This window comes from Paenarthrobacter sp. NPDC092416 (genome assembly GCF_044755025.1).
Lineage (GTDB): Bacteria > Actinomycetota > Actinomycetes > Actinomycetales > Micrococcaceae > Arthrobacter.
Window position 1 is genome coordinate 114,831 of sequence record NZ_JBIVQG010000005.1, and the last position, 57,671, is coordinate 172,501.

47 protein-coding genes and 2 pseudogenes (2 of these 49 cut by a window edge) are annotated in these 57,671 nt (G+C 60.6%); 15 read left to right on the forward strand and 34 right to left on the reverse strand.

All coding sequences use genetic code 11. The features are described 5' to 3' along the window. Positions 1-904 carry the 3' portion of a Gfo/Idh/MocA family protein gene (locus ACIQC5_RS11660; RefSeq protein WP_400282003.1) on the forward strand. Its footprint begins 281 nt before the window's first position, so only the last 904 of its 1,185 coding nucleotides appear in the window; its start codon lies off the left edge, out of view; it ends in the stop codon at positions 902-904. On the opposite strand, the gene ACIQC5_RS11665 is transcribed toward ACIQC5_RS11660, so the two are convergent. The 11 genes from ACIQC5_RS11665 to ACIQC5_RS11715 all read right to left on the reverse strand — a co-directional run bounded on the left by ACIQC5_RS11665 (position 901) and on the right by ACIQC5_RS11715 (position 15,895). After that, positions 901-1,578, reverse strand: coding sequence for an amino acid permease (locus tag ACIQC5_RS11665; protein WP_400282007.1), 678 nt, complete (start codon positions 1,576-1,578; stop codon positions 901-903). The two genes, ACIQC5_RS11660 and ACIQC5_RS11665, sit on opposite strands and share 4 nt — an antisense overlap. Positions 1,579-1,662: 84 nt before the next feature. Next, positions 1,663-3,018, reverse strand: a complete 1,356-nt coding sequence (locus ACIQC5_RS11670; protein ID WP_400282010.1) for an NAD-dependent succinate-semialdehyde dehydrogenase — start codon at positions 3,016-3,018, stop codon at positions 1,663-1,665. Between the two features lie 74 nt (positions 3,019-3,092). Then, positions 3,093-5,054: a 3D-(3,5/4)-trihydroxycyclohexane-1,2-dione acylhydrolase (decyclizing) gene (gene iolD, locus ACIQC5_RS11675; protein ID WP_400282012.1), complete on the reverse strand. Its 1,962-nt coding sequence runs from the start codon at positions 5,052-5,054 to the stop codon at positions 3,093-3,095. A 188-nt stretch (positions 5,055-5,242) separates the two neighbouring features. Continuing rightward, complete coding sequence (locus tag ACIQC5_RS11680; RefSeq protein ID WP_400282014.1) at positions 5,243-6,376, reverse strand: Gfo/Idh/MocA family protein; 1,134 nt, start codon at positions 6,374-6,376, stop codon at positions 5,243-5,245. A gap of 102 nt (positions 6,377-6,478) precedes the next feature. After that, a complete protein-coding gene (locus tag ACIQC5_RS11685; protein WP_400282016.1) occupies positions 6,479-8,239 on the reverse strand; it encodes a hydantoinase B/oxoprolinase family protein in 1,761 nt (586 codons plus the stop codon). Positions 8,240-8,241: 2 nt separating this feature from the next. After that, on the reverse strand, positions 8,242-10,332 hold the full coding sequence (locus tag ACIQC5_RS11690; protein WP_400282019.1) for a hydantoinase/oxoprolinase family protein: 2,091 nt from the start codon (positions 10,330-10,332) through the stop codon (positions 8,242-8,244). Positions 10,333-10,366: 34 nt separating this feature from the next. Continuing rightward, a complete protein-coding gene (locus tag ACIQC5_RS11695) occupies positions 10,367-11,266 on the reverse strand; it encodes a fumarylacetoacetate hydrolase family protein (RefSeq protein WP_400282022.1) in 900 nt (299 codons plus the stop codon). Between the two features lie 2 nt (positions 11,267-11,268). Continuing rightward, the gene (locus ACIQC5_RS11700) at positions 11,269-12,564 is read right to left on the reverse strand and encodes an aspartate aminotransferase family protein (RefSeq protein WP_400282025.1); all 1,296 of its coding nucleotides are present in this window, start codon (positions 12,562-12,564) and stop codon (positions 11,269-11,271) included. A gap of 53 nt (positions 12,565-12,617) precedes the next feature. Further along, entirely contained in the window at positions 12,618-13,565 is a 948-nt protein-coding gene (locus ACIQC5_RS11705) for a C-terminal binding protein (protein ID WP_400282027.1), read from the reverse strand. Between the two features lie 278 nt (positions 13,566-13,843). After that, positions 13,844-15,640: a sigma-54-dependent Fis family transcriptional regulator gene (locus ACIQC5_RS11710; protein WP_400282029.1), complete on the reverse strand. Its 1,797-nt coding sequence runs from the start codon at positions 15,638-15,640 to the stop codon at positions 13,844-13,846. 30 nt (positions 15,641-15,670) lie between these two features. Further along, complete coding sequence (locus ACIQC5_RS11715; protein WP_309926663.1) at positions 15,671-15,895, reverse strand: hypothetical protein; 225 nt, start codon at positions 15,893-15,895, stop codon at positions 15,671-15,673. A 132-nt stretch (positions 15,896-16,027) separates the two neighbouring features. Here ACIQC5_RS11715 and ACIQC5_RS11720 point away from each other — a divergent pair, with 132 nt between their 5' ends. Next, entirely contained in the window at positions 16,028-16,690 is a 663-nt protein-coding gene (locus ACIQC5_RS11720) for a TetR/AcrR family transcriptional regulator (protein ID WP_400282032.1), read from the forward strand. Positions 16,691-16,891: 201 nt separating this feature from the next. Then, positions 16,892-17,098 carry a hypothetical protein gene (locus ACIQC5_RS11725; protein ID WP_400282035.1) on the forward strand — a complete coding sequence of 69 codons (207 nt, stop codon included), beginning with the start codon at positions 16,892-16,894 and terminating at the stop codon, positions 17,096-17,098. 991 nt (positions 17,099-18,089) lie between these two features. On the opposite strand, the gene ACIQC5_RS11730 is transcribed toward ACIQC5_RS11725, so the two are convergent. Together ACIQC5_RS11730 and ACIQC5_RS11735 are read right to left on the reverse strand one after the other, a co-directional pair. Then, the gene (locus ACIQC5_RS11730) at positions 18,090-18,782 is read right to left on the reverse strand and encodes a hypothetical protein (RefSeq protein ID WP_400282038.1); all 693 of its coding nucleotides are present in this window, start codon (positions 18,780-18,782) and stop codon (positions 18,090-18,092) included. Positions 18,783-19,092: 310 nt separating this feature from the next. Then, positions 19,093-19,458, reverse strand: coding sequence for a tyrosine-type recombinase/integrase (locus ACIQC5_RS11735; protein ID WP_400282041.1), 366 nt, complete (start codon positions 19,456-19,458; stop codon positions 19,093-19,095). Positions 19,459-19,767: 309 nt separating this feature from the next. On the opposite strand from ACIQC5_RS11735, the gene ACIQC5_RS11740 reads away from it, so the two are divergent. From ACIQC5_RS11740 to ACIQC5_RS11775, 8 genes are all read left to right on the forward strand, one after another. Beyond that, positions 19,768-21,732 carry an FG-GAP-like repeat-containing protein gene (locus tag ACIQC5_RS11740; protein WP_400282044.1) on the forward strand — a complete coding sequence of 655 codons (1,965 nt, stop codon included), beginning with the start codon at positions 19,768-19,770 and terminating at the stop codon, positions 21,730-21,732. Positions 21,733-23,432: 1,700 nt separating this feature from the next. Beyond that, positions 23,433-24,731 carry a hypothetical protein gene (locus tag ACIQC5_RS11745; RefSeq protein WP_400282047.1) on the forward strand — a complete coding sequence of 433 codons (1,299 nt, stop codon included), beginning with the start codon at positions 23,433-23,435 and terminating at the stop codon, positions 24,729-24,731. Between the two features lie 748 nt (positions 24,732-25,479). Beyond that, complete coding sequence (locus ACIQC5_RS11750; protein ID WP_400282050.1) at positions 25,480-26,511, forward strand: DUF4192 domain-containing protein; 1,032 nt, start codon at positions 25,480-25,482, stop codon at positions 26,509-26,511. Between the two features lie 799 nt (positions 26,512-27,310). Beyond that, entirely contained in the window at positions 27,311-28,231 is a 921-nt protein-coding gene (locus tag ACIQC5_RS11755) for a hypothetical protein (RefSeq protein ID WP_400282441.1), read from the forward strand. Then, positions 28,132-28,401 (forward strand): tyrosine-type recombinase/integrase, encoded by a 270-nt coding sequence (locus ACIQC5_RS11760; protein ID WP_400282419.1) that lies wholly within the window; start codon positions 28,132-28,134, stop codon positions 28,399-28,401. The genes ACIQC5_RS11755 and ACIQC5_RS11760 overlap by 100 nt, the downstream gene beginning before the upstream one ends. Continuing rightward, positions 28,394-28,747 (forward strand): helix-turn-helix domain-containing protein, encoded by a 354-nt coding sequence (locus tag ACIQC5_RS11765; protein WP_400282053.1) that lies wholly within the window; start codon positions 28,394-28,396, stop codon positions 28,745-28,747. Before ACIQC5_RS11760 ends, ACIQC5_RS11765 begins: the two co-directional genes overlap by 8 nt. Continuing rightward, the gene (locus tag ACIQC5_RS11770) at positions 28,740-30,146 is read left to right on the forward strand and encodes a Fis family transcriptional regulator (RefSeq protein ID WP_400282056.1); all 1,407 of its coding nucleotides are present in this window, start codon (positions 28,740-28,742) and stop codon (positions 30,144-30,146) included. Before ACIQC5_RS11765 ends, ACIQC5_RS11770 begins: the two co-directional genes overlap by 8 nt. 146 nt (positions 30,147-30,292) lie before the next feature. Then, the gene (locus ACIQC5_RS11775) at positions 30,293-30,697 is read left to right on the forward strand and encodes a hypothetical protein (protein ID WP_400282059.1); all 405 of its coding nucleotides are present in this window, start codon (positions 30,293-30,295) and stop codon (positions 30,695-30,697) included. A 777-nt stretch (positions 30,698-31,474) separates the two neighbouring features. Here the strand turns inward: ACIQC5_RS11775 and ACIQC5_RS11780 are convergent. The 9 genes from ACIQC5_RS11780 to ACIQC5_RS11820 all read right to left on the reverse strand — a co-directional run bounded on the left by ACIQC5_RS11780 (position 31,475) and on the right by ACIQC5_RS11820 (position 39,169). Continuing rightward, a complete protein-coding gene (locus ACIQC5_RS11780) occupies positions 31,475-31,696 on the reverse strand; it encodes a hypothetical protein (protein WP_400282421.1) in 222 nt (73 codons plus the stop codon). Continuing rightward, complete coding sequence (locus ACIQC5_RS11785; RefSeq protein ID WP_400282062.1) at positions 31,615-32,412, reverse strand: DeoR/GlpR family DNA-binding transcription regulator; 798 nt, start codon at positions 32,410-32,412, stop codon at positions 31,615-31,617. Before ACIQC5_RS11785 ends, ACIQC5_RS11780 begins: the two co-directional genes overlap by 82 nt. Before the next feature lie 102 nt (positions 32,413-32,514). After that, on the reverse strand, positions 32,515-33,525 hold the full coding sequence (locus ACIQC5_RS11790; RefSeq protein ID WP_400282065.1) for a Gfo/Idh/MocA family protein: 1,011 nt from the start codon (positions 33,523-33,525) through the stop codon (positions 32,515-32,517). 420 nt (positions 33,526-33,945) lie between these two features. After that, complete coding sequence (locus tag ACIQC5_RS11795; RefSeq protein WP_400282069.1) at positions 33,946-34,785, reverse strand: DAPG hydrolase family protein; 840 nt, start codon at positions 34,783-34,785, stop codon at positions 33,946-33,948. A 287-nt stretch (positions 34,786-35,072) separates the two neighbouring features. Continuing rightward, on the reverse strand, positions 35,073-36,134 hold the full coding sequence (locus ACIQC5_RS11800; RefSeq protein WP_400282072.1) for a Gfo/Idh/MocA family protein: 1,062 nt from the start codon (positions 36,132-36,134) through the stop codon (positions 35,073-35,075). Between the two features lie 73 nt (positions 36,135-36,207). Further along, positions 36,208-36,489, reverse strand: a complete 282-nt coding sequence (locus ACIQC5_RS11805; protein WP_400282075.1) for a hypothetical protein — start codon at positions 36,487-36,489, stop codon at positions 36,208-36,210. After that, positions 36,434-37,315, reverse strand: a complete 882-nt coding sequence (locus ACIQC5_RS11810; protein ID WP_400282078.1) for an ABC transporter permease — start codon at positions 37,313-37,315, stop codon at positions 36,434-36,436. The genes ACIQC5_RS11805 and ACIQC5_RS11810 overlap by 56 nt, the downstream gene beginning before the upstream one ends. Further along, entirely contained in the window at positions 37,312-38,097 is a 786-nt protein-coding gene (locus ACIQC5_RS11815; RefSeq protein WP_400282080.1) for an ATP-binding cassette domain-containing protein, read from the reverse strand. Before ACIQC5_RS11815 ends, ACIQC5_RS11810 begins: the two co-directional genes overlap by 4 nt. A gap of 40 nt (positions 38,098-38,137) precedes the next feature. Continuing rightward, entirely contained in the window at positions 38,138-39,169 is a 1,032-nt protein-coding gene (locus ACIQC5_RS11820) for a substrate-binding domain-containing protein (RefSeq protein ID WP_400282083.1), read from the reverse strand. A 312-nt stretch (positions 39,170-39,481) separates the two neighbouring features. Here ACIQC5_RS11820 and ACIQC5_RS11825 point away from each other — a divergent pair, with 312 nt between their 5' ends. The 4 genes and pseudogenes from ACIQC5_RS11825 (at position 39,482) to ACIQC5_RS11840 (ending at position 42,870) form a co-directional block, all read left to right on the forward strand. Next, positions 39,482-40,540 (forward strand): D-2-hydroxyacid dehydrogenase, encoded by a 1,059-nt coding sequence (locus ACIQC5_RS11825; RefSeq protein WP_400282086.1) that lies wholly within the window; start codon positions 39,482-39,484, stop codon positions 40,538-40,540. Then, a complete protein-coding gene (locus ACIQC5_RS11830) occupies positions 40,527-41,348 on the forward strand; it encodes an IclR family transcriptional regulator (RefSeq protein ID WP_400282089.1) in 822 nt (273 codons plus the stop codon). Before ACIQC5_RS11825 ends, ACIQC5_RS11830 begins: the two co-directional genes overlap by 14 nt. Before the next feature lie 120 nt (positions 41,349-41,468). Continuing rightward, positions 41,469-41,940 (forward strand): annotated as a pseudogene (locus ACIQC5_RS11835) (SDR family NAD(P)-dependent oxidoreductase). Continuing rightward, positions 41,889-42,870, forward strand: a pseudogene (locus tag ACIQC5_RS11840) (zinc-binding dehydrogenase). Before ACIQC5_RS11835 ends, ACIQC5_RS11840 begins: the two co-directional pseudogenes overlap by 52 nt. A gap of 79 nt (positions 42,871-42,949) precedes the next feature. On the opposite strand, the gene ACIQC5_RS11845 reads toward ACIQC5_RS11840, so the two are convergent. The 12 genes from ACIQC5_RS11845 to ACIQC5_RS11900 form a co-directional block, all read right to left on the reverse strand. Further along, positions 42,950-44,413 (reverse strand): PucR family transcriptional regulator, encoded by a 1,464-nt coding sequence (locus tag ACIQC5_RS11845; protein ID WP_400282092.1) that lies wholly within the window; start codon positions 44,411-44,413, stop codon positions 42,950-42,952. 291 nt (positions 44,414-44,704) lie between these two features. Further along, positions 44,705-46,087, reverse strand: coding sequence for an amidohydrolase family protein (locus ACIQC5_RS11850; protein WP_400282095.1), 1,383 nt, complete (start codon positions 46,085-46,087; stop codon positions 44,705-44,707). Between the two features lie 229 nt (positions 46,088-46,316). Continuing rightward, on the reverse strand, positions 46,317-47,270 hold the full coding sequence (locus tag ACIQC5_RS11855) for a LysR family transcriptional regulator (protein ID WP_400282098.1): 954 nt from the start codon (positions 47,268-47,270) through the stop codon (positions 46,317-46,319). A 667-nt stretch (positions 47,271-47,937) separates the two neighbouring features. Continuing rightward, entirely contained in the window at positions 47,938-48,198 is a 261-nt protein-coding gene (locus ACIQC5_RS11860) for a hypothetical protein (protein ID WP_400282101.1), read from the reverse strand. Between the two features lie 824 nt (positions 48,199-49,022). After that, positions 49,023-50,024, reverse strand: coding sequence for a Gfo/Idh/MocA family protein (locus ACIQC5_RS11865; protein WP_400282103.1), 1,002 nt, complete (start codon positions 50,022-50,024; stop codon positions 49,023-49,025). Positions 50,025-50,171: 147 nt separating this feature from the next. Further along, on the reverse strand, positions 50,172-50,945 hold the full coding sequence (locus ACIQC5_RS11870) for a GntR family transcriptional regulator (protein ID WP_400282106.1): 774 nt from the start codon (positions 50,943-50,945) through the stop codon (positions 50,172-50,174). Further along, the gene (locus tag ACIQC5_RS11875; RefSeq protein ID WP_400282109.1) at positions 50,914-51,921 is read right to left on the reverse strand and encodes a sugar phosphate isomerase/epimerase family protein; all 1,008 of its coding nucleotides are present in this window, start codon (positions 51,919-51,921) and stop codon (positions 50,914-50,916) included. Before ACIQC5_RS11875 ends, ACIQC5_RS11870 begins: the two co-directional genes overlap by 32 nt. Positions 51,922-51,956: 35 nt before the next feature. Further along, complete coding sequence (locus ACIQC5_RS11880; RefSeq protein ID WP_400282111.1) at positions 51,957-53,420, reverse strand: chlorohydrolase family protein; 1,464 nt, start codon at positions 53,418-53,420, stop codon at positions 51,957-51,959. A gap of 10 nt (positions 53,421-53,430) precedes the next feature. Then, positions 53,431-54,906, reverse strand: a complete 1,476-nt coding sequence (locus ACIQC5_RS11885; protein ID WP_400282113.1) for an amidohydrolase family protein — start codon at positions 54,904-54,906, stop codon at positions 53,431-53,433. 2 nt (positions 54,907-54,908) lie between these two features. Further along, positions 54,909-55,997 (reverse strand): sugar phosphate isomerase/epimerase family protein, encoded by a 1,089-nt coding sequence (locus ACIQC5_RS11890; protein WP_400282115.1) that lies wholly within the window; start codon positions 55,995-55,997, stop codon positions 54,909-54,911. 51 nt (positions 55,998-56,048) lie between these two features. Beyond that, entirely contained in the window at positions 56,049-56,804 is a 756-nt protein-coding gene (locus tag ACIQC5_RS11895; RefSeq protein WP_400282118.1) for a carbohydrate ABC transporter permease, read from the reverse strand. Positions 56,805-56,965: 161 nt separating this feature from the next. Further along, positions 56,966-57,671: the 3' portion of a carbohydrate ABC transporter permease gene (locus ACIQC5_RS11900; protein ID WP_400282121.1), read on the reverse strand. Its footprint extends 131 nt past the window's final position; only the last 706 of its 837 coding nucleotides appear in the window; its start codon lies beyond the right edge, outside the window; the stop codon is at positions 56,966-56,968.

A 57,671-nucleotide genomic window follows, 5' to 3' on the forward strand; every position in this document is an offset into this window, starting at 1 on the left:
GGCAACCATCGAAGCCGGCAAGCACTTCTGGATCGAGAAGCCCATGGGCCGCAGTGCCCAGGAATCCCGCGAGATCGCCCAAGGTGCCGAGGCTGCAGGACTCATCACGTCCGTGGGGTTCAACTACCGGCATGCACCGGCCGTGGCTGAAGCCAGGCGGCTCATCCGCTCCGGCGCGCTGGGCAAGGTGACCAACGTGCAGATCCGCCTGCTCACCGGCTACGCCTCCGACCCGACGCAGGTCTTCACGTGGCGTTACGAGCAGGCACGGGCGGGCTCCGGTGTCCTGGGCGATGTGCTCAGTCACGGTTTTGACCTTGCACAGTTCCTGGTTGGGCGCATCACTTCGCTCAATGCCGTCACGGAAACCTTCATCAAGGACCGCCCACTGCCGGCTGGCAATTCCTCCAACTCCTTCGACATGGGCCAGGCCTCGGATGTCACCCGTGAGGTGGAAAACGAGGACTACACGGCCATGCTGGCCCGCTTCGAAGGCGGCGCGATCGGCATGTTCGAATCCACGCGTGTAGCCATTGGCCCGCACGCCGAATACATCATTGAGGTGTATGGCACGGAAGGCTCGCTGCGCTGGAACTTCGAACGAATGAACCAGCTTGAGCTCGCCACCGACCGCAGCGGTTACCGAACCATCATGACACCGCCGTCCTACGGCGAATTCGGCCGCTTCCAGCCGGGTCCTGGTCCGGGCATCGGGTTCAACGACCTCAAGACCATCGAGGCCGCGCTGTTCCTGCGTTCGGTGGCCGAAGGGAAGCAGCTGGGACCCTCCGCCGCCGATGGTTGGTCGGCTTCGGAGCTGGTGGATGCCTCCTTGCGCAGCGCCGGTTCCGGGGACTGGGTGGAGATCCCGGAAGTCTCCGGAAACACGACCTACGGAGCCTAAGCCCCTGGGTCACGGAAGGAGGCCGGATCGCCATGATCCGGCCTCCTTTTGTGCTTACGTTTTTCGAGCCTATTTAGGGCGGGCCGCCTTAGTCCAGGGCGCGTCCAATCCGAACGTATCCGGCTTCTGAGGACCAGCGCCAGGAAGATGCCGGCGACTATCGACGCGTAGGGGATCAGAAGCAGAACCGTCAGCAGGAGCGGATCCCCGGCCACTAACAGCTCCATATTGAAGGAAGCTGTCAACAAAGCGAACCCAATCCCTGCCAGCGCCACGATCGGGGCGATCAGCGTCCGCCAGAACGACATCGAGGACTTGTTCCTGCGAAAATACACTATGACCGCAATGGCCGTCAGGCAGAGCAAAAGCAGCATCCCATAGAACGCAACGCCGGCCGCCGCGGCATACAGGGAATTCTCGTCGCAGCCCGAGAGGACCAGGACCAGCAGGACAAGCAGGAGAACGGCCCCAACTGTCACAGCGGCGCGGTGCGGAGACCCATGCTTGAGGTGCACTGCCGCGATGGACCTCGGAAAGATGCCATCGACGGCAAGGGAGTGGGTGTAACGGGAAAGGATGTTCTGGAGGGACAGGCCTGAGGCAAAGAAGCTGGTGACCAGAAGGATGGCGATTACCTGGAGGCCGGCACTATGCCGTACGCAGAGCAGGAGCAATAAGACAGCCCGCTACTAAAAGCCAGAAAGGAGCCGGATCGCAATCCGGCCTCCTTTTGCTGCGCTGAAACTTGTGCGGTGAAACTACTTGGCGAAGCGGAACAGCTTCTTGTTGGCAAACTCCAGCATGCCCACCTTGCCCAGTTCCCGGCCGTAACCGGACTTCTTGACGCCGCCGAACGGCACGTCCGCACCGCTGAGGTCGTAGGCACCCACGAACACCATGCCGACGTCGAGCTGATTGCCGACGCGCTCGGCGCGGTCGACGTCGTCGCAAATCACCACGGAACCAAGGCCATACGGCGAGGAATTCGCGAGCTTGATCGCTTCATCGTCGGTGCTGACCTTGTAGAGCTGTGCAACGGGACCGAACAGTTCCTCGCTGTAGACGTCCATGGACGGGGTGATGTTGGTGATCACCGTCGGGGTAAACACGTTGCCCTTTGGCTCATTGTTGCCCACCAGGATTTCGGCGCCCTGGTCCAGCGCACCCTGCACCTGGGAAGCCAGGAACTTGGTGGCTGAATCGGAGGACATCGGGCCGAAATCGCCGTTCTCGTAGGACTGGCCAGCAATGGCGGCCTTGAACTTCTCCGAGAACTCGTCGAAGTACTTGTCCAGCACCACGATCCTCTTGGAACCGTTGCACGACTGCCCCGTGTTGCCCATGCGGCCCATGACGGCCTTCTTCACCGCGAGGTCCACGTCGTCAGTGTCCAGAACCAGGAACACGTCGGCTCCACCAAGCTCGAGGACGCACTTCTTCAACGCGCGTCCGGCCTGCTCAGCGACGATCGCTCCCACCTGCTCGGAACCGGTGAGCGAGACACCCTGCACACGGTCATCGGCAATGATGTCCGAGATCTGCTGGTGCGTGGCAAAGAGGTTGACGTAGGCACCCTCCGGGAAGCCTGCATCGCGGAAGAGTTCCTCCAGGGCCAACGCCGACTCCGGGCACTGGCTGGCGTGGCGGACGATCACCGTGTTGCCCAGGATGATATTTGGAATCGCGAACCGTGCCACCTGATAGTAGGGGTAGTTCCACGGCATGATGCCCAGGATCACGCCGAGGCCCTGGTAACGGAAGAAGCTCCTCAGCCCGTCAGCAACCTCGAGTTCCTCGTCGGCCAGCCATTCTTCAGCGTTTTCAGCGAAGGCCGAAGCGATGGAGCCGGAGAACTCCGCTTCGCCTACGGCCTGCTGGAGCGGCTTGCCCATTTCGCGGTTGATGATGGCGGCAAGCTTGTCCTTGCGCGCAACGAACAGGTCCGCGAGGCGCTTGGCCATGGCCGTGCGTTCGGCGACCGTAGTGGTGCGTGACCAGTCCTGGTAGGTCTTCTGGGCTGCGCTGAGTCCGGCCTCGACTTCTGCGTCGGTGGCTGCGGGGTACTCGGCGTGAATGGTTCCGGTGGCCGGATCAGTAACGGCAAATGCGCTCATGATGAATGCTCCTTGGTCAATAAATCCCGTAAAAGAGACGGGCGGGACCGCCAGAGCGGTCCCGCCCGGTGCGCTTAGCGCGTTTCAGGTGCGGTGGTGGCAGCGTAGAAGCGCTGACGCTCACGGCCCTTGAGGTGCTTGGCGATACCCTCCAGGGTGTCGGGTCGCTCCGAGGTCATCGGAGCTCCAACGTCCCAGAAGGCGCCGTTGCCGGAAAGGTAGCGCCACGGCTCCACGCGGGCCACGATCACAGCAGGGCCTTCGACTTCCTTCGCCTCGGTGAGGGCGGCCGAGAACTCCTCGATCGTCGTCGTGGACCAGGCAGCACAACCCATGCTGGCCGCGTTGGCCGCGATGTCGAAGTCGAGGATGGCCCCGTCCAGTCGGCCGGACTCTTTGCTGCGTTCCCGGTATTGGGTGCCGAATTCGCGGCCCGGACCGCCCTTGGCAACCTGGAGGGGCCAGATGCACTGGTGTCCGCGGTTGTCGATGACGATGGTGATGATCTTCTTGCGTTCCTGGACAGCCGTGACCAGTTCGGTTGGCTGCATGAAGTAGGTGCCGTCACCGATCAGGACATATACCTCGCCCGGCGCATCGGGACGGGCCAAACGGTAGCCGAGGCCAGCCGGGATCTCATGGCCCATGCAGGAGTTGGCGTATTCAAAGTGAATTTCGGTGCCGTTGGAGGGATCCCACGCCTTGTGGATGCCTTCAACCACGCCGCCGGAGCCCAAAATCAGGGCGTCCTCGTTGGTGGTGCGCTTGTTGAGGACGTCGATCACCTGTGCCTGGCTCATCAGTTCGCCGGCGAAATCCTGGAGATCGTGCTTGCGAACTTCCAGCGTGGCCTTGCGTGCGTCGGCCACGTCGCTGCGGAACTCGTCCGACGTCGAGTACCCGACGGCGGCGAGCCGCTCGCGCAGGGCGGCCAGGTTCAGCTTGGCGTCACCGATGACGGGGAACGAGCCCATCTTGTGGGCGTCGAACGAACCCACGTTGAGGTTCACGAACTTAACGTCCGGGTTCTGGAACAGCGAGTGCGAGGCCGTGATGAAGTCCTGCAGGCGGGAGCCCACGGTGACCACAACATCCGCACCGTCGGCGATCTCGTTGGCGCCCACAGTTCCGGTCACACCCAATGCCCCGAGGTTAAGGTCGGTGATGGGGCCGCTGCCCTTGCCGGCGTAGGTCTCTGACACCGGGATGCCGAACTCCGCGCTGAAGCGTGCCAGTTCTTCCTGTGCCTTGGAGTAGCGGACGCCGCCACCGGCGATCAGCAGCGGACGCTTGGCGTTGCGGATGATTTCGGCGGCGTCGCGCAGCTCGTCCTCAACTGCCGGGCGACGGCGGATGTGCCAGACGCGCGGGGTGAAGAAGGACTCCGGGAAGTCGAACTCGGCACCTTGGATGTCCTGCGGAAGGCAAACCACCACGGCGCCGGTTTCCACAGGATCGGTGAGGACGCGCATGGCCTCGGGGAGGGTGGACAGCAGCTGGGCCGGGTGGGTGATCCGGTCGAAGTACCGGCTGACGGGACGGAAGCAGTCGTTGGCGGACACGTCGCGCTCAACGGGGTGTTCGATCTGCTGCAGCACGGGGTCGCCGAACCGGTTGTTGATGATGTCCGCGGGGAACAGCAGCACAGGGAGTCGGTTGGTGGTGGCTGTGGCGGCGCCGGAGACCATGTTGGTGGATCCCGGACCGGCTGAAGCGGTGCAGGCCAGGGTGGCTGCACGGTTGGAAGCCTTGGCGAAGCCGATGGCCGCGTGGACCATGGACTGCTCGTTCTTGCCTTGGTAGTGCGGGAAGTCCACGCCGTATTCGTCGATGCCTTGGGCCAGGCCCACGGAGTTGCCGTGGCCGAAGATGCCGTACATGCCGGCGATCAGGCGCCGATTCTCGCCGTCCAGTTCGCTGTACTGGACCTGCAAATACTCAACAATCGCTTGTGCGACAGTGCGGCGGCGGACGGCCTTTTTATCGGCTGTGATATTGACCTCGGTGCCGATATCAGCAGCGGCTGTGCTAGTCATGGGTTCTCCTAAATTCGTAGGTGCGTCGGCATTTGCAAACCGATTCGCCCGAACATCAGGTTTTCACCATGGGGATGCCAAGTTGTGTCCCAGTTTGGGACGCAGCGACCCATGTGCCCCGACACCAAAACAACAGCAGCCGACGGCGGCACGTAAGTACCGCCGTCGGCTGCTGTTTGGTTGTCCGCTTAGTCGAAGCGGTAAGGCTCCTGCGGACCCACGGAGGGCAGCGGCCGGGGCCGCTCACAGGTGCTTTCGATCTCTATGTGCTTACCCTGCTCCGATGATGCCTCGAAGGCCAGGAGGACCTCCAACACGTGGTAGGCGAAGTCGCCGCCCGTCCGGGGCTCCAGGCCGTTGCGGATCGCGTAGCCGAATTCGGCCAGGCCGATGCCGCGGTAGGCGTCGTCACGGTGGGTGATGGGCGTTTCGCGCCAATCGCCGCCGCCGGGAGGCGTCATGTCCAGCGCAAGGTCGCCAGGCTCGCCGCGGCGCAGCACGGGGGCTCCGGAGAAGTGGTCCGGGTTCGGCGCCGCCAGCGAGCCACCTGTCCCGTAGATCTCCAGGTGCGGCAGATTGTGGTTCCAGATGTCCCAGCTGACGATCACGGTGGCAGCAGCGCCGGACTCGAAGTCAAGAGTGCCCGTGACGTGCGTCGGGGTCTGGATCTGGATGACTTCACCCTCTTTGCCCGGGCGGGGACGGGTCTCGGAGGAACGCGGCGTTGTCGCGGATACCCGCTTCACCGGGCCGAAGAAGTTCACAAGGTTGGTGATCAGGTACGGCCCGATGTCCAGCATGGGGCCTGCGCCGGGGCTGTAGAAAGGGTCCACGTTCGGGTGCCAGTGCTCATAGCCGCGGCAGGCGAACGAGGCGAAGGCTGCCACCGGCTCGCCGATCCAGCCGTCGTCAATGAGCTTGCGGCTGGTCTGCATGCCGGAACCCAGGAACGTGGTGGGCGCGGAACCTACCTTGACGCCGGCTTCCCGTGCTGCGTCCAGAATCTGCTTGGCTTCCTCAAGGGAGGTTGCGAAGGGTTTTTCGGAAAGGACGTGCTTGCCGGCAGCGATCGCCTGGAGCGTGACTGGTGCATGGAGCTTGGGCGGCGTGAGGTTGAGGACCAACTCTACGTCCTGATCTGCCAGTAGCTCGTCCGGGGTGAGAGCCTTGGGAACGTCGTACTCGGCAGCGCGCTTCCTGACTGCCTCCGGGTTCACATCCGCGAGCGCCACGATCTGGACGTCGGGGTGGACGCCGATCTTGTCCAGGTATTGGTTGAGGACGTTTCCGACGCCGATGATGCCGACTCGAATGGGTTCCATGTGAATCTCCGTTTAATGATTGGTGGAACATCCCGGGGCGAGGAATATACCTCGCCCCGGGATGAGTTGCGATAGAGCGGTGCTAGTGGCGATAGCTCGGTGCTAGCCGGCCAGGCGTTCCTGGCGGGTCTGGGCCGTTGCTGCTTCGTCGACGGCGCCGTCGGTGATGACCACGCCGTAGTGTGCGGCCGCGGCTTCGAGGGTCACGCGTGATTCGCGATAGTCGTCGAGCACTGCCAGGACGTCGCGTTCCAGCGGGTCGCCGTAGCCACCACCGCCGGGGGTGATGGAGACGACCTTCTCGCCCGACTGCAGGTCGTAGCGGCCCACCACGGGGATTTCGTGGCGTTCGCCGGTCTCGAGGTCTTCCACCCAGGCTGAGGGCTCGGCGCCATCGTGGCCGCCACGGACACCCTTGGGCGGATTGATCTTGCCTTCGATGCCGTAGGTGAGGGTGACACTCTCGCCGCGGGGTTCCATGGTGACACGCGTGGCAAGTCCGCCGCGCTGGCGGCCGGCACCGCCGGAGTCGGCCACCAGGGTGCGTTCGTGGACCAGAATCGGGTAACGCTGCTCGTCCACTTCCACGCTGTCGTGGTACAGGAGGGCCCCGCACACGGGTCGCTGGTAGGTGGGCCAACCATCAACGTACGGGGTGGCCGGACCACCGACGCCGCCTACCAGGATTTGGTTGACATAGGGGTTGCCGTTGCGTTCGTCCGTCCCGGAGATGACCGACTTGGCAGGCGCCTGGCCGGCTGCGCCCTCGGCGGTGCCGTAACCGTCGTCGATCTGGGAGAAAGCGGCCTGGACGATGTTGACCACTCGGTCCGCGAGGTTGGTGGTGCCCGACGAGCAGGAGTAGGGGTGCTTGGGAACACCCACGGCGCAGCCGTCACGCAGCAGCACCTCCACGCGACGGAAGGTTCCGGCGTTGCTCGGCAGGTTCTCCGGGATGCCGGAAAGGATCCCGGCCAGCGCGGCGCCGGTGGCCGTTGCCTTGGTGAGGTTCAGTCCGTTAGGCAGGTTGTCCGGGTTGTCGCGGAGGTCGATCACAACCTTGCCCTGCTTTGGCTTCACCTCGAGGGTTGCCTGCAAATGCACGCCGTCCGGGCCTGTGCCGGGGAAGGGATCGTGGGTGGAGGTGCCGTGTAGGACGTATTCGGGCAGCTTCTCGATCGCGCTGGCCGTCAGGCGCTCGGAGTAGTCGAACCAGGCGTCCACGAAGTCCACCAGGTCATCCACACCGAACTTTTCAGCGAGTTCGTGGATGCGGCGCTCGGCGATGCGCGAGGCTCCAACGGATGCCAGGTAGTCGCCGTACCACTGGTCGGGAACACGGATGCGGGACCGGCACATGCGGATGATGTCGTCGATGTCCGTGTAGTCGCGCTGGATCCGCACGCAGGGGAAGATCAGCGCGCCTTCCTCATACACGTCCCGCGCGGTGGCAAAGAACGTGGTGGGAAGCGAGTTGCCGCAGTCGGCCTGGTGGGCCTTGGTCACGGCGGTGAAGAGGTGGCGGCCCTGGATGAAGATGGGTACCAGGATCACGTGGTCTGCAGCGTGCGAGTTACCCATGTAGGGGTCGTTGTGCAGGAACGCATCGCCTTCCTTGATGTCTTTGTGCAGCTCAACCATGTCTTCGCCCAGCGGGCCGGCACCGAAGACGTGCACGGGCACACCTTCGGCGGCAGCGAGCAACTGGTTGTCCGCAGTCAGCACGGCACAGGAGAAGTCGCGGGCCGTGTTGATGACGGATGAGCGGGCGGAGCGGAGCAGGCCGCTGGTCATCTCGCGGACAATGCCGTCGAATGCGTTGGCAAGGACCGAGAGCTTTACGGGATCGAATTCGCGGGTCACGGTTACGCCTCCTTACGGGTGAGGTAGATGTTGGATCGTTCATCGAGCGTGGCGTCCCACTCCGGCGGCACGACGATGGTGGTGGTGGGCTGATCGATGACGGCCGGTCCTACGATCTTGTCGCGTGGGGCGAGCGTCACGCCGCGGTAGCGCTGGGTGCTGAAGGGTTCGCCGCCAAAAACAATGCTGTCCGTGCGGTGGATTTCCGCGGTGCGGCTGAGTTCGCTCTCGGACTTGGTGTGCTCCGACCGGGGGATTTCCACGCGGACACCCCAGGTGATGATCTCCACGCGGCTGTCCGGATCGTGGGTGCCGTTGCGGCGGTCGTGCTCCTCGTGGAAGGCGCGCTCGATGATGCCTGCCGCATCGCCGGAGGTGTCCGGGGCGGCGTCGAGGTAGACGCGGAGGTCCCAGGCCTGCCCGGGGTAACGGGCGTCCACGAAGTAGGTCACCTTGGGTGCTTCGCCCACGCCGTCGAACCGCTTCACGAAGACTTCAGCCTTGGCCGTCAGGTCCTCCACTGCCCGGGAGGCCGAACCGGCGTCGAAACTGCGGGTGTCGTTGTGCAGCGGCGAGAGGAACTCGGTAGCGATCGGTGCGCGGTGGGCGCCGTAGGCGGCCAGGACGCCGGCGGTAGCCGGGATCAGGACGGTGTCGGCTTCCAGGAGCCTGCCGATGATCGCTGCGACCATGGCGCCTGCGCCACCTCCAGCAACAATGAGCGCACCCCGGGGGTCAACGCCCTGCTCGAGAGCAGACTGGCGGATGGCGGTAGCCATGTGGTTGGCGGAGACATCAAGGATGGCCTGGGCGGCCTGCAGGGTGTCCATCTTCAGCGGCCCCGCGATGCGGGTGTCAATGGCCTTAATGGCAGCCTCTCGGTTCAGGGTAAAGCCACCTTCGAAGCCCTCTGTGTCGAGGTAGCCGAGCGCCACACAGGCGTCCGTGACGGTTGGTTCTTCGCCGCCGCGGCCGTAGGCTGCCGGGCCGGGGGTGCTGCGCGCACTCTGCGGGCCTACGCGAAGGAGGCCACCGCCGTCGATCCAGGCGATGCTGCCGCCACCGGCGCCGATGCTCGAGACTGCCACGGAGGACAGGCCAGTGAGGTGCCCGACGAACGGCTCGCCCAGCCAGGCTTCACGGGTGTGGCGGACCACGCCATTCTCGACCAGGGACACATCGAAGGTGGTGCCGCCCATGTCGCAGACAACCACTGTGTCGTGGTCCGGAGCCGCCGCCGCGCCAACCAATGGAGCCATGGACGGGCCGGAGTTCAGCAGCAGTACCGGGCGGTCCAGTACATCGGCAACGTCGAGGACGGCACCCTCGGAGGTAACCACCAGCAGGTCGCCGGCGAAGCCGTACTTCTGGAGGTCGGAGCGGAGCTTGCCCAGGTGGTCAGCCATCAATGGCTTCAGGGAAGCATCGATCGAGGCTGCCGAGGAGCGGCGGTATTCACGGATGGTAGGGTTTGCCGCGTTGGAGAGCGTGTACGGAACGCCGGGCAGGATCTCCTGGATCAGCTCGGCAACGCGCTTCTCGTGGGCATCGTTGATGATCGACCACAGGAAAGAGACGGCCACAGCTTCAATGCCCTGTTCCTTGAAGGAACCCAGGACTTCCCGTACCTGCTCTTCGTCCAGCGGCACCAGGATGTCGCCCTCGGAGGAGATGCGCTCAGTGATCTGGAAGGTCAGGTAGCGGGGAATGTAGGGCGGCGGGTACGCGGCTTTCGAGTCGAAGGCGTCACGACGGCCACCTTCGCGGAGCAAAAGGGTGTCGGCAAAACCGTCTGTGGTCAGCAGCGCTGTCTTGGCTACCTTGCCGGTGAGCACTGCGTTGGTGGCGTGGGTGGTGCCGTAGACAATGACGTCTGCATTGCACAGCACGTCGTCACCGCTCCAGCCAACGGACTCGGCAGCGCGGCGGACCGACGCTTCGAAGCCGGTGAACACGCGGTCGTAGGTGGTCAGCGCCTTGCCGACCGCCATGTCGCCGCTGTTGGAACCGACCACGACGTCGGTAAAGGTACCGCCGGTGTCGACGGCAATGCGGTACCGGGCCTCACCTGGTTGTGTCTGTACTTCACTCATGGGTCTTCATTACTTTCGTAGGGCTTGCAAGGGATTAGAGCTGGGGTTTGCCAACGGTGTTGCGGAGGAGTCCAACCTTGTCGATCTCGATTTCCACCGTGTCTCCCGGTTCCAGCCAGACAGGCGGGTTCCGCTTGGCACCGATGCCCTGCGGGGTTCCCGTGGCAATGACGTCGCCTGGTTCCAAGGTGAGGAAACTTGAAAGATAGGAAACGATGCGGGCGATCGGGAAGATCTGGTAACTCGTGTTGGAGCGCTGCACTTCGATGCCGTTCACGCGGGTGGCGAGGTCCAGGTTCTGGGGATCGCCCACTTCGTCCAAGGTGACCAGTGCAGGGCCCCACGGGGTTGACCCGTCAACGGCCTTGCCTGCCAGCCACTGGGTGCCGCGGTACTGCAGGTCCCGGGCGGTGACATCGTTCAGCGGTGCAAGCCCGGCAACGTAGTTCAATGCTTCTTCTTCGGGGACCTCGCTGGCCTTGCGCCCGATCACCACAGCGAGTTCACCTTCAAAGTCGAGGTTCTCGCTGACGTTCGCACCGCCGATCTCGTCCTCGGGCCCAACCATGGTGGAGGCGAACTTGGCGAAGACGTCCGGGTACTCCGGGAACGCGCGGCCGGTCTCGGCAACGTGGTCCTTGTAGTTCAGGCCGATGCAGAGCACCTTGGAGGGATTGGGCACAGGTGTTGTCAGCCGGATATCGGCCCGGACACCCACGTGGGCTTCCGGGTCCTGGCCGGCCAGTGCGCTGACCTCGGCCGAGACGGCCTGAAGCCGGTCGCCGTAGAGTTCCAGGAATTCCCGGACGGTGGTGGTGGCTCCGTGCACTGCCTGGCTGGAACCCTGCAGCAGCAGTTCCAGGTCGTAGACGGCGTCATCGATCAGGACGCCGCCGCGGATACCGGATTCGTGTTCGTAGGAAACGATCTTCATGGTTAGTTTGCGCCTTCCGTGGTGGGAGCGTCCGAGGCGACCGCCAGTACGGCGTCGGCCAGGCGATCAGCGATGTCGTCGACCACCTTTTCGTCCATAGGCGTGGACAGGGACAGCAGGTTGGCCGGAGAACCCAGCAGTCCGCGCTCGTAGGAGGCCCACCACAGCTTGTGCTGGGTGTGCTCGTCCACCTTCTCCGCTCCGGCCGGAACCGCGCGGAGGAGCGAGCCGCTGCCACGGATCTCCCAGCCGGCGTCGGCGATCCTGGCGTTGACCGTTTCGCGGGCGGTGTCGCCCAACTGGTTCAGGCGCTTGACCTCATCTTCGGTGTAGAGGCGAAGGGCCACGGATCCGGCGGCCATGCTGACCGGGTTGCCGGAGAACGTGCCGCCGTGGGGAAGGCTGCCCGGGCGGGTGGGGTCCACTTCGGCCATGAGCTCGGCCTTCCCGCAGACCGCTCCGACGGGGAATCCGCCGCCGATGAGCTTTCCCGTGGTCAGCAGGTCCGGGGAAACACCGTATTCACCGCTGAAGCCGTTGTAGCCGAGGCGGAGGCTGATGACCTCGTCGATGATCAGCACAATGCCGTAGCGGGTGGCGAGTTCCCTGGCGGTCCGGACGAATTCCTCGTTAATCGTGAGGAGGCCGGCGCGGTTGGGCAGCAGGTCCAGGATGATGGCGGCGTAGGCGTCCGGAGCGGATTCAACCGCTTGGCGCAGGAATTCGACGTCGTTCAGCGGCACCGCTGTGACGTCGTCGATCACGCCGCGGGTCACGCCGCGCTGGTAGGAGGGTCCGCCCGGAACCAGGGCAACCTCTGACGTTCCGTGGTAACCGCCCTTGGTGACGATGACGCGCTCACGGCCGGTGCTGGCACGGGCGATGCGGATCGCGGACATGACGGCTTCGGTGCCGGAGTTCGCGAAACGGACCTGGTCCAGCTCGGGAAAGCGGCCGAGCAGGAGTTCGGCGAGTTCCCATTCGTAGAGGTTTGGGATACCCCAGCTGGCACCGGTGGTGAGGGCCTTGGTGGCGGCTTCGGTGATTTCCGGTTGGGCGTTGCCGTGGATCAGGGAGGTGAAGTTGTTGTTCGCGTCGATCAGTTCACGGCCGCGGTCGTCCCACACCCGGTAGCCCTCGCCCTTGATGGCATAGGGGCTCGGTGCGCCGGTGTAATAGGTTGACCGGCCATAGCCGCCCGGCAGCAGCGGGAAGCCGCGCGGCCCACGGCGCAGGTGCGGATCCTCTGCGGGGTTCTGCAATGCAGCGAGGTCTTCCAAATGATTGGTGGTAGCCAAGTCGGGTTTCTCCAGTCTGTTGGTTCACAAGTCTTTTCAGTTAACGAGTCTTCTCAGTTCACGAGGTCGATGAGCGGCTGGCCGGTCAGCGCGAGGCGTACCCGCTCTACGGCACCGTCCTGCAGCGCACCCGTTGACCGGTTGGAACGCCAGGCGATGTGCGGCGTGAGGATGGCGTTGGGTGCCGTGCGCAGGGGGTGATCAGCGCCGAGCGGCTCCTGGGCGAAGGTGTCGATTCCGGCGCCTGCAATGTGACCCGAGGTCAGCGCCGAGGCGAGCGCGGCTTCATCGATGAGGCCGCCGCGGGACACGTTGACAATCACTGTGCCTTTTCGCATTTTGGCGAGGACGTCGGTGGAGATGAGGTTCGCGGTCTCGTCGTTCAGCGGCAGGTGGAGGGAGACGACGTCGGAATTCTCCAGGATGTCTTGCATCCCGGTCATCTCCACGAAGCTCTCCGTGACGAAGGGATCGTAGGCGCGGACCCGGGCTCCTACGGCCGAGTACATGCGGGCCACATGCTGCCCGATGCGGCCCATGCCCAGGACGCCGACCTCAAGCTCGGAGAGGACAGGGGTGTCGTAGCCGATGGATCCGGCCCAGCCAAGGTTGTCAATGGCGTCGTTTCCGGCAGGCAGCCGGCGCGCCAGCGCCAGGCCCATCGCGAAGGCATGGGAGGCGACTTCCTCCGACGCGGTGCCGGGAACGATCGAGACCGGGATGCCCGCTTCCGTGGCCGCGGCGACGTCGATGTTGTCGTAGCCGATTCCGTACCTGATCACTGCCCGGCACTTGCCCATCAGCGGGAAGTCGGCGGCAGTGAGCTTGGCGTAGGGCGTAATCATCACAATGTCGGCTTCGGGAAGCCCTTCACGGAAGGCGTCGGTGTCTGCCGCGGGGTTGAGTGTGTAACCGAACTCCTCCGCGAGCGCGTGCTCACGGTCCAGGTCCGGGAAATGGTGGGGGGCCACAAGAATGGTTCCCTGGGCATCGCGGGTCATAGTCAGTCGTCCTGTTCGTGTTCGTACCCTCGGTCGCTGCCGGACACTCCTTGGGACGGGTGCCGGTGTCGGGTGATTTCCAGTACAACGCGATATCGGGGCGGCCATCCGTGCCATATCGAGACACCGGGGTGGGACACTGTCCCACGCTGTTGCGTCGGCTGGGCGTTCGCCGCCGGGCAGCACAGGCGGCCACTGCCCGTTCGCACCGTTCGCCCCCCGGGCAGCGCGGAGCAGCCGGCCCCCTTTGGAGGTCGGCTGCTGCTCCCTGCGTGGCGTCAGAGGTCGAAGCCGCGGCTGCGGAAATAATCCATGCGCCGGTACAGCGTGGAACGCCCGATCTGCAAGGTCTCCGCTGCCAGGCTGCGGTTACCTTTTGCTTCCTGCAACGCAGTGCGCAGCTCGCTCAATTCTGCATCCTCCAGGCGGGAGAGCCTGCCCTTTGTCAGGACGCGGTGGAACCCTTGTGGCAGGTCGTCCACTGTTACCTCGGCGCCTTCCGCACGTTCGACGGCGTTGGAGACGGCGGCGCGAAGCTGGTCGATGTTGCGTGGCCAGTCGGCGTGGGTGAGGGTGGTGATGAGCCTCCGGGACAGACGCCGCTCCCCCAGCTCTTGCGCTATGGCGTTGGCCAGTTGCGGGATGTCTTCCCGCCGGTTGCGCAGGGGTGCCACGGAGATCTCGAGAACATCGAATGCCTCGGACAACAGCAACGTGGCATCCGTGGGACGTGTAACGGTGAAGATGATCCTGGTTGCGGAGTTGCCGCGAAGGTTGCGGGCGATCTCAATGGCTTCGTTCTGGGAGAGCTCATCGGCGTGCTCCACGATCAGCGTCGCGGGAAGCTCGGTGGACACCCTGTGCAGGACATCGTTAAAAGTGGCGTTCCTGAGGTCTCCGTTGCGGGCGTCCACAACCATCTGTCCACCACGCAGCGATGCAATGGCACCGGCCAGACGCAGCTTCCCGCTGCCCAGCTCACCGATCATCACCACGGACCTGTCCTGGTCTACGGCTTTACGCGCCAGGTTGAGTGTGCGTTTGAACTCCGTGCTGGTGCCATCCACGTGCTTCAGCAATCGTTCAGCGGTCCCTTCCGGCGATGATGCCAAGAGGAGCGGGGCGCTACCGGAAGCGACGGTGCGACCTTTGGCGGGAGCGTGGGGTCGAACAACAACAATGGCTCCGACGTTTGCAGCAGACAGCGTCACCGGTGAAATTTCCAACGTAGAATGTCCCGGGCCCTCCAGCATGACTTCACAATTCATCTCCCGGCCGGAGGACATCACGGCTTTGGCGTAGCCCGAGACTATGGAGAAATCGCCGTCCACCAACGTCGCTGTCGCCGAAGCGTTTTGGAGCGAGTTCTTGCCGTCGACGGCGATAACGGCCCGGTTGCCCCTGCGGCGCGAGATTCTGAGGTACTCGCTGAGGAGTGCCCGCTCCCTGGAAGAGGTCCGCACCTCAATGTCGCGCTCGATCCGTGAGGCAACGCCTTCGAGCATGAGCAGCGTGGAGGAAGGTTCCAGCGTGCTGACCCGGTTGGCAGGAAGCGTCAGCCCGATGACCGCCCGAACGCGGTTATGGAACGGATCCCGAACCAAAGATGCGAAACACCAGTTGCCCCGCATGTCCTCACGGAAGTGTTCTTCCGGGGCCAGCCAGACGCCACGCCCTTCTTCCAATGCCAGGCCTTCGCCGTTGCTTCCGCAGCTCTCCTCCAGCAGGGAGTACCCGGCGGGGAACCCGTCATCCCGCAGGAAATTGGCCTTGACCAGCACTCCGTTCGGGGCCGTGATGTTGACGTAACCGCCAAGGTCGGCAGCCACTTCATCCAGTTTCTGCAAGTGAGGGCCGGCCGCTACGATGGTGTACTCGTCCACCCGTCCCTCGTCAAAGAATCCGCGGTCGGCGAATGCATCGACGCCGGCAGCGCGGCTGCGGTACCAGGAGCGGGCGATCATGGGGCGGATACCGCTGAGGTCGGCGTGGGGTTGCATCAGGAAGAGCTCGCGGACGCGGTTGGTTTCACGTGGGTTTTCATTCGGCCACGGTGACAGTACTTCTGCAGACATTGGGGCAGGTTCTCCCTTTGTATATGCGGGTCAGGATGCCAGTGCCGGGCCGGTGCCGCCTGGCTCGATCTTTCGTGGGCGCCGCCGCGGCAGTATTGGACGGAATGCCTGCCGTGCGCTCCAGTTCTCGATCAGTGACGCGTTGTCCTCCAGCGCCCGTGCGCCGATGTACGCGGCAACCATTCCGGAAAGCCCGCTTCCGAGGATGACGTTGTTGTTGCGAGTGGCCCCCAGGCTCGTGTTTTCGGTGACCATTGCTTGCTCTCCGCTCAAACGAATTCGGATGGTGGGTGCATGTGCTCCGCGCCACTTCCCAGACTACCTAACTAACAGACGTTAGGGAAGTGCTGGAGGCAATTTACCTAACGAGTGTTAGGATGGCGAATTATGAGCGTGAAGTCCTACGAAGCCGCCTCGCGCGCCTTCGAATCGCAACTGAAGGAATGGAACTGGACAGGACAGAAGGCGGGCCGTCAGAACATCCTTGAGGCCTTCCTGCAGCTCGCCATCGCCAACGGTTTCAACTCCGTCTCGATGCGGACCATCGCAAACGCCGTCAACATCAAGCCGCCCAGCCTCTACTCGCACTTCCCTGACGGCAGGGACGAGATCGTTGCCGAATCTCTCCGCTGGCATTTCCATCGTTTCGGCGTCGCCTTGCTCGAAGCCATAGAGCCGGCCCGCAACGCGGACGAATTTTGGGACGCTATGGTCAAACTCCACTTCACGCGGCAAGTGCGATTGCCGGAAAGTAACCTGTGGGACCTCCTGGTTGCGACGGACAGGATGGCCGGAGTTCTCCCCAAGGAGCTGCGCGCCCAAGTCGATGACTGGGTCACGCTCCATGAACAAATGTACGAGGCGGCGGCCCGTGACATGGGTTGCCCTGACCCTGGGGAGCATGTGAAGGTGGTCATGACCCTATTGGAGGGTGCCACCCGCTGGGCCCCCCGCGACTGCACCGACGCCGAGCTTGAAGAGTTGGCGGATCGTGCCGTCACCTTGTCCCGGGCGATTTTGGCCGTCGACTTCGGGTCGGGAACACAATAGGCGACGCGGTCAGTCACCCTCGAGCACGGCCCGGCGGCTCGCCGAGCCGGCCTGCCCTCTTCCAAGGTGGTCCAGAGTGGCACAGTGCGGCAAGAGTCCCTCCCCATACTCTTCCTACTACAAAAAGCACTGAAAGTAGACCGGATCCGCCCGGCCAGTGAGCAACGCTGACTGGCCTTGGCGAACTGCTTGGGAGAACTGATGAACAGCTACTATCCACTTGCCCTCTTGCTGGCGCGGCAGGAACAAGCCGCCTTGAGCCAGCACCTTGCACACAGCGCCCTCCCCATGGCACCTACCCTTCTGGACGGCAAGCAGCAATTACGACGGCGATGGCTCGCATTGCGGGGACGGGCCGCTACCGGCCTTCATCGCATCGCGTGGGCCATTGCGCCCTTTGGCGACTAGCCCAGGCAAATGGTGCTACCAAGCTTGTGATGATAATTTTTGACCTCACGATTCTTGCCCATCACAGCTTCAAGACGTGATGCCCGGCGGCTGCTCTAAGAAGCTCGGTCACGGGTTTTATTCCTCCAGATAATGAGTATCACAGCCGCCGCGCTGACCGCGGCGCCGAGCATTGCAAGCGCCACACTGTCACTGCCGGTGGCGTCCCGGAGAAGGCCATAACTGTAAGGGCTTACAAAGCCGGCAATGTTACCTACGGAATTAATCAATGCGATTCCGCTCGCGGCTGCTGCGCCGGTCAGATAATGTAGTAGGTGCCTGGTACGCAGGGGCAATTCTCGTCTACGTCTCCATTTTCGCTTTCGTCGTTACCGGCATAGCTCTTTTGGAGGCACGCACGCTGCCCGCATGGGCAGGAGGACTGCTTGCCATGGGCTCGCTGCTTCTGCTTGGTTTCAATGCCGAAGATTCAAGGGTCCTATTCCTCACTCCGTTCGCGGTTTCATCCCGGGGCCCCGCAAGATTGTTCCACCTGCTACCGAGACGTGTTCCTGCAAGCCAAGCAGCATCCAGATCCTGCCGCACTTTCATTTGTGGATCCTACTGGGCCCGTGTCCAGCACCTTGATCTGAAGCACATTTGGCTTCCATTCAATATCGACTGAGGCCCTGGTGCCAGTTCCAACATGCTTCGATATGTTGGTCAGGGCCTCCTGAACTGCACGGTAGGCAGTGTGTCCAACACTGGCATCAAGCCTTGCCGGCGTACCGGATTGGCTGACTTCGATGTCGATCCCGGCCGATTGGACGGCTTCGACCAAAGGCCCGATGTCATCAAAAGACGGCAGAGACTTCACCGCGTTCATATGCTGATTTGCCTTCAGCAACCCCAGGAACCGGGACAACTCCTGGGTCGCTTCAGCGCCCACCCTGGCGATGACCTCCAAAGCTTGGCCGGCCCGCTCCGGGTCGGTCTCGATAATGCGGCGTCCTCATGCAGCATGGAGAAGCATGACGGTCACGGCATGGGAAACAATGTCGTGGAGTTCCGCCGCGAGATGGGCCCTTTCCGCCTCCATCGCAGCTTCCAGATTCAACCTCTCCCTCTCCAGGTCAGTAATCCGTTGCGCACTCCGGTTGACAAATCTTCCAAACGACCACGATCCACCAATCCACAACACCGAAGCCAGGACATACCACGAGGCATCCCAAGGACGGCCGGCCGTAAATATGACTGGTGCAAGGATGACGGCTGGAACGCAGAGAAGAGCAGAAACCCACGGCTGACATACAGAGCCCACAGTCACGACGGCGACGAGCACCACAAAAGTGGAATGTACGGGATCGCAAACCCCTGTGTTGGATTGAAGACCATTCCTTCGGGCAGAAACAGGCTCTGGTGAAAAATCGGCGCAAACAGGGCTTGGTGCGCGAGCAGGGCAACCAGAACCAGCTTGGGAAAACGGCGCCTCCAAAGGGAGCAGCACAAACGCGACAGACAAGTAGGCAACTGCCTGCCAACTCTCACCACCCAAAACTGTGACGAGGCTGGGCGTGATGTTGATCAGTTCCAGTACTATGGCGACGGCCGTAATGATCCAGTCAATCTTCGTTAGGCGGAAGTACGCCAGGATTTGCTGCGGACGTTCACCCACGCCAACATCCTGGCGAATCTCATTTTTCATGTGGATAGCACCTCCAACGCCAGTGCATAACCCACCGTCCATGCGCAAAGTATCGCGCAGACCGGCGCCGCTGTCAGCACTTTGGAGCCTGCGGGTCAGAGTGCGAATGAGAGGAACTTCCAATCTTTCTGGCCGCGCTCTACTCTGGACCTCAAGCCTCAGATTCTGGCCTGCTGCAGCGCTACATTCACGGCGACCGTCGCGAAACGAGGCACGCTTGGCACCCGTACATGGGATGCGGCCCCACAAGAGCACGGCGTATTCAGGCCTCCAACAGGCCATTTCCGCTCCAAATGGACTGAATCCACTTTTAGACCAGCGCCCGTGCCACGTCGTAGGCAGCCGCTTTGGCAAGGTTGTGGCGCGCCCGACCGTACCTGCGCGTAGTCCGCGGATCCGCATGTCCCATGCTGTCCTGGAGAGCATGGAGTGTCGCCTCGGCATCCAAAGCAATGGTTGCAAACGCATGCCGGAGGCTGTGCGGCTGATCCGGCCTTCGATGCCTGCCTCGTGGGCCAGCCGTCGCACCACACCATATGCTTCGGACCTGTTCCGGAGACGACCAGTGCCTGTGGCGAACACAGGCGTTCCCTGCTGTACCATGCGGATCACGTCTGCACCATTGCCCTGCGTGTGAGTCAGTGGTGACGATGGCGTGTTCGCTGGGCTGTGGCATGGGATTCCTTCGGCTCGGTGTTCCCGGCCGTGGACCGCCCACGCAACATTGCGGCGCACGTCACAATCGGACCAACGTGGGCTGTAGAATTCGCTGGTTGAAGCGATAGTCGCGCATTGGATTTTGGGGGTTGAGCCGTTGGCTGCTCGGGGTTTGTCTACGTTATTTTCACGCTCAGCAGGGAAACGGATTTCGGCAGGAGTGTTGGCCAGCGCCATGACCGTAGTTCTCCTGATAGGCATGCCCGCCACGGCTGCCCGAGCAGATGTTGAAGTCACACAAGTGCCCGTGGGGTCCAACCCGGGTGGCATGGCCATCAATCAAGTGACAAACAAAATCTACGTCCCCAATGAGGGACACGGGACCGTCACTGTGATCGATGGTGCTACCAACCAGGCCCAGACCGTCACGGTCGGCGGCTGGCCAGGAATCGCTGTGGTCAACTCAAGGACCAACAAGATCTATGTGGGGCATCGCGGTGGACATGTGGTCTCAGTGATCGACGGGATGACAAACACGGTAGCGTCAATTCCCGTCGGCTCCAGCAGTTGGGGAGTTGCAGTCAATGAAACAACCAACAAAGTCTATGTGCCGTCGGAAGAGGCTCTCAATATCATCGACGGCAAGAACAACGCCGTGACTGTCATTCCACATTCCATTAAGGGCTACGGGTATCGATATCAGATAGTAGTAAACCCTGTAACCAATAAAGCGTACTTTGGCGGCGATGCGGGATTCTTAGCCGAGTTTGATGGTGCAACCAACGCCATCAACCTCATCGAAAAAGTCACGGACATAGATGACTTGGCCCTTAACATCGGGACAAACAAAGTTTATGCCTCCAGCCAATCGATAACGTCGGGAAGCAGACTACTGGTGGTCGACGGCGCTACTCGTGCCGTACACAGCATCCAGACAGGGCGCGCACCCGCGCTCCTAGGAATCAATGAAAAAACCAACACAATTTTTGCTCTTCACCCGAACAGCCAAACGCTGGTTCAGGTTGATGGGGTAACCGAGACACAGAAGAGCTTCCCAGCTAATGACACCGCCAGGGGCATTGCGGTGAATGCGACCACCAACAAGGTGTACGTTGCATCTTCAAGCGGGATCAGCGTCTACACTGCAGCCGCTTTGACGTCCGATCTCGTGAGGACGACGTCGACCAGCTTCCACGAACTGGCCATTAATGAGAAGACCAACAGGATTTACGCGACTAATGGATACACCGCCACCGTCATCGACGGAACCGACAAAGCACCGCAGCTCATCAGTCCGCCGACACCCTCGAAAGGGCGTGTCGGATCGTTCTACACAGGCGGCTTTGGCTTCTCTGGATCCCTCACCCCGAAAATCCAGGTTGTCTCCGGATCGCTCCCCCCGGGCTTGACACTGGTTAACGGCGTACTCAGCGGCGTACCCACAACCGCTGGTGTCTACAGCTTTCGCGTATCAGCTACGAACGGCATCAGCCCCGATGCGATAACCCCGATGGTCACCATCACGATCGCCCCAAAAGACATACGTGCCGACTACAATAGCGACGGCAAGCCTGACGTGCTGGCCCGCGACACCAACGGAAACCTTTGGCTGTACCCCGGAAATGGCAGCGGAGGGTGGCTAAATCGAACCCAGGTTGGCCAAGGCTGGAGTGTAATGACCGAAATCGCGGCGCCTGGTGACTTCACCGGAGATGGCAAGGATGACCTCCTGGCCCGCGACAGCAGCGACACGCTGTGGCTCTATCCAGGAGACGGCCATGGCGGCTGGCTCGCACGAAGTGCAATCGGATGGGGATGGGGCGTCGTGAATACGATGTTCCCCATTGGAGACCTTGACCTTGATGGTAATGCGGACATCATAGGCCGCACCAACTACTACGGCTCCTTGATCCACTACCGGGGTAACGGCAGCGGTGGCTGGGCAGGACAGGTGCAGATAGGTCGCAGCTTCGAATCCCTGAATTACCTCGGAGGAATCGGCGATATCAATGGAAACGGCACGCAGGACCTCATTGGCCGGGACACCATGGGAACGCTCTGGCTCTACTGGGGCGGAAGCGGCGCCCTCGGTAACGGCCCTGCCATCGGCTGGGGCTGGAACGCCATGACAGCCATCGCCACCCCCGGCGACTTCAATGGCGACGGCAACGTCGACCTCCTGGCCCGTGATTCAACAGGAACACTGTGGCTCTACCCCGGCAACGGCAAACTGGGCTGGCTTCCCAGAGTCCAGGTCGGGTCCGGCTGGAACGTCATGAACGCCATCATCTAGAAGCCCAACCTTCCACAAGCAAAATCATAAAGAACGACGGCGAGAAGCTCCCGCCGTCGTTCGTTTACCTTCAAGCCCATAACCTAAGTTCCTTAGAACAGTCTTGGCTCCATGAGCGACACCGAAGCCCAGCCCGTCCGCATCAGTTCCGAGCCCGTCCAACTGCAAGCCCCTGGAACCGATGCTGGAAATGGGTCCAGGCAGCAGTGGGCGACGTCCCAGCACTGCTGACACCGGCCGAGGACATCGTACAGACGCCCCCAAACCCGGCGATGGTAACACAGCCAAGCTCTGGGAACTCCTGGCATGCGTCACGGCCGCGGACGATGCGGACTGGCGGGTGCTTGAACCACGCCTCGATGCCATGCCCGTTTTGGAGCAGACGGACAACCCCACGGAACCGGCCGACGCCTTGGTGGCCGTTGCCCCAAAGTCCCTCTCACGGCTCCCCGCCGTACCCTGGGCTTTTGATGTCTACGTAACGCTTGGGTTGATAGCCTCGTTGGCCCTTAGCACTTGCGCATGGCTGTCGCACCGCCCGCGGCCTACCCAGAACGACGCCAGCGTGAGTTCGGATAGTCCGGTTAGAGCACACCCCAATCTGACGTCAGATCCGGCGAGGTTTAGCGTCAGATTTAGGGCCTGTTGAGCCTTTGTATGACGGCAAACACCCGAGGTCATAGACCTCAACCGGACAGTCCGCCGGACTCGAGACAGCACAGCCCTGTCGCCCCGTCGCTGCAATGCGGCCAGCACCAGGAGAGAGAGACGAAGCGCCGGTACCGCACTATGGATTTCGCCTAGGTAATGTCGCCGCTGATTGCGGGCGGAATGAACACGTGGCGGCAAGAAAGAGAACAGACCGTGGTTAGAAACAAAACAGACTTAAGTGTGCACGCTGTACACACCCCCTTTGGCCCGACAAAGCGACTTCTCGGCGCCGTTACGGGAGGGAAATCTCTCGGCTCAACCCGACGAAACAGAAATCTCCCGAAGTCATGTCGTACCTAATCCCCTGGCCCATGAACATGTGTAGGCCACTCCAGACCTACCGGACAGAACAGAAAGCAGGAACTCGAATGACCCCAGCTCAGAGCAAGCGGAGCGCCCAACCGCCAGGATGCTGACCCCGCTTCCCTACCCAAATTGAACAGGCCGCACCCGGCGGCCAGGCACCAGCCGGGACTCCCCGTCTGAGGGACTTGTCAACGTTTGTCAACAGTTAAAAGCAAAACCCCCTCTGACGAGGGGGTATGCCGTGCCCGAGGTGGGACTCGAACGGGATTCCGGGCCCTGGAAACACTTGGAAGTGGCAGAAACATGCGGAATCCGGGCCAATCCGATGGCTGTACGAGGTAGTTCGAGACGGAAGGTGTGGACATTGTCCACACCTTCTTCTTGCGCATATGCTTGGCCGCAGGACGACGTCCTTGGCCAGGAAAACGCAATGCACAACGCGGCAGGTATTAGTTTGTGTCCGGCAGTACCGCCTGCTCCGAGGAGGACTCCATTATCCGATTTCATCCTTTCAAATGTTCACAGCGGTTCGACCAAGAGGCGACTTGGCGTGGCTGGAACCCGTCAGCCTTGGCCTCGACGAAGTTCTATGCCTTTTCTCTTTCCTCGGCGAGCCACGGCATTCCGCGGCGCCGTAACCCTCCTCCCCGGCCACAAGGTACCTTCTCAAATAGACTGCAAGAGTGAACGACTTCATACCGACCGAATCATCAAGCACTAGTGGGCATAAACCGACAGCCGGTCAATGGGAACGCGCCGTTTCTTATGAATGGCTAACCATCGGTCGAGAAGCCTATGTCGCAAGGCAGCGCTACGCGACCGATTTCACAACGGCTACGGTCAGGTTTTTCAAACAGATGATCACAACCCCTGACGCCGCCAGTGATGTTGTCTCGCAGTTGCGATCAGCACTGGAACGATGCGACGAACTTACCTTTAATGATGATCCTGATGCGTTCGCGTACCTTCTTTGGCACCAGATTGATCGTTACCATCGCGTATCTCAAACTCTGGATCGACTATTCCAGCGTGGCATATTGCCATTAGCGAAGCCCGACAGGCCGCTAAGGGTACTTGAGGTGGGCTCCGGCCCGGCGCCCGCCTCTTACGCCGCAATCGACTATTATGTTGCACTCGCAGACTGGGCAAAATCACGGGGTGAAGTATTTCAAATCTCGTCAAATACAGAAGCACACACCCTTGACAGGGGCAGCGCCTGGCAGCAGATAGTCCACGGCCTATCCGAAGAGCTACTACACATTGAGGACCGTCAATCTGTGAGGGAAGGCGGACCGTTCAGGACGCGCTTCTTCGATATCACGTACCCCGAATTCGCGAACTTTAGTCCCGGTCAGCTCCACGTTAGTGCCCGCGAAAGGATGAAGAGGGAAATTCTCGATGAGGATGAACTCGGGCAATTCCAACTCGACTCCGACTATCAAGATGTAAATCAGTATGCCGCCAAGAGGGTTGCGGCTTCGGCATACGACTTAATCATCGTGGCAAACTTCGTAACCAGCACTTCCATGATGGAGAGCCTCAAGGCTGAACTTGAGAATCTAGCGAACTCGCTCGTGCCTGGCGGAGTACTACTGACCCTCAGCGGCCGCAACCAAAAATACAAAGATCTTTGGAACGAGTATGCTGCTCTGCCCCAGGTTAATCGCCTGGAGCATGTTCTCGATGAAGTGATGCAGGCGCATCAAGACCCAGATGTTCATGGGAGGGTGGCTCGATCCACCGTCAGTCTCTTGACCCACCTCAAAGTACTAGCTGAGCAAGGACTGGATAGCGCGGAGCTGCCCCAAGACATAGCTGAGGCGATGCGCCTTGCGCTCACCGATCCGTCCTCGATAGCGGCCGTGCAAGCTGTTACCTATCCGAGTTTCCAAGTGCACGGTTTCGTAAGACGCGATCGGGCGATCTCCTCTAAGGACCGAAAGAGAATTGCGGGACGAAGAGGATCAGATGCCTATGCGTAGCAGCACTCGACCGTAGCCACGGTCGCAGTTTGCAGTCTTAGGTGGGCATCCTCCGCGAGGACCGAGTACTGCCGGCCGTCAGGTCCTACCCTTGGCCATCCGCTACTACTCCAGCGGGAAAAAGTCAGCAGATCCGTTCCGTCCGAAGCTGCTGTCGGGACGGTACTGCCGTTTCTCTCGGACCCGAGCGGCGGGAGCCCGGGTGCGTTTTAGGACAAAATCGACAAAGCGTTCGGGATCGTCGGACAAGCCACGTAAACGTGGCATGTTTCGGACGGGCCGCCGCACCGTTGAGCCGGAACAGAGCTGGCGACTTGGAACTCTCAGCGCTAGCGACAAAGTGGCGCGTCCAGCATGACTGCCTCAACTCTGAGTGGAGGATGCCGCCCCGTGATGGCAGATGCCTACATGCGGCATGCCGATAACGGCGCATACGTTCGACCCCTCTTCTCCCCCGATTTCAGCCTGACCACAAGGACTTTGGCGTAAGCCACAGCATTGCCTAACACCGCACTGGACTGTGTTCTCCCTAGGACGCCGGGTGTGCGAGCGGAGGGTGCGACGGCAGACTCAAGCGTCTTCCCATCGTGCGCTTTGGTTCCTCTCAGATCGCTCTCCCTTGAAACCGCTAGTCAACGGTCATGGCGCCGGTCCATCAAGGACCCATGGATGACTGACAGTCCCGGGATGCCGGGCCAGTCAACAACAGCAAACAAAAGACACCCGAACCCACAAGGAGATCGTAGACATGAACGCGTTAACCATCAAGGACCCAGCAGATCTCCTCAGCTTTATCGGCCATACCCTCGGCTTCTGGCCCCAGGAAAGCCTGGTCTGCATCACCCTGAACCGCAACAACGTCGGAGCAACTCTGCGCATCGACCTCCCCCGTGAACCAGGCCAAGAACGCCTCTTCGCCCGCACCGTCGCCAGCTACCTAACCAACGACGCCAACGCCTCCAACATCGTCTTCGCCCTCTACACCTCAGCCACAACAGAGCCTGGGCAACCGAAACCGCACACCGCAACCATCGCAGCCCTCACCGGGGTCCTCGCAGAAAACAACATCACTATTCGCGACGGTATCTTCGTCGGGAACGACACCTACTCCCCTTACGACAGCGAACCCGGCCAAAACATCACTCTGCCCCTCAGCACCACCGAGTACAGCCACGTGAACGCCGAGTTCATCTACCGCGGCAGCACCATCGCAGCCACCAACCAGATCACTCTGCCGCGACGAAGTCACCAAGCCGACGACGCAATGGCGGTCAATGAACAACTGACAGCCGTCGGAGCCATGCACCCAGAAGAAGCCCTCGAACACGCCCACCGGCTCTGGACCGATCTACTGGACGCCAAGGAATACCCCGCCGATGAGGACACCCTGACACTGATCGCTTACTTCCAGATCCCCCACATCCGCGACCAACTCATGGCGGACATTCCAGGCATAGACGAACCGCCACAGCATGTCCTCTTCGCACAAACCCAGAGCGCACCGAAATGGTCTCGTATTGAATGGGCCCAACAGCTACTCCTCCATGCCTACACACGGACGAGCCCTGAGAACGCAGCCCCTATCCTCACGACCATTGGCTACATTAATTGGTGGGAAGGCAGAGGCTCCAAAGCACACCAATTCATGCAGCTCGCCCTCGACACAGACCCCGGCTACCGCTTCGCGAGGATTAGCGACCAGATGCTCGGGGCAGGCATCATCGCCGGATGGAACACAAACCGAGTTACCGCTTACAAGACGCAACTGGACATGCCCTAAATCCCAGCGGCCCCTAAGCCAGGCGGCAAACCGGGCGAGAAATCCTCTGCCTGCAACTTCCACCGTCAAACTCAGGGTGGCAGATATCCGACATCTGCTTTTTCGTGGACAAGATGTGGCTAAGTCTGCCGGTTCGGTCAGGCTGCCGTGCATCATAGGCATGCTGGTGCTCATCAAACGTCGTAGGCCCGGACGCGCGTCATCAGATTCCCGGTGTCTGCAACCCGCCCGGGGCTCTTGCCCGGATGGCAGGACGGTGGTTTGCTGAAGGGACGAGAAAGCCCGGAAAGCAACCCTGGCTGCCCTCTGGCGACCACCTTCAGGACGACATCTCCACGCCCGCGAACGCCTCCGGAGGAGTCGCGCGGTCCTTCATTTTGGGGCAGACCATCGCCAGCCAGCAGGTCGGAGGCTTGGCTGGCTCAACCGAGGACCCCACCCGCAACACGAGCAGAAACGTCTAAGGCGGCCAGTACCCACGCCACTGCCCAATCAGATTGGTCACGCCGCCGGGCAGATCGCCACCCGGCGCCAGCGAGCGGACGTTCCCGCGGCTTTACGGAACGTCCGTTATCGGCTGTTAAACAACGGGAGTAGAAGTAGCTGCGACAACTCCCGTTCCTTGACGAAATCGGCATTTCCGCAGGTCAGACCGCCCTTGCGGCGATGGCTGCATTCGGACGCCGGAACGCGAATTTGCTCTTGGATCGCATGCCGCTGTAGGTTTCCTGCATCTAATGCATGTTTCCATGATTTAGGGGTTGCAGTGAGTGGTGCCGTTCCGGGTTTCGTCCCGCGGATGCTGGTGGATCCGGATGTTGGGCTGTTTAGAGCCGACGAGCGGGTTTTCACGGCCATGCTCGATGGCTGGCGGGCACAGATGCTGGCACGAGGGCTCACGACGCAAACCATCAAGCAGCGCTGTCAGCTCCTGGAACGCTTCCAGGAATTTACCGGTGAATTTCCGTGGCAATGGCGGCCGGCAGACGTCGATGATTTCCTGGCCGGACTGCGTTCCGGTGAGAAGCCGATCAGCCTGAAGACACTGCGCTCGTACAGCAATGCCGTGGCGATGTTTTGTTCCTATTTGACTCATCCTGGCTATGGATGGGGTGAGTTCTGCGAACGCACTTTCGGCGATATTCCAAGCCAGATTTGCTTTGAATGGAACACGCCCAGGCACACGACCGATGACGCCGTCCCGGCACAGCGGCGGGCGTTCACCAAGGCGGAACTGCAACGGCTTTTCGACCATATCGACGATCTCGTCGACCGTGAATATGCCGCGGGGACCAAGCGCTGGCTGCCCCTGTTCCGTGACTCGGTGGCGTTCAAAGTCTGTTATGCCTATGGGCTTCGCCGGCGCGAGATGACCATGCTGGATCTGGAGGACTTCGGCCCGAATCCACACGTGACTGACTATGGCCGCTTCGGTGCCATCCAGGTGCGGTTCGCAAAAGGCACGGCAGGTTCCGGGCCCAGGCGGCGCACCGTTCTGACCGTGCCGGAATTCGACTGGGTCGTCGATCAGCTGAGGACGTGGACATCCGGAGGGATGCGGGCGATGTTCCCCACAGCGGATCGGTCATCGGCGATGTGGCCAAGCGAACGGGCGCCCGCATGTCGCTTGGTTCGTTCGGTGATGCCTTCGCGGCTGCACGGGACGCCGTTGGATTGCCCAAGGAACTGGGGCTGCACTGCCTCAGGCATTCCTACGTGACCCATTTGATTGAAGCCGGTTACGACCCGGCATTCGTGCAGACCCAAGTCGGTCACTCGTACGCCTCCACCACGGGCCTCTACACCTCGGTATCGTCGGACTTCAAGCAGAAAACCGTGCAGCAGATGATCGCACGCCGCATCACGACCCTGGAGGAACCAGATGCCTGAACAGCGCCGGATCGGCTACCGCTGGAACTTACGTGCCCTCATGGCCAAACGCAACCTATGGAAGACCACCGAGTTGATGCCCCTTCTGAGATCCCGCGGAATCAACCTCTCCGAGAGCCAGGTCTACCGGCTGGTCACGGCAACGCCGGAACGCATCCCTGCCAGGACGTTCGCAGCACTCTGCGACATCCTGGACTGCACCCCCAACGACCTCTTCGAACCATTCGTTGAAATGCGCGCCGCGGCGACAGCCCACGCACCGCAGCGCAGCGAAGACCTCGGAATCCAACCAGGCAACCCGATCGCCAAGCGCATCCGCCTCGTCACACCCGAGGACGGTGAGTAGGCCACGCAAAGCAGAGGACCCCATCCGCTGGCCGGTCCCCTGCAACCGCTGCGGCCAGCACCACCAAACCGTCGCACGATGGCCCGACGGCGGAGTCTGCGGCTACTGCTACCAACAAGCCAAACGCACCCGCGGAACCTGCGCCTGCGGACACGAAGGAGTCCTGCCCGGCCTCATCGATAACCAACCCGCGTGCCGTCGATGCTCAGGCATCCGACTCAACATTGACTGCCGGACCTGCGGATCCGAGGACGAACTTCACAGCGGCGGGCGCTGCTGGACCTGCGTCCTCGGCCACGTCGTAGATGACCTGCTCACCGACCCTGCCACGGGATCCATCGCCAACGATCTGGTCCCGCTGGCGGCCGCGCTGAAGTCGATGAAACGGGCCAACAGCGGCCTGACCTGGATCCGTCAAAAGCACGTCACCGCGTTCCTCCGCAACCTCGCGGTCGCACCAAAAATCACCCACGAAACCTTCGACGAACTGCCTGACTCACGCACCCGCGAATACGTCCGCGGACTCCTCACAGAACACGGGGTCCTCCCCCAACGCGACGAACTCCGGATCCGCTACAACAACTGGGCGGCAGAAGCCCTCGACCGCGTGAGGGATCCTCAGAACCTTGACGTGATCCGCCGCTACATCCGTTGGCACCACCAACGACGGATGAACCACATGGACGAAGTCACTCGCGGCACCTTCCTGCGCGCTAAACAGGAAGTCACCGTCGCCGTCGACCTCCTCAACTGGCTCACCGGACATGGCATCAAACTGCCCGAGCTGCAGCAATCCCACCTTGACATATGGCAAGCAGAAGGGTCCACAACCCGGCGCATTGCCGAGCGCTTCCTCAAATGGGCCATCAAGGCCAAGGCCGCCCCATCCGGGCTCACCATCGTTCCGCACCGTCGCGGCACCAGCCCAAGACTGGCCAAGCCCGGACAGAACGAAGCTCTCAAACAAGTCATCCACGGAGACGGACTAGAGACACGCGACCGGGCCGCGGCGATCCTCATCCTCGTCTTCGGCCAACAGGCCGAAAACATCGCACGGCTAACCTGGGACGACCTGACCATCACCGAAGAGTTGGTCACCATCCAGCTCGGGACAATCCGGATCGCCCTGCCGGATCCGCTGGATAAGCCTTGGCGCGAGCTCGCCGCGAACCCAGGCCACGACCTGACCGCCTCACATCCTAATACCAAGTGGGTATTCCGCGGGGCCTCTCCCGGGCGTCACATCCACCCCGGACACCTCACAACGCGGCTCAGCAAGCTGTTCAGCACCCGGGCGGCCCGACTCGGAACCCTCCACGAACTCACCAAACTCGCACCCGTGGCCGTCATCGCCGAAACCCTCGGCTACTCCCCACCACCATCGAACGCCATGCAGTAGATTCTTCCGCTGCTTACGCCCAGTACATGGCAGCCGTCCGCAGCGCCCCTACAGGCAGATAAGAACGATCAATTCAGAGACACGGGTCATGCATTCACCACATGGTCCGCTGCAAATGAAGCTCCACGAAACACTACCCTTGTGACATGGCCTACGAATTCAACGCTTTCCTGAGTCGACTCGTGGGCTTACGCATGTTTTCGGTGCAATTCGTCCTTGACTACGTCCAGCTACGGTTTGACGGTGCCGGCTCGCCAGATGACCCCGTGCTCACTTGTAATGTGCTGCCGACCGTCGTAACCGGCGAGCGTCAAATCACGGCGGCGGAACCAGGCTGGGCCGAGGCGCTTCTCGCGCTCATCGGCCAGGATGTGTCAGCTACGCACGAAGCGACTGGCGTCGGTCTCAAGCTTGACTTCTTGACCGGATCGGTCCGTCTCCACCCCACCAGCGACGAACTCGTCGGGCCGGAGATCGCCATGCTTGGCGGCTTCGAGGACCGACAATGGATGGTCTGGCGCCCCGGCGAAGAAGCTTTCGAATACCTCTAGTCAGACGGTTCGACCTCCTGGTGGCATGAAGCCATGAAAGGGGTGGCAATCGGACATCAGGGGACGCTGATCTTCGGAGTTATAGGGGAGCATCGCGGCCCAAAGGCAACAATCGACAGCCGGCGCTCCTCTCCTTTTTCGAGGAGCCCGCACTGAACTGGCGCGGCTGGGACGGGGGCAAGACCTTCGACTCCTAGAGGGAGATTTTCAACTGTCCGCGAAGCACGACGGACACATCCGGATCTCCTTCGAGCTCGCGCAGTTCGAAAAACCAACCACATGGGCGGCCCAGGGGGAACTCACCCTTAGATCCCGGTGACGAACTGACTGCAGCGGTCGAGGCACTCCGGGACTTGCTGGCCACCCGAAAATCGTGAGCCTCTGAGAGTACTCTCCACTCCTGGCACAGATGCTCATCACCTTCTCGGGCGGGCCGGCTACTCCCGGCCCATGAATACCCGCGCATGCCAGTTCGAAAACAGTCAGGGGAGTGCCCCGCGCGTAGCCCTTTTCGAAGGTCCGGCAGCTCCCCATTTTCACGGAACCACGCCTTGGACAAAGGACTCAATAGCGCTGATCTGCGCGACACCTGCTGGTGACAGAGGGCGTTTGGATGGCGACGCTCCTTCCAGTTCTAAACGGACTTGGTCAAGGGGCTGAGCGTTTGGATGTTGTTGACATTTGAAGTCCCTGGTCTTGTCGCTTCTGATGCTCGGTCATATCCTGTGGACAACGCCGGCCATGACCTTTCGTCACAACTTCCACACCCTCCGCCGTTCACCGATCGATCAAGTCGTCAGGGGCCGATTTATCTGTTACTAGCGCATCAAAATCCGATATCTCGCAGACGGCAGCCGTTGCAGACCCCGATAATTTCGAGGCTTCCGCCACCAGTACAGAACGGCGGGAAGCGCCCATCATTGCGCGTTTGATCGCTGCATCCGGGGTGTCATGAGCGGTAATGCCGTCCCCCGGCAGGGCTCCACAAAGCGAGATGATCGCTGTGTCAAATCGGAAAAACCGCCAACGATGCTTCTGCAAGCGGCCCCGAGAATGGACCCTTCTTCGGGCTGAACGGCGCCGCCGGGAGTAACGAGATGGATGCCCGGTTGACCCAAAAGTTCCAACGCCGCCTGCACCGAAAAAGGCATGAGGGTCAGTCGGCGTTGCACCAATGCCCGGGCAACGCGGATGCACGTCGTGCCGCTGCCCAAAGCAACGGTCTCGCCGTCAAGTATCAGACCTGCCGCAGCGGCTGCGATGCGGTCTTCGATAACGCTGAAATCAATTTCGCGGAAAGAAGCGGGAAGCCTCTCCCTCTGCATCCTCATGCTGACGGCGCCCCCGCGAACTCGTCGCAGCGCCCCGACCTCCGCCAAATGTACGAGATCACGGCGAATTGTCACTTCAGAAATCCCCAATTCCTCCGAGATCTCGCTGACCTGAACACTTCCACCGGTGCGGAGCCGTTCAAGTATGTGGTCATGCCTCATGGCTTGCTTCATGATCAAAAGATACCGCCGCGATGACCAATCACAATCAGGAAAATGCACTTTGGACAACGCATCCGGCCCTTCTCGGTGGTACGCCCGAGTCCAGGTTTCGAGAAGTCTGGGCGATGTGGGGGAGCAGTTCACCACGGGTGCGCCTTTGTTGCGCCAGGCAAACGACACCCTCTTCGAGGAGTCGTCAGTTCGCAAGGTGACCAGCGCCATGGTTCCGCGGCTTCGTTGGTTTGCAACTTAGCTCGCCCGCAAGTGGGATGCACTTATACAAGGACATATACAACCATCGGCACCGACACTGCCACACAGCGCTCATTCTTCGACATTGATGCGTCTCCCCGACAAAGCCGCCTCGCTGATGGCAATCGCAAGAGAAAGTGCCCTAACGCCTCCGGCGCCGTCGACGACTGGCAGTCCCCCGCCGGCGACTGCGAGCGTAAAACGATCGAGTGTGTATTCGTACGCACTTCGGCGGTCTGCCACGTCGATAGTGGTCTCACCTTTCTCGTCGATAAGTATCACCTCACCGATTGGGTCGGCGTTCATGATTCTCGGGGCCCGGATGCTGCCCAAGGTCCCGTGCACTTCTAAGAGGCTCTCCGCAAATGGAGTTGAGTAACTGTCGTGAAAATGGGCCACTACGTCGCCTTCGTAGCGGGCAACGGCCACGGACGTATCGGCTGTCAGCGAGAGCCTATTCCCTTGATTCACGGTGATTGCGGATGTTTCAAGCGCGACGCGTCCGAGAATCGCATTGACGGCGGACGCGTCGTGAGTTGCGATGTCAAGAACGACTCCGGCGCCAGGGCCTGCGCCGAGACGCCAGCCAGCCAGTCGCTCAGGAAGCAAACCCGTATGTCGTACCGCCACCGAAAGAGGACGCCCAACTGCTCCGTTAGAAACGAGCTCACGGATCCTTCGATGCGTGCCCATGGCCGGTAGGTGGTGATTGACGGCCAGTACTACCCCAGCGGCTTGGCAGGCAGCAACCATGGTCTTGGCATCCGAAACGGTGACAGCTAGAGGTTTCTCACACAGAACATGCTTGCCTGCCTGGGCCGCAGCGAGGACCTGGTCCAGGTGGCGGTCGTTGGTGCTAGAGATGTAGACAGCATCAATGTCATTGCGAGAAACAAGATCGTCCACGCTGGCGGCTACGTGGTTTATGTCGTAGCGCGCGGCGAAGTCATGAGCGTGGTCCAAAGTCCTGCTGGAAAGTGACACGATGCGGTGGCCAAGAGATCGTACAGTGGGGATGATTCGAGTGGCGGCAATATCGCTCGCACCGACAAATCCCCACCGGAGGTTGGGTGTGTCCGACATGGTCGTCGACTCCTTAATCTATATATCGGCGAGCGAGGGCCCCAGCCCCGGGATCGGAGAGCGGACAGCCCGATGGGTGTGAGCACCCCACGCGAGAATCTCCTCGTGTTGGCGGAAAGAACCCGAGATTTTCGATTTTCGAGTGAATGCCCGCGGGGCATACAGGCGCTGCTGCCGCCGCTCAGCAGTAGACCGACCGTCGCGGCGTTGCCGCCGCTCCCGCTCCCCGTAGCGGGTTTCCTCAAATCAAGGGTTGTGGTGTACGAAACGATTTCACCAGTACTGTGAAGACCAGTTGTTACCAACGTGCCGACGGGGCCCAAGGCTAGTAAGACCCGACGCTCTGGCATGCCTTTCGACTGATCCCATGCCGAAGGGTAGAGGGCCTCCCAGGAGCTCCGCTACAGACAGGCGCAATCGTTAGTGGCGGAATGGCAGGAACCTTTCGGGCCAGGGCTTCGCGGGAGCCATCGGCCGGTCGCGGTATTCCTCGTAGTACTCATCTAGTAGCTCTTTGCGGCCCACGTATTCGTACGCAAGATGCAATCCACGCAAACGGCACTTCTCCAGAGTGATTTCCTCGCCAGGCGCGAGCACCAGGGAAGACTTTCCCTCTACAACATGAAGGCCGGAATAGACGAAGGCCCAGCACCGGAGGCCGGTGTCTGTCTCTCTGGACACGAATACCAATGTGTTTTTTCCACGGGTGGCATCGATTGGCCCTTCCAACGGGATCTCATCCGCTTCTTTCGCAATGAATTCAACAATTTCAGGGTTTGCAAGGCTCGGGTGAGTGGGATATCCAAGTTCAAATGCGGAGTAACTGCGGTCGAGAATGGTGGCATGCATGTAGCCAACCCCAAAGTCCTCCGTGCAGAGGCTCTCCCAGTGTCCGAGATGCTTGCCGGGAAATTCGATCATGAAGCCCACATGGTCAGCAAGCACAAGCCTGGTCCGAAAGTCGAACATCTCCTTCGACACACCCGGAACGTCGGCGACCAGACACGTGTATCCACCACCGTTGGGTAGCAGACAATAGCCCATTTCGGGTTCCGGGCCACCCGGAAGCAAGTATTCCCACAGGTCCTCCGGCATGACCGCCTTGGAGGGGTCGATCATCTCCCCCGGCTGGAAAGCCAACTCGATCTCGGGAGTAACATCGCCGATATCTCTCTTGTAGATGCCACTGAAGGGCGATTCTTTTTGTTCCTCAGTCAATTCCGGAAGTTCGTTTGCTTTGAGCTTTGCGTGCAGTTCCAATGTAATAGTTCCCTTTTTAAGTTCAGATATGCGGACATTCAGTTCAGTGTGCAGCGGCGTCTTGTTATCCGGCAGATTCCGGGTCCGTCAGTAGCTTCGCCCTTGCCCCGGGCATCGCGGGACCGACAGGATGAAGCCTGCTCTCCGTGGACTAACGATGGCTCTCAGAGGCCGAGGGTCGATAGTCAGGTGAGGGCACACTTTCGTGGGCGAAGCCCACCAGGCATGGCAGTAAGAGAAGGAGGACGGGGCGACCGACGGAGCCCGCTCGCGCCGGACCGGCTAGCTCACGACATGGCCAATTCGTTCTCGGCGAGCACGTCACTGATCTGCACGACTTCCCCGCGCTCCGCGGAGCGCAATGCAGCGATGGCGACCGCAAGCGACTGGACACCATCCGCGCCGGTGACAGCGGGACGACCGTTGCCGCGGACGGCCTCATTGAACTGGTGGACCGCCTCGGTATAGTGCTCACGCTCAGGCCCGACCTGGACTCTCTGGAGGTCCAGACCGCCGCGTCGGAGCCAGATTTCACCTCCGAGCTTGTCTGCGAGCAGGTCCCGGGCGAGGATCGTTCCCTCCGATCCCATTACCTCTATAGCGCCGATCGACCCCGGAGTGCAGAAGCTCACCGTAGACGAGGCGATGGTGCCTTTTCGAAATCGCAGAGTCGTCATTGCGTAGTCCTCCAGCTTGCCTTTCAGAAATCCGCTGTTGCCGGTCACCGCTGTGACCTCTTCGACCTCGTCGTCTAGGAGATAGCGCAAAAGGTCGGCATCGTGCACGCCGATGTCGAGGACGACACCGCCGCCGGCCTCGGCGCTCGTCAGTCGCCAGGTTTGTTGCTCTTCGCTCAGCCACCCCGTGCTTGTCGCCCGCGCCATGATGGGTCTGCCGATGACACCATCTGCGATTAGACGGCGCACGACCTGGATCGTGGACTTCAGGCGCCGGTAGTGGTTGGTTCCTAGCACCACTCCCGCTTCCTTGCACGCCGCCACAATGTCTAGTCCGTCCTGGACGTTGGTCGACAGAGGCTTCTCACATAGGACGTGCTTGCCTGCCGCGGCCGCTGCGAGGGTCTGCGGCTTGTGTAGTTCATTGGTGGAGCTGACGAACACTGCTGCGACTTCAGGGTCGTTCAGCATGTCCTCGAGCGAGCTGTATGCCCTGGGGATGTTGAACTCCGCGGCGAACTGCTCCGCCCTCGCCTGCGACGAACTGAGCACTGCGGTTGCACGGCTGTTCGGTGCCTCGTTGATCGCGCGCACCATATGGGTGCGGGTCATCCATCCGGTACCGATGATGCCCCAACCCAGGGTTTTCGATTCGTTTGCCGCTTCTGCCATTTGTTTTTCCGCTTCCCTTTTTATAGCCACTCTTTTGTTTTACGACCCCGTATTGTCACGGGGAACGGGTGTGTCACGTGCCCCTGCGGCTCCGCTGCAACTGGTCGAAGTACACAGCCACAATCAGCACAATGCCAATCACGACTTCCTGCCAGTAGGACTCGATACCCGTGATAACAAGGCCGTCGTACAGCACGGCCGGGATGAGTACACCAATAAGAGTTCCGAGCATCGTTGCAGACCCCCCGAACAGGCTTGTTCCACCTATGACCACCGCGGCGATGATAACGAGCGGGGTTTCAGTCTGGCCGCCGATCGCGGTGGTGGAGAACCTTCCCAGGGTCAAAATGCCCACAACCCGAGAGTGCGTAGATGCGCACTTTGTAGGCGTCAACGCCGATTCCGCGACGTTTGAGCATCCTCTCGTCCGAACCTATACCGAGAACGCGGAGACCGAACCGCGTCCGCCTGAGGATCAACGCTCCTATGATGGCGATGGCCAAAGCAACGTAAACGGTGATGGGAATGCCGAGCGGCCGAAGCCGGACAGCTGCGGTGAGGATCTCGGGTACATTCGTTTTGTCTTGCCCGCCGGTAATCAGCTGGGCTGCGCCGAGGGCAGCGCCCATCATGCCCAGTGTCGCGATCAGGGGAGGAATGTTGAGTCGGGTGATGATGAGGCCGTTAATGAGACCGCAGGCGACACCGGTGACGAGAGCAATGGCGATTCCGATCAGCACCACTTCCCCGCTCACTTCTCGGCCCCCGACGCCGTCCCAGTAAGTCTGCGCCATGACCCCGGAGAGGACGATTACGCTGCCCACCGAGAGGTCGATACCCCCGCTGGCCAGGATGAAGGTCATCGCGGTCGCGCCTATGAGGATCGGTACCCCCGTTTCGGCAAGGGCGCGCATGTTAATCTCGCTTAGAAACGCCCGGGGCTCCACGACCGCGAAGAAGACGAAGAGCAACACCAGTGCGAGCAGTAGCCCGAACCGCTGTGCCTGTCCCCCTATGCTCCTCGCTGCCTTCTTATGTTCCACAACAACGGTAGGTGTGATGTGGTCATCGATCCGGAAGATCTGCGACTTCGGTGACAGCTTCGGGGGCGTCCAGATATTCCGCCGATCAGTCACGCCGCCTGACAAGTTATCGACAGGTTTGGGTAGAGAGGTGCTCATACGAACGCTCCTGACATAATGTCCACAATTAATTCCAGGTCGAAATCCTCGCGATCGAGGACCGCGACTCGTTGCCCTTGACGCATGATGTGGATTCGATCCGCGATTTCCATCAGGTCCGGGAGGTCGTGGCTGATGATCACAACGCCAGCTCCCCCATCCCGAATGGTGCGAATTAGATCCGTCACACGGCGCCGGGCTTCAACGCCGAGCGCCGCAGTCGGCTCGTCAAGGAGCAGAACGCGACCTTGCCCCATTGCAGCGCTGACGATGGACACGCGCTGTTGCTGCCCGCCGGACATCGTGCCGACCTCGCGCGTCGGCTTAACGATCTCCAGGTTGAAACGCGTCATCGCCTCATTGGTTTCGTGAAGCATCGCGCGACGATTCAAGAATCCGAACAGCTGCCCGAACTTTCCGCCCAGGACGATCTCACGGCCGAGGAAGAGGTTTTCGACGGCACTAAGGTCCGGTGCGAGGCCCAGGTCCTGATATACGACCTCGATACCGAGCCGGCGGGCTACCGAGGGTGAGTCGATGCTCACTTCTTTGCCGTTCACAAGGATCGTGCCCGACGTCGGCTCGTATACCCCGCAGATCGTCTTGATCAGCGTGGACTTCCCCGCGCCGTTGTCTCCAACGAGTCCTACGATTTCCCCTGCTCGGACGTCGAAGTCCGCGCCTCGGAGTGCTTCCACGTGTCGGAAGGTCTTGACGATCTTCCGAACCTCGAGCACAGGAGGAGAGGGGGTTGATTCGTCGGTTTGGCTGTCAATGAGCATACGACTCACCTCTCATGATGGTTTGATACAGCTCGGTGTCTTAGCAGGTCGACCTGTAGAGGGCAGCCTTCACTTTGGGGTCGTCCATGTTGTCCTTCGTGACAACCACCGGCGGAATCTTGAGGGTTACAGGATCGATCTTTTCGCCATCCAGCGCTGCCACCGTGTTCTTGATGAGGTTGTCCACGATCTCAGGGGCGTTCTGCGGGAGTAGCGCCTGAATATAGCCGTCCTTCATGAAGTCCACGAGTGCTGGGTCGGCGTCCGAGGAGACGATTTTGATCTGGCCGGCGGTGGTGGCGTCCTTCACGGACGGCAGGCCGTTAATGGCGGCACCGTTGTAGGTGAACCAGATACCCGCCAGGTCCGGATGGGCAGCAAGGGTTGCATTGATGATCTGTGCGGTGTTCGAGGGGTCAGCTTTATCGAACTGGGTAGGGAGTACTTCCATGCTCGGGTAGCTGGCCTTGACCTCGTCGATAAAGCCCTTGGCTCGCGCATTCGTGGTCAAATTGCCCGCAGCGAAATCGATGACGAGCAACTTTCCAGTCTCCCCAGTCAGTTCCGCCATCTTTTTGGCGGCGAGGACACCCGTCTCAATGGTGTCGGTCGTGACCTGTCCGTTCGGGATCGATTCGTCATCGATGACCGCGTTGTAGGTCACGAGTTTCATGCCGTTGTCGACGATTTCCTTGAGCGTGCTGTCCATGGCGCTGGGGTCCGGAACATCGGTCATGATCGCTTCCGGCGCTTTGGCCTGAGCCTGCTCGAGCGCCGTCGTGAATCCCTCTACGCCGTAGTCCTCGTTCTTGACATCGACCAGTTGCACATCGAGCCCGGCGCCCGGGGCCTTTGCGGCTATCTCGCATGCCATCGTGAAAAAGAACGCATTGACATCCCTCGAGGGGATAACCATCTGAACCGAATGCGGGTGTCCTTCTCCGCTCGCGGCGCGGGGCGCTTCCGGGCTCGCTGTGCAGCCGGCGACCAGAATGGTTGCAGCCAATGCCGAGGCGCCTTTGAGGATTCGCCCTGTCAACGCCGATCGTTGGGCCTGAGTAGTTCTAGTCATTCGGGTCCTCATGTAATTTCCTTCGAGTCGGAAAGCACTTCTTTGTGGGGATCGGGGAAATCGGTGCTGACGACGTCGCGTACAACGAGGTGTATCGCGTTCGGCGCCTCTCAACCGATTGGAAGAGAAATGTTTCTCTTCATGGGTCGATGCTAGGGGGAATGCCGGGGGTGGTTCTATTGGCGGAATGTGCAATGCTTTTGCCCCTGATTGCTCATTACGTTCATTCTGTTGAATATCATTCAAAATCCTGAACGATGTGGTTAGACTCGAGCCTTGATTGCAATCTCAACTCAAATCAGGGGAGGGTCCATGGCACAGGTTGCCGAGCGCCTGCGGGTCGCCATAGCCGCGCCGCTCAGTGAAGAGAACTGCTCCGTGATCGAACGCCTGGAGCCGCGCCTCGAATTGGTGCGTGACCAGGCACTTTACCCGCGCATGCGGCATCCGGCCGATTTCTCCGGAGATCCCGAGTTCCGTCGGACGAACGCGCAGCAGCGCCAGTACGAAAGCATGTTGGGTGCGGCAGATGTTATTTACGGTTTCCCCGATCTGAGCCCCGCAGCGCTGAAACGTGTCGCGGACGAAAATCCACGCCTGCGCTGGGTGCACACTATGGCCGCTGGCGGCGGCACGCAGGTTAGGGCGGCTAATCTGACACGCGAGCAGCTGGATCGCATCACGTTTACCACGTCGGCTGGAGTGCACGGCGTGCCACTTGCCGAATTTGCCGTTTTTGGTGTTTTGACGGGGGCGAAGGACCTCCCACGTCTGCTGGCGCAGCAGCGCCAGCATAACTGGAGTGGGCGGTTGATCATGCGTCAAGTTCACGAACTGACTATTCTGCTGGTTGGGCTGGGCGGAATCGGCCAACAAGTCGCCCAGCGGTTGAATGCCTTAGGTGCAACTGTGATTGGCTGCAACCGCAGTGGGAAGTCTGTCGACTACGTGGAACGTGTTATTCCAACTTCCCGGATTTGTGAGGTGCTGCCCGAGATTGACGCGATCGTCGTCTCGCTCCCTGAAACCGCATCGACCGTGCATCTTCTAGGAAACGAAATCTACTCCGCGTTGAAGCCGGGCACGATACTGGTCAATGTCGGCCGAGGGTCGGTGGTCGACGAGGCGGCCTTGCTTGATGCTCTGCGTGATGGTCGGGTCGGTTTCGCCGCCCTGGACGTTTTTGCGAGTGAGCCCCTCGACCCCCGGAGCCCTTTGTGGGATGAGCCGGGAATCCTAGTCAGTCCCCACACTGCCGCGCTGGCTGCAGGAGAAGATCGGATGATCGCCGAACTGTTCGCCGAGAACGCGACGCGACTGCTGGACGGGCGGGAAATGCGGAACCGGGTGGACACCGTTGACTTCTACTAAACCCAACGGGCCAGGGCCCGAAAAGTCGCCTGCTCCCGCGGTCGAGCGCGCTATCCGGATCCTCAGTCTTCTCGGGAGCAATGCTGGCCAGTCGCTAGCACTCGGCGAGATAGCCCATTGCATCGAGGCTGCGAAGTCGTCAACCCTCAATATCCTGCAGGTCCTCGAAGAGGGCGGCATGATCGCACGCGTCCCGGGTGGCTACCAGCTCGGAAGGCGCAACCTTGAGCTCGGGGGCTCGTACCTCTCGGGCTTCAGTCAGATGCGGGAGTTCTATGCTTTCTGCAGCGGGGCCTCCTTACTCAGTCATGAGGTGGTGCAGATTGCGATTCTGAATGACACCGACGTGCTCTATCTGGCACGCCACGAGGGGCGTGCGCCAATGCGGTTTATCGCTAGCATCGGGAGCAGGTTTCCAGCCGCCCCGACCGCAGTGGGCAACGCGTTGTTGACCATGCTCGCCGATGAGGAAATTGCCCGTCGGTTCAGCGGGCCTCAACATTTCCCACAGATGACCGAGAACAGCGTGCGTACACTGTCGGGCCTTCTGCAGAAGGTCCGAGCAGCCCGGGATCTCGGATATGCAATCGATGACAATGAGGTTCACCTCGGCATCTACGGTATCGCCATGGTTATTCCGCCATGGTCTAGCGGAGATCAGCCGCTTGCCATCGGGGCTTCCCTCGCTGCTTCCTCAGCGGGCCCAGACTACGTTGGCCAGGTCGTGGCGGAGCTCAAGGCAGCCGTCTCGCAACTGAGCAATCCGCTCTTCCGGAGCGCCGCAATGGCGCCCCACGTCCTCACCTAATCGGGGGAAATAGCCAATGTCAGCATTTGACCTCCCTGGCCGCACCGCGTTTGTGACCGGCTCGAGTCGGGGCATCGGTTAGCCTTGGCGCGTGGTCTACTCGAGGCTGGTGCACGCGTCGTGCTGCTTCGCAGGGATCGTGCATCTGCTGAAGCGTCCGCGGCTTCGCTCTGCGACCAAACAGGCGGGGTGACCTGCGCAGTTACTTTCGATGTCACAGATCCCACAGCTGTTGAGCGCGGCGTGGCTGAGATCCAAGCATCCTGGGGCGCCGGACATCCTGGTCAATAACGCCGGCATCCAACGTCGTGCTTCCGTCCTGGATTTCACTGATGAGGACTGGGACGCTCTGCTCGCGACGAATCTGACCAGCGCTTTCCTGGTTGGCAAGCATGTTGCGCGCGCGATGGTGAGGCGGGGCAGCGGCAAGATCATCAACATCGGATCAGTGCAGAGCCGGCTCGCGAGGCCCGGCATCGCCGCCTACGCGGCAACCACCCCAACGACACGCTCGCTGTCCTCGCATACGGCAAGAATGATTTGCGAACCAGAGATGTGCCTTTGCGACGCCCGGCAGACGATGAAGCAGTGATTCGGATGGCATATGGTGGCATCTGCGGGTCCGACCTTCACTACTGGACTCAGGGGGCCGCGGGTGATTCAGTACTTCGGCCCCAATGGTGCTCGGACATGAAGTGTCGGGAACCGTGCTCGAACCGGCGGCAGATGGTTTGGGCCCGGCCGCCGGCCAACACGTAACAGTCCACCCCGCGACACCACAGGATGACGGGTCGACCCGATACCCCGCCGAGCGTCCCAACCTCTCCCCGCTCGGCACGTACCTTGACAGCGCCGCGCACACGCCGCACCGAGACGGAGCCTTTTCACGGCTGGCGATCCTGCCCGCCCGAATGCTCCGTGTGCTCCCAGCTAACGTCGATTTCCGCACAGCGGCCCTCGTTGGGCCCGCTGCGGTGGCATGGCATGCGGTTGCTCGCGCGGGAGATGTTCGGGACAAGCGCGCCTTGGTTATTATAGGTGCCGGACCGATCGGCGCGCTGATAGTGGCCGCGCTGCGCACCGCCGGCGCGGCGGAGATTATCGCCGTCGAAATGCATCAGCACGCGCTCGAAGTGGCAGAGCGTCTTGGCGCGACGCGGACGCTCCCGGCCAACCAGAGCGATGCTGTCACCTCGGTTCAGGCCCACGTTAGTCTGGAATCAAGTGGCAGTCTGCGGGGTTTGGCCAGTGCGATGAGCGGCACAATGCGTGGCGGACACGAGTGGTCATGGTGGGGCTCCTCCCGAGCGGCCATCAGCCTGTGCCAATGTCGCTGGCCATTACGCGCAAACTTGAGCTAGTTGGATCCTTTAGGTTTAACGGTGAGATCGACGACGTTTTGGATGCGCTCCGGGACGGACGTCTCGACATTGATGCCGTCATAACGCACGAATTTGGCGCCGAAGACGCCCTAGTTGCCTTCGTGGCAGCGAAGGACGCATCGTTGTCCTCCAAGGTCTAGTTGTGTTTCTGAGAAGCTGCAAACCGGAGGGGCATCGCCCCCCCGAACGGCTCATACAACCATGACAACGACTCTTCGCTCACTGGATGTTGGAAGTCTGGAGGTAGTCCCAGCCACGCAAGGCGATGTCGAGCACCGTGCGGGTCTCGGGATCCTCAAGTGATCGCTCGAGCAGCGAGTCGATCCGCTCAAGCCGATAGTAGAGTGACCGACGCTGAACGAATAGCGCTTCTGCGGCCTTCGCTTTATTGCCTCCTACGGCGAGGTACGCCCGCAGGGTAGGGAGCAGTGCATTAGGTGACGACTCATCGTGCAGCAGGATCGGACCCAACTCATCATCGACGTAGCGTTCGAGCTCACCACTCTCGTGTAGAGCGACTAGGAGTCTGAATATACCTAGGCGGTCAAACAGCACCACATCGGTCCACCCAGGCTTCCTCCCGATGATCGCGGCCGTACGTGACTGCCGAATTGCGGATGCCAGATGGTCTGCAGAGGTAAGACGGCTGACACCAGCCCGGATTCCCGCGCGGGCGAGTTCGTCGGCGAACAGGGCAACCGAGGACTGGCAAGCCAACGCGACCACGGCCAGATGGTGGTCTTCACAGACTGCCTGCACAAACGGAGTGCGCAGTGTACGCAGGAGCGTCTCCAAAGGATGTACTTCGTGGCTGTGTTGTGGCCGAGCGGCCACAGCGACCAGCGGTCGATCCCGTAGGTCCTGACCGATGCGCAATGCCCGCTCGACGAATTGCTCCCCGTTGATGTCGCCTAACATCAGACGGGTCAGCAGAGACTTTTGGCGCTGGGTCGACTGTAGGCCATTGTTCAGGTCACCCTGCAGGGTAATGGCAATAACCTCTGCAGTCCGGGCCAGCGCCAAGGCAAACGCCCCAGTTGTTTCCTCTGCACGGTCAGTGTGCCTCGTCTGGACCACATGGAGCCAGCCCCACTCCTCACCGCGTAACGTGATGGTCCGCCGGGCGCAGGCGATCTCATGCGGGAACGAACTGAGCAGCCAATCCTTGGTCGCGCCATCGTGATTGTGGCGGGTGCTCTCCGGCGGGGACCAGCATTGCACCAGCTTGTCCAGCTCCGAGGTTCCTCCCGCGTACGCCAGTACCTCGTGGAGTGCGTTCTCGATGATGACAGGGCAACCCAAATGGTGTGCGAGCACCTCGGCCAGGGAGATATGGCTCGCCCCGGACAACAGGAGGCGGATGAATTCGTCGTTGAGCTTATTGAAAGCCGCGAGTTCGAGAGGACCGAGATCGGTTTTCGCTGAGGGGAACTGGTCAAGCGTCTGGCCCACCTCGGTTCGATCGGTTCTCCAACCGAACCCGTGTCGTCTCGTTCCACCTGCGTAGACCTCAATCCCGGCGCCGCCCTGAGACAGGGGAAGCCGAACTGACGCTTCTCTAGATAGAGTCACCTGTTTCCCCTGCCTAGTCATTTTCAGTGCTTTCGAACTGGTTGCATTGAGTTCAAACAGCGGCTTGTGCCGCTCCATCGTTCTGACCGACATCCCCTTGGCAACGCCCACTGCCGAACGTTAGTGAACTAAACGATCATTGATAGGAACGGGGCCACTGTGGGCGCTGGATGGGGCTAGTTTCCGCTGCCGTCACCGCACGTTGAAACGGAAGGACCAGTACCTCGGTCCGGTTGAGGCAGTACCATGGTTCGCCAGGTCGAACCATGAACGTAGCTGGTACAGCGCTTGGCAGGGATGATCGCGCAGATTCGGGTGAATACCCGGGGGGCGTATTCGAGCCGCCCCCCGGGCTGGTTCCACTGTCGCGGGTGGTGTCACGACAGCGCTGCCCAAGCTGGATCAGTCGAATATGCCGTCGACGGTCGCGACAGGGTTGTCCGGAAGAGCAGCCGTGTCGATGATTCCGCCGTCCTTGATGACCGTGTTCAGTCTGGCCACGTTGCCAACATCGGCGATCGGGTCCGCATCGAGGACGAGGATGTCGGCGATCTTGCCGACCTCGACGGTGCCGAGCTTGTCATCAACTCCATATGCGATGGCGACGTCGCGCGTCCCGCCGCGCAATGCCTGGTGAGATGACATGCCGGTTTCGACCATGGCGCGTAGCCAGTAGACCGATCCGCGGCCGAGGTCCCACGGCCGATCCTGAAGTTCCTCGGGCGAGAAGTCGGCAAGCCGGTCGGTGTCGCTCTCGCACGCGTCTGTCGCGAGACACAGGTTAGCGCCTGCCTCTATGAGGCGCTCGAGGTTGTAACGGTGCGCGCCTCCGCCATAGCGCGCCCATCCATGGCCGATTGCTTCCATGCCATGCTGGAAGCGGTTGGTCGTAGGCTGTGGCGCACCCCAACCACGGTACGCAGCGACCTTCTCGATCAGAGAGTCCGGCATCGGAACCTGTTGGGTGACATTGTGATGAACCATGACATCGGCGCCCAATTCGACGACCGTGTTCAGGCTTTCGATTGAGGAAGTGTGAGTCACCAACTTGAGACCCGCACCTTGGACGATCGAGAAGATGCGCTCCAAGACGCGCTCGGAGAACTGCAGGTATGCGGTCGAGTTCTGGAAGCTTGAAACTAGGTGGTCGGTGACGAACACCTTGGCCAGATCGATATCTGTTTCGACGTGCTGCTGCACCCGGTCGGCGACCTGTTCGATATCCATGAGGAGAAGCTCGCCGCCGAGCCCCGGCCATTCCCACAGCGCGTCTATACGATCTGCGAAGCGCTTGGTAGCGCGGGTGCGGGCATCGACCATGAAGTCGCGGGTGAACGGCCCGCTCTGACCAATGATGGCTCCGGCGGCGTAGATGCGCGAGCCCACGACCTTTCCAGCATTGATCGCATCGCGGGCACCGATGATCGGGCGGTAGGCATTTCCGGTGTCGAATACGGTAGTAGTGCCGTACTTTAGCGCGAGCTGGGCCGCTTCCTCGCAAATCTCCTTGAGGCGCCCCTCATACCGGGCGAGGTATTCAATGCCGCCGAAGTTGTTGGTTAGTGACAATCCGTCGGTCAGGTGAACGTTCGCATCCATCAGTCCGGGCATCGCGTACTTGCCTCGGCCGTCAATGACGGTGTCGGCCTCGAATCGCTCAACTGGCGACTCCTCGATACGAACAAACTTTCCGTCCTCGATCAGGATGGACGCGTTCTCGAGCGGCTTTGCGTCGGTCCCGTCTATCAGGGTGATGCCATTAATGGCAATCGTTTCAGCCTTCACCAGATGGTTCTCCTTATTGCAGGTCTAACGGAAAGGTGAGGAAAATCTCACCCCCGTTCAGACTAGAAAGACCCCAGGCATAGAACAACCACCAGACTTCTTGCCCTTTCCATCGTGTTTACTTATGAATATCTCGACGCGGAATCATACGCCGATCCCTGTCTATGGAACGGGATCGTTGGAGGGATATCCGCACCTAGGGACGGTTCAGATAACGAAGGGTGAAGACTCAACGCCTAAGGAAGGCTTGGACGTCCTCATGCTCGGCGACGATTTCGGCCGCGCCTGCCGGTGTGTCCTGATATGCGCACAACGCGTCCCAGGCAAGTTCAACAAGTGCCCGTGTGGCGGGCGAAAGAAGGTGACCGCGGCGCTTCACAAAGGCGAGAGTCTCAAATAACGGCTCCTCGAACGACGCTGTGTGCAGTTCGTCCGGCATTATGGCGGACTTAGTCGCCGCCGCGCAGATGACTGAGTCCCCGAATCCCTCGGTGACCAGGGACAGCGCCGTGCTGAGGTACTCAACCTCCACGACGGGATCAATCCGCTGCCCATCCAGTTGCGCTCGCTCATTGAGCTGCCGCCGCACGGGATCTGCGGCCGCATAATGTGCGTCATAGAGCACGAGGGGGCCGGCAGCGAAGGCCCTGATAGAAACTCTGCGCCGGGCACGAACGGGATCCGCAGTGACGAACAGGACTTCGTCTCGCGCGACGGGCAGGACATCCAGACCCGTATCATCGATCGGAAGCGTCACGAGCCCTGCTTCCAGCATTCCCCTGGCGATGTCATTTGCGGTTTCCGCGCTGTTTTGCCCGACAAGTCGGACCCGCACGTTCGGATAGCACGTCCGGAATCGTTTGGCCAAGTCAGCATTGAGGTAAAAGTCCGCGTTTCGCAGCAATCCAAAAGTGGCCGTACCGCCCCCAAGCTCGACCTGAAGCTGTACTGCTTGGGCTCCGAGGGCAGCGGATGCCACCGCCTGCTCAGCATGCGGCAACAGTTGCTCCCCTGCTGAGGTCAGGTGCAGCGTCCTACTGCCGCGCACAAAAAGTTTGGCACCGAGTTCGACTTCAAGCCGACGAATTAGATCAGAGATCGCGGGTTGACTCATGCCCAGCTTTTCCGCTGCCGCAGTGAAAGTCCCACATAGGGCTGCAGCCCGGAAGGCTTGCAGTTGCATGAGTGTCACAGGAAAGTGATGGCGAAAGCCATTGCTAATGATTCCATTAGTCCTCTTGATTGAATCCGATCGGAAAGATCGTCTTCCGACTGCGTTCACGCAGTCAGGATTGGACATTCCAGAGCTCTAGGTTGGCCAGCAGGTGTTTCTAGTGGCGCGTCGCGCGTTGTAGGTAACATGTTACCGCTATGTCCCAGAATACAGAGATCACTCCCTAGTTCGGCGGGCCAAGGAGCCTTCTCAAGAGCGGCACTAAGCCTAGGAGCCGGCGAATATTCGTGGCCCCCGTCGCTAAGGTATCCAGACGGTGAATAATGTTTGCCCCGGGCGGCAAGTTTCCTACGCTCCTTGGGTGGTGCCGATGCCGGCGTTTTGGGGCGTCGTGGCGCCGAGCTGCACGTCCAACAGACGTAGCGCCAGCTTTGTTAGCGGCCCATGAAAAGGCGAACGCGGCAGCTCCGATTCCGACGGTGCCGCCTAGCAGCAGGCCGCTAATCAATACGAGGAGTTCCAATGCGGTACTGATCATCCAGACGGGGCGTCCGGTGATGGCGACCGGTCCGGTCATCAGGCCGTCCCGTGGACCGGGCTTCAGGTTCGCGCCTATGTAGAGGGCGCATGAGAAGGCGAACAAAATTACACCCGCCCCCAGGAATGCGGTTTGGGCTTAAGGGCACCAGAGTGGCATCTGGTCGGCAGCGGGAACGATCGTGACGCTGATGTCCACGAACCACCCCATCAGGGCGGCGTTGGACAGGGTCCCCAGGCCCGGCCGCTGGCGCAGGGGAATCCACAGCAGCAGGACAAAGGCGCTGACAATAGCGGTTGCCGCGCCGAAGCTCAGCCCCCATGTGCGGGCAATTCCCTGGCCCAATACATCCCACGGCGAAACTCCGAGCTCCGATTTAAGGGTGATGGCGTTGCCCAAGCCACAACCTACAAGTCCTAAATCGGCACTCCGACCTTGGCGGATTCACGGTAGTGGCCGATGACGGCCTCACGGTCGGCGCGATAGACGTTCGGCGGCAGCATGAGTATCGCTGGGAGTCGGCCGCTGCAGCCTGCTCAACCCAGCGACGGGTCTGGTGTGCGCTGTATGCGGCCACACCCGGCATAACGCCGAAGCCCTCGGGGGCTGCCTCGACCGCAGTGGTTACGACGCGGGCACGCTCTTCGTCGCTGAGAGTCTGGTATTCACCGAGAGAGCCGTTCGGGGTGATGCCGTGGCAGCCGTGTCCGTGAGGAACTTCACGTGCTCAGCGAAGCCGTCGTAATCGACCGACAGGTCTTCGTTGAACTGGCGGGCGGACGCTACGTAGACCTACTCAGACCTCGCTTAGGAGACACTTGGAAAGTCTAGGTTTCGCGGGCCTGTTCTTACAGGATCCCGCAAATTAACTGCCAGAGCCTTGCCCCACGCGCCGCAGGTGCCGGACGCCGAAGAGAAGCGGCCGGCCAGATGGATCGCATTGAGGGCGCCGCATTTCAACAATGTTGCACCGCGTCGCGTGGGTTTTTGGAGCCCGACATCCGAAACTCGCTGTAGGACTGATAACGAGTGACGGGCTAATACCAGTTTCTTGCGGTCTCTTCCCGACCGCCACGTAGTCGTAAACTGGGCATTGGTGAGCAGTCTCCTCTTGATCAGGTTGCATCGATGAGTCGTGTCCTTCCAGCGCAGACGAAGCACGCCTGGGCTTCGTCCTCACCGCATTTTGCGATTTGTATGTGCTTTACTTCCGGGCTAGATAACTATCGCGGAATATCAGAGTTGGTTGCTCTGGTCGTTCTGGACGCGGCCATGAACAGCGAGTCAAGGACTCGGGCGTTGGCAACGGCGTCTGACAGTGGCAGAAGCAGGGGACTTTTTCCAAGGATTGCCGCAGCAAATTCCCTGAGTTGAAACAGATAAGTCGTTTCGAGGCTTGTTGTCTCGGTCCGGATGTCGTGGGCGGTCGTCATGCGCAGTTCGTGGCCCCAGTGAGGCGTAAACGGATGATTCAACGTCAGCGAGCCCTCGCTTCCGGCGATGACCAGCTCGGAGTACTGCTCGTCCGATGTCAGTGAGCACGAGAAGCTGCAGGATTGACCCGGTCCAAAGATCATCTCTGCCGCCACGGCACCGTCGACACCGCTTTCCACCAAGGTCAGCGCTGCGTCAACGGACAGTGGTTCTGAGCCGAAGATTGAGCGGGCGGCATGTACCGCGTAGCATCCAAGATCCAGTAGCGCCCCTCCCCCTAATGGGGCGGACCAACGGATGTCCTCGGGTCGTTGCCGTGCATCAAAGTGGAAGTCGATGTGTGCAGTCTGCAGTGCACCCAGTTCTCCGGATCGGATGATCTCCAGCACTCGACGGAACGCTGGGTGGTAGTAGTAATGGAAAGCTTCACTGACAATGAGTCCCGCTGCTTCAGCGGCCTGCCTCACTTGTTCCGCTTGTTCCACATTCATGGCTAATGGTTTCTCGCACAAGACGTTCTTGCCTGCGCTTACTGCTTCCATTACCCATTTGAAGTGGGCCGCGTTTGGCGTTGCGACGTACACTGCGTCAATGCCTGGGTCGGCTATGAGCTCCTCGTAGGTGCCATAGGCCGTTTCAATGTCGTGTGCCACCGCGAAGTCATTGGCACGGTGTTGTCCTCTGGCTGCCACTGCAGCGACCGTTACTTCCGGAAGCAGAGCAGCTGGCTCCGATACGGCCAAGGGTGCGATCGCGGATGCTCCGATAATCCCGATGTTTATGTTATTCATCTTGTGCTTCCTTTAGATCGTGATGGCGCTACGGGCGGACCTCTGGAGGTTGGCGGGGAGAGCCAAGGGTTTCACTCAGGGCAGTGGGTGCCCGAGTATGGCCAGCGGCGGGCCCTTGGAAGGGGGAAGCGGCCGAGCGGTATTACGTCAGGCCCTCGTGGGTTGTGTGGGATTCAGTCGCTCGACGGCTTCGGTGACGAAGTCACTCACGGGCTTCCGGATAATTGCCGGGTCGGGTCCGTGGACGTGTCGTCTCACTGCCGAGGCAACCCGCTCGGGGGACCCGGCGTGTAGTGCTTCCCAAAGGTCGGAGTGCATGTTGACCAGGTCGATGCTCGCACGACGATGATCTTCCAGGAAGAAAAGCCGAAGCTTGTTTTCCCAACCCTTCCATAGCTGCAGAAGCAGTTTATTCCCGCACTCTTCATAGAAGAATCTATGGAAATCGAGGTGTGCTTCCACCAATGCGAGTTCGTCGTCCGACTGGTGAGCGTCCCTAAGCATCGCGATACGTGATTCAAGGGATTCGAAGCCTGTCTTCTCCAGATTTTGAAGCGCTAGTTCAACACAGTAGGGCTCCACGAGTAGCCGGACATTGGAGATTTCGTCGAACTCCTCTTTGCCGACGTTTGCGACGAAGCTCCCCCGGAAGGGTTCACTGACGGCCAGACCTTCATCCACCAACCGAGCCAGGGCTTCACGGACCGGAGCTCTGCTCACCCCGAGATCCTTGGCTATATGTGCCTCCCTGAGCTGGGTTCCGGCGGTCAGGTTTCCGCGGAGTATCGCGTTCCGGAGTTCGTCGTAGACCGAGTCCGGCGCGGTGCGTTTGCTGACTTGTTCTAAGATGACGACCTCATTCCCAGGGGAGCACTCAATGAGTGCTTCCTCATTTTGACTCCAATTGGACACTGATGTCACGGCGCATCGCAGGAAAGCTGCGCTTTAGCTCCTGGATGCTAGCCGAGAGTCGGTCTGTCGGTTCCCGTACGGCGTCAAGGGCGCTTTCACCTCGAGCGTTTGCCTGGAGGCCCTGGGTGCCAGACGCCAGCGCTCGGCAATATCGGGCTGAGTCATGGGACATTCCTTGTGCGGCGAGCCATTCTGAATCGTTTACGCGGATGCGGGTCGGGTCCTTCTTCAGATCCAGTATCCAGTCGGGACTGGTGCGTCTGGCGGCCAGGACAGAAAGGATCTGGTCCCACTCGATTTGTCCCGCGCCGAACGGCACGGGGACCCGAATAAGGTCGCCCGCGTCCTTGAGCATTACCATATCGTCGATGTAGATCTGCGTGATGCAGCCGGAGAGCCGCGAAACCGCATCAACAGGGTTTTCTCCCCTGGCGACGACATTGATCGGATCAAAACCAACGCCGACCGCGTCTGCTCCAACCCGTTCAATGACCTCTTCAAGTTCTTGGCTGCTGATTTCCGGGTGGCTCTTGAGAATGATCTTTTGTCCGTTCTCGCATAGGTGCCCCCTGACACCGCTGAGCAGTCTTACGGTGGCCGATAGTTGCTCTTTCCAGCGACCCGGCCCACTAGTCCTGTCTTCGGGTTTGCCCACAACGGCCAGCAAGTTCATGACGCCGGCTTCGTGGGCCGCGTCCAGGACTGCGTGGATCCCGTTGTCCCAGTGTCCTCGCCCGGCAAGAATAACTTCCGGGGAGCGAGACGGATGAGTGGGCGACAGGAATAGCAGTCCTGCAGTCAAGGTCTGACCCAAAACGGACGCCTGTTGAGCAACAGCAGTCATACGTTCGCGACTGAGCTGGGGATCAATCTCAAAAATACTGTGGAAATGACAGCCTGAGAAGCCAAGCTCGACTGCGCGGCGCAGCGATTGAGAGGGGTCGGCGCGTTCAGCGACAGGAAAAGCCGCCGTCGATATGGCCACTGATGCCAGCGGTTCCAGGGAGGTTGGGAACGATGTCACCGGACGTACTCGAAAGAGGCGGGAAACAGTTCGCGGGTTGGCCTGTTTAGAAAATCCCGGCGCGGGTAGGCCGCCTTCATCTTCTCGAACAGGTGTAATGCCCGTTGGTGAAGATCGGTAGGGCTTGGTGCCAGTATCTGCCCGTTTTTCATCACCATCCGACCGTGGATGACTGACATCCCTACATCCCGTCCCGAACAGTTCATGACGAGAGTTCGGATGGGGTCGTCAGGAATCCCAGTTCGAATGCTGTTTAAGTCGACGACGATGATGTCAGCCAGGCAGCCGGGCTCCAGACGCCCCAGATCGTTTCGCTGCAGCGCTTTGGCTCCCCCCAGGGTCGCGGCCCGGAAGTAGTCGCCCGGATTCCCCGCCGCCTGATTTCCGTCCAAGAGTTTGGCGATGTTTGTTCCGTAGGACATACCTGTGATCAGGTCCGGGGGAAACGAATCACTGCCGATGGCGAGGTTCACTCCTGCCGCACGATAGGTTCCGAATGATCTGAGGGCCTTTCCGTTTCGTATCGAAGTCAGTGGACAGTTGATGACGGTGACTCCCGAGGTTTTCAGCAGTTGTAGTTCTGAGTCGAACCGGTCCCGTTCGAAGGGCACTCCCCCTACATAGAGTGCGTGCGGTATGAGGAGTCGTTCGTTGAGCAGCCCGTATTCGTCGAGAATCTCCAACGGAGTCCGTCCGAGACTTTGCCCCAGAAAGCTGAGTTCCGTCTCTTCCTGCAGACAGTGCAGCCTCACCAGACAGTTTGCTTCCTCGGCGGCCAGAGCCGTCCCCCGCAAAAGCTCTGGAGTCAGGGTCTCAATTCTGGCAGGTAGTAAGCAGCCCCGAAGAAGCGGCGACTTCCTTGAATTGAGGTATTCAAGGAACCTGACGGCATCTTTGAGTCCGGCACTGCCTTTGTCGTGATCCCAGTGAATTTTCCGGGTACCGTCATGTGCCACGACGTTTACCCCGGCACGGTAACTGGGGCCGAGGTACATGCGTAGCCCAAGCCGCTCCGCGATTTCGGTTACCGCCGCAAAGTCGTCGAAGCTCTCGGCCCACGACGAGTGGGCTTCGGCGGCGATCGGCATGGCTGTGGTCACGCCGTTAAGGACGAGCTGCTGGAGCGCATACTCACGGATGAGCTGGCGTTCTTCGGCCGTAAAAACATCGACCGGACCAGAAACAGCGTACTTTTCGGACCAGTCGTAGCCGGCCGCCAGGGTACCCGTCGCCCAGCAATCCAGCAGGGCGTGGTCGATGTCGGCCAGGGCGTCCAAATCGATGAAACCGGGGCTGATGATGGAAAGTCCCATTTCATGGTTCTCATCGACTTCGCCGTCGTAGTTGGCTCCGACGTAGACGATGTGCTCGTTGTCGTAGATGACGCATCCGTCTTCGTAAATGACGTGGTCGCCGTCGTTGAAACCGATGACATACTTACCGGCAATTCGGGTTTTCAAACTTGACCTTTCAGGGTGTCGGAAGACTGATCGGCGTATCGAAGCTGCGGCGGATTTGTCCCCACCCAGGCTCTGTGAGGTGGTGCTCCAACCCGGCCTGCCGGATGGCCCCAAGGGCAAACTTTCCGGCTTCGCTGAACGCGGCTGGCGTATCGACTCGGCTGGATGCACCGTTTTCGAGAACGACCTGCCCGTCGACGATGACGGTGTGGACGTCCTTGCCGACGGCCTCATACATCAGCCGGTGGACGACCATCCAGTTCGGGGTCAGGTGCGCCTGCTCGAAGTCAAACACGGCGAGGTCGGCCTTCTTACCCACCTCGATGGATCCGATGTCTCCGTCCATGCCCAGCGCCGCTGCCGCGTCTATAGTGATCATTTCGAGCAGTTTCCCGGGGGGAAGCGCGTATTCGTCGACGGCCCCTTGCTGGTGTGCCTGCTGTACGCTGCGAGCAGCCTGGATCATGTCGAAGGGACGCCGTGGAGATGTTCCGTCAGAGGTGATGGCGACGTTCACTCCCGCGGCCATCATGTGCAATACCGGTGCCGGTCCGGTGGGGGCATGTCCCACATGAGTCCCGGTGGAGGCCAGGATGTTGACCTCTTCTGGGGAAATGCCGAAGAGGTGTTGAAGGTGCACATCAGGGCCGAGCAAAGCGAACTCGTCCTGAGCAGCCAGCCGTATCATTCCGGCGAAGGCGTCCGAGTGGATTCGCAAGCCGTACTTTTCGGCCAGGGTCCGCACTGCACGGCTTTGGGCCAGGTCCACGGGTGACAGCCTTGTAGCTGAGTCCGGTGTTGATGGCGCGGAAGGGTTGAGTGAGGGCACGACGGTGAATGGAGTTAGAAAGACACTGGTCCGGCCAACGTTTGATCCGTGGCAGGATTCGATGACAGCTTCCGTTCCGTCCATCATGGCCTCAAGGCTTACCTCAAGGTACTTGCGGGAGCCATCATCTTGGAACTGAGTCACCGGGTGTGGGAGAGGAAGCCCGGAAGGCCCCACGGAGATCACATCGCGGATCCCAACCTCGGAATAGGCCCGGGCGTGTTCGGTGCTGATCCGTGGGTCGTCGCTGCGCGGACGCGAGCCCATGACGCTGACACCACAGGTGACACCGGCTCGGAGTCTTTCGAGCGATGAAACCAGACCATCCCAGTACCAATATTCAGGCGAGGTCCAGTGGAAGTAGAACGGCGTCACTATTTGCATCCACAGCGCCGGGGTGTCACTTCCGAGTGTTTTTATCAGAGAATGCCCGCCGTGGCCATGGGCATCGATGAATCCGGGAGTAATGACCTTGCCCGTGCAGTCGATGGTTCGCCGGGCGACGTATTTCTCCACGACCTCGGCGGTCGTTCCCAAGTCGACAATCCGGCCGCCGTCCACGGCTATAGCGGCTCCAGTGAGGACCTCCCTTGCCTGATCGACGGTGATGATGCTGTCGGCATTGACCAGGAGCAGGTCGATTTGTCGCTGCGTCATGGTCATTGCGCGTGCGCGGTCGGCTGGTTGACCGGGATACCGTTCGCACTGCAGACAGACCTGAGGTGTTCGGCGCTGGTCTTTATCCATTGAACAGTCTCGTCGTATTGGAATGGCGCATCGGCGTAGGTTTGGAAGTCCGTGACCTCCTGGCGCTCAATCCGGCCTTTGTAGTCGTTGATGAGCTCGATGAATTCTGCAAGCTCGGCCACGCTGAGGTCCGGATGGGCGGCGAGCCATTCCTTGTCGAAGATTTCGATGTCGTTTAAGTAGACCAGCGGCTGGTCTGACAGCGAATAGTTGTTCTCTATGGACAGGTTCAGTTCGGGGTTCTCGACATGAAGGATCGGAACTATCTCTCCGAAGTCGATCACGCCCTGTCCACATTCACGCGACTGGTATGCCAGCCCGTTGGGGCTGAAGGCAACATAGGCGTCTTTAATGTGGGTTTGTCGCGTGAATGGTGCCACCCGTTTGGCCGCCCACACGGGGTGTTCGGCTCTCTGAAGGACGTTGCCGGTGTCGAAAACCACTCCCATGACGTCCTCCCCGACCGCTTCGATCATGCGCAGGATTTCGAAGGAGGTGATTTCTTCGTGGGTTTCCATGTTGAGGTGGAGCCCGAGGTGGCGGGCGATGGGTGCCAGCTTCTGCATAAACTTCTGGGTGGCCTCGAGTTGGTCCTGCCAGGAGACGTCCGTGCGGAACCTGTCGTAGGCGAGTCTGCCGAAGAACTGTGGTTTGTAGTTCGCAGTGGATACCCACAGTTCTCGGACCTCGACGGCGGCACAGGCTTCCATCATGCGACGGAATCCCAGCAGGGTGTCGCCGTTTCCGATGGCCCGCAGTTCCGGAGCCTCGGCCATCACGTAGGGGTTTACTTTCCCGAGTCCAGCTTCAAAATACATGTCCAAGGCGTCCGCTTTATCGCGTACTTCTCGGATGTATCCGGCGTCCAGAGTGGGGGAAACGTCGAGGATGGTCCTGAAGAAGAGTCCCTCCATGCCCATGCCATGGGCATGGGTGAAGCTCTCAACGGGGCCGAGCTTCTTGGCTTCCGGTATTTTTCGCCCGTCGACGCCGATTCTCATGATTTGCTCCTGTGTATTGGTGGTGGGTGGGGTTGGTCAGAACTTGTACTGCTATTTGAGGCCGGTGGTTACCAGGCCGCGAACGTAATGCCGCTGCAGAACAATGGCGACGAGCACGAGAGGAAGCGTGACTGCGGTCGCTGCGGCGAACATCTCTCCGAACATGGGCGAGTTGGGAACTGATTTGTATGCGCCGATGACGACTTGGGCGACCTGCTTCTCCGGGTCCTGCATTGCTACCAAGGGCCACAGGTAGTTGTTGCAGGACCAGATGAACTGGATGATCACCAAAGTGAGCAAGGCTGGACGGACGTTCGGAAGGCAAATGTTCCAGAAGTCCCTCCAACGGCCGGCACCATCAATTTGAGAGGCTTCTGTCAGCTCGTTGGGCAGGTCGGCGAAGGCTTGGCGCATAATGAACAGCCCGAATGGATGGAACATCAGGGGTACGAAGAGTCCTGTGTAGGTCGATACCATGCCCAGATCCTGAGTGATCTTGTACAGCGGCAGAAGGATTGCTTCTACGGGAATAAACGATGCCAGTAAGCACAATCCAAAGAGGAAGTTGCGCATAGGAAACTGGATCCTCGCAAATGCGTAACCGGCCAGTGACGCCGTGACTACTGATCCGGCCACCTGGCCTATGGCCACGACCACGGTATTGAACAGACTTCCGCCGAAACCGAGCTCTCCAAAGATCCGGATGTAGTTCTCGATCACGGGCTGGGCCGGAATGAAGCTACGCCAGGACAAGGGTGCGGCGTCGCCGATGATTGCCCCTGAAGTCTTGAACGAGGAAAGAGTCATCCAAACAAATGGAAAAGCAAAAACGACAATCACGAGAACCATGAGCAATGACATGAGCCAGCGGTTTCGGCTGGGCGGGCGTGTGACAGATCGAAGTTCAGCTGTGTTGGACCGGCCTTTGATGGAGGCGGGTGTGGTGGGTGTTGTATGAAGAGCCATCGCTAGTCTCGTTCCCTGAGGGCGTATATCTGAATTGCGGTGACTACTGCCAGCAGAGCCACCATGGCGATAACTGCTGCCGATCCTGTGCCGTAGGAGTTCAGCAGGAAGCCTTCCTCGTAGGAGTAGTACATGAGATTCGACGTCTCGTGATTGGGCCCTCCCTGCGTCATCAGGATGATCGGAGTGAAGAAGCGCGTGGCTGCAACGGTGACCATGAACGTGGCCAGAAGGATGCTCTTCCTCAGCCCTGGAAGGGTGATGTGGCGGAAGACTGACCATTTTCCTGCCCCGTCCAGGGACGCGGCTTCGTAGTATTCCTGCGGAATGGACTGCAGCCCTGCAAGGAAGATGAGGGTGGGCAGGCCGATGTCCTTCCACACGGCCATCAGGATTAGCACTGCTTTGGCTTGGGAACCGTCGGTCAGCAGATCCATCGGGCCCAGCCCGATCAGACCCAAAGCACCATTGAAGAGGCCGTTTTCCTTGTCATAGATCATGAACCACAGCAGTGAAATTACTGCCTCGGATGCGGCAAGGGAAGCGATCACTGCTGTTCTTGCCAGCGCCGTTCCGGCGACGGCCTGGTTCAGAAGCAAGGCCAGGCCCAGTGCCAACGGCAACTCGAGTCCCAAGATCCCGATGCCGTAGATGGCAGTGTTGGCAACCGAGGTCCAGAAGGAGGGATCATTGGCGATCTCTGCGTAA

Coding starts and splice junctions, on each gene's coding strand:
- ACIQC5_RS11670 (WP_400282010.1), bottom strand. CDS start 3,018: ATGAGCGCATTTGCCGTTACTGATCCGGCCACCGGAACCATTCACGCC.
- iolD (WP_400282012.1), bottom strand. CDS start 5,054: ATGACTAGCACAGCCGCTGCTGATATCGGCACCGAGGTCAATATCACA.
- ACIQC5_RS11680 (WP_400282014.1), bottom strand. CDS start 6,376: ATGGAACCCATTCGAGTCGGCATCATCGGCGTCGGAAACGTCCTCAAC.
- ACIQC5_RS11690 (WP_400282019.1), bottom strand. CDS start 10,332: ATGAGTGAAGTACAGACACAACCAGGTGAGGCCCGGTACCGCATTGCC.
- ACIQC5_RS11695 (WP_400282022.1), bottom strand. CDS start 11,266: ATGAAGATCGTTTCCTACGAACACGAATCCGGTATCCGCGGCGGCGTC.
- ACIQC5_RS11705 (WP_400282027.1), bottom strand. CDS start 13,565: ATGACCCGCGATGCCCAGGGAACCATTCTTGTGGCCCCCCACCATTTC.
- ACIQC5_RS11710 (WP_400282029.1), bottom strand. CDS start 15,640: ATGTCTGCAGAAGTACTGTCACCGTGGCCGAATGAAAACCCACGTGAA.
- ACIQC5_RS11715 (WP_309926663.1), bottom strand. CDS start 15,895: ATGGTCACCGAAAACACGAGCCTGGGGGCCACTCGCAACAACAACGTC.
- ACIQC5_RS11720 (WP_400282032.1), top strand. CDS start 16,028: ATGAGCGTGAAGTCCTACGAAGCCGCCTCGCGCGCCTTCGAATCGCAA.
- ACIQC5_RS11725 (WP_400282035.1), top strand. CDS start 16,892: ATGAACAGCTACTATCCACTTGCCCTCTTGCTGGCGCGGCAGGAACAA.
- ACIQC5_RS11730 (WP_400282038.1), bottom strand. CDS start 18,782: ATGAAAAATGAGATTCGCCAGGATGTTGGCGTGGGTGAACGTCCGCAG.
- ACIQC5_RS11735 (WP_400282041.1), bottom strand. CDS start 19,458: ATGCCACAGCCCAGCGAACACGCCATCGTCACCACTGACTCACACGCA.
- ACIQC5_RS11740 (WP_400282044.1), top strand. CDS start 19,768: ATGGCCATCAATCAAGTGACAAACAAAATCTACGTCCCCAATGAGGGA.
- ACIQC5_RS11750 (WP_400282050.1), top strand. CDS start 25,480: ATGAACGCGTTAACCATCAAGGACCCAGCAGATCTCCTCAGCTTTATC.
- ACIQC5_RS11755 (WP_400282441.1), top strand. CDS start 27,311: ATGCTGGTGGATCCGGATGTTGGGCTGTTTAGAGCCGACGAGCGGGTT.
- ACIQC5_RS11760 (WP_400282419.1), top strand. CDS start 28,132: ATGTCGCTTGGTTCGTTCGGTGATGCCTTCGCGGCTGCACGGGACGCC.
- ACIQC5_RS11765 (WP_400282053.1), top strand. CDS start 28,394: ATGCCTGAACAGCGCCGGATCGGCTACCGCTGGAACTTACGTGCCCTC.
- ACIQC5_RS11775 (WP_400282059.1), top strand. CDS start 30,293: ATGGCCTACGAATTCAACGCTTTCCTGAGTCGACTCGTGGGCTTACGC.
- ACIQC5_RS11785 (WP_400282062.1), bottom strand. CDS start 32,412: ATGGCGCTGGTCACCTTGCGAACTGACGACTCCTCGAAGAGGGTGTCG.
- ACIQC5_RS11790 (WP_400282065.1), bottom strand. CDS start 33,525: ATGTCGGACACACCCAACCTCCGGTGGGGATTTGTCGGTGCGAGCGAT.
- ACIQC5_RS11800 (WP_400282072.1), bottom strand. CDS start 36,134: ATGGCAGAAGCGGCAAACGAATCGAAAACCCTGGGTTGGGGCATCATC.
- ACIQC5_RS11810 (WP_400282078.1), bottom strand. CDS start 37,315: ATGAGCACCTCTCTACCCAAACCTGTCGATAACTTGTCAGGCGGCGTG.
- ACIQC5_RS11815 (WP_400282080.1), bottom strand. CDS start 38,097: ATGCTCATTGACAGCCAAACCGACGAATCAACCCCCTCTCCTCCTGTG.
- ACIQC5_RS11820 (WP_400282083.1), bottom strand. CDS start 39,169: ATGACTAGAACTACTCAGGCCCAACGATCGGCGTTGACAGGGCGAATC.
- ACIQC5_RS11825 (WP_400282086.1), top strand. CDS start 39,482: ATGGCACAGGTTGCCGAGCGCCTGCGGGTCGCCATAGCCGCGCCGCTC.
- ACIQC5_RS11855 (WP_400282098.1), bottom strand. CDS start 47,270: ATGCAACTGCAAGCCTTCCGGGCTGCAGCCCTATGTGGGACTTTCACT.
- ACIQC5_RS11865 (WP_400282103.1), bottom strand. CDS start 50,024: ATGAATAACATAAACATCGGGATTATCGGAGCATCCGCGATCGCACCC.
- ACIQC5_RS11885 (WP_400282113.1), bottom strand. CDS start 54,906: ATGACGCAGCGACAAATCGACCTGCTCCTGGTCAATGCCGACAGCATC.
- ACIQC5_RS11890 (WP_400282115.1), bottom strand. CDS start 55,997: ATGAGAATCGGCGTCGACGGGCGAAAAATACCGGAAGCCAAGAAGCTC.
- ACIQC5_RS11895 (WP_400282118.1), bottom strand. CDS start 56,804: ATGACTCTTTCCTCGTTCAAGACTTCAGGGGCAATCATCGGCGACGCC.